Annotated in this window: 54 protein-coding genes and 4 pseudogenes; 18 read left to right on the top strand and 40 right to left on the bottom strand. The window is 39.4% G+C overall.

The window, feature by feature from the left end; genetic code table 11:
* Positions 1-212: 212 nt before the first annotated feature.
* The 4 genes from ACIFPW_RS20160 to ACIFPW_RS20175 form a co-directional block, all read right to left on the bottom strand.
* Positions 213-1,007, bottom strand: coding sequence for an ABC transporter ATP-binding protein (locus ACIFPW_RS20160; protein ID WP_430246853.1), 795 nt, complete (start codon positions 1,005-1,007; stop codon positions 213-215).
* The gene (locus tag ACIFPW_RS20165) at positions 973-2,007 is read right to left on the bottom strand and encodes an ABC transporter permease (protein WP_430246855.1); all 1,035 of its coding nucleotides are present in this window, start codon (positions 2,005-2,007) and stop codon (positions 973-975) included. The genes ACIFPW_RS20160 and ACIFPW_RS20165 overlap by 35 nt, the downstream gene beginning before the upstream one ends.
* A gap of 103 nt (positions 2,008-2,110) precedes the next feature.
* Positions 2,111-3,082, bottom strand: coding sequence for an ABC transporter substrate-binding protein (locus ACIFPW_RS20170; protein ID WP_430246923.1), 972 nt, complete (start codon positions 3,080-3,082; stop codon positions 2,111-2,113).
* A gap of 228 nt (positions 3,083-3,310) precedes the next feature.
* Positions 3,311-4,279: an NAD(P)H-dependent flavin oxidoreductase gene (locus ACIFPW_RS20175; protein WP_194220239.1), complete on the bottom strand. Its 969-nt coding sequence runs from the start codon at positions 4,277-4,279 to the stop codon at positions 3,311-3,313.
* A 170-nt stretch (positions 4,280-4,449) separates the two neighbouring features.
* On the opposite strand from ACIFPW_RS20175, the gene ACIFPW_RS20180 reads away from it, so the two are divergent.
* Complete coding sequence (locus ACIFPW_RS20180) at positions 4,450-4,974, top strand: gamma carbonic anhydrase family protein (protein ID WP_430246858.1); 525 nt, start codon at positions 4,450-4,452, stop codon at positions 4,972-4,974.
* Positions 4,975-5,016: 42 nt separating this feature from the next.
* On the opposite strand, the gene paaX is transcribed toward ACIFPW_RS20180, so the two are convergent.
* The 10 genes and pseudogenes from paaX to ACIFPW_RS20230 form a co-directional block, all read right to left on the bottom strand.
* A complete protein-coding gene (gene paaX, locus ACIFPW_RS20185) occupies positions 5,017-5,910 on the bottom strand; it encodes a phenylacetic acid degradation operon negative regulatory protein PaaX (RefSeq protein ID WP_430246860.1) in 894 nt (297 codons plus the stop codon).
* Between the two features lie 94 nt (positions 5,911-6,004).
* Entirely contained in the window at positions 6,005-6,781 is a 777-nt protein-coding gene (locus ACIFPW_RS20190; RefSeq protein ID WP_430246862.1) for an enoyl-CoA hydratase-related protein, read from the bottom strand.
* Positions 6,782-6,919: 138 nt separating this feature from the next.
* Complete coding sequence (locus tag ACIFPW_RS20195) at positions 6,920-7,693, bottom strand: enoyl-CoA hydratase/isomerase family protein (protein WP_430246864.1); 774 nt, start codon at positions 7,691-7,693, stop codon at positions 6,920-6,922.
* A 19-nt stretch (positions 7,694-7,712) separates the two neighbouring features.
* Positions 7,713-8,033 carry an EthD family reductase gene (locus tag ACIFPW_RS20200; RefSeq protein WP_194220243.1) on the bottom strand — a complete coding sequence of 107 codons (321 nt, stop codon included), beginning with the start codon at positions 8,031-8,033 and terminating at the stop codon, positions 7,713-7,715.
* Between the two features lie 25 nt (positions 8,034-8,058).
* A complete protein-coding gene (gene paaD, locus ACIFPW_RS20205; protein ID WP_194220244.1) occupies positions 8,059-8,532 on the bottom strand; it encodes a 1,2-phenylacetyl-CoA epoxidase subunit PaaD in 474 nt (157 codons plus the stop codon).
* 19 nt (positions 8,533-8,551) lie between these two features.
* Positions 8,552-9,328 carry a 1,2-phenylacetyl-CoA epoxidase subunit PaaC gene (paaC, locus tag ACIFPW_RS20210; protein ID WP_430246867.1) on the bottom strand — a complete coding sequence of 259 codons (777 nt, stop codon included), beginning with the start codon at positions 9,326-9,328 and terminating at the stop codon, positions 8,552-8,554.
* Positions 9,328-9,669, bottom strand: coding sequence for a 1,2-phenylacetyl-CoA epoxidase subunit PaaB (paaB, locus tag ACIFPW_RS20215; protein ID WP_430246869.1), 342 nt, complete (start codon positions 9,667-9,669; stop codon positions 9,328-9,330). Before paaB ends, paaC begins: the two co-directional genes overlap by 1 nt.
* Before the next feature lie 6 nt (positions 9,670-9,675).
* Positions 9,676-10,609: pseudogene (paaA, locus tag ACIFPW_RS20220) on the bottom strand (1,2-phenylacetyl-CoA epoxidase subunit PaaA).
* A 144-nt stretch (positions 10,610-10,753) separates the two neighbouring features.
* Positions 10,754-12,280, bottom strand: a complete 1,527-nt coding sequence (locus tag ACIFPW_RS20225; protein ID WP_430246871.1) for a fatty acid--CoA ligase family protein — start codon at positions 12,278-12,280, stop codon at positions 10,754-10,756.
* A 244-nt stretch (positions 12,281-12,524) separates the two neighbouring features.
* Positions 12,525-13,514 (bottom strand): lipoate--protein ligase, encoded by a 990-nt coding sequence (locus ACIFPW_RS20230; protein ID WP_430246873.1) that lies wholly within the window; start codon positions 13,512-13,514, stop codon positions 12,525-12,527.
* Positions 13,515-13,684: 170 nt separating this feature from the next.
* Between ACIFPW_RS20230 and ACIFPW_RS20235 the strand changes: the two genes are divergently transcribed.
* Positions 13,685-13,879, top strand: coding sequence for a hypothetical protein (locus ACIFPW_RS20235; RefSeq protein ID WP_048313175.1), 195 nt, complete (start codon positions 13,685-13,687; stop codon positions 13,877-13,879).
* A gap of 645 nt (positions 13,880-14,524) precedes the next feature.
* On the opposite strand, the gene ACIFPW_RS20240 is transcribed toward ACIFPW_RS20235, so the two are convergent.
* The 4 genes from ACIFPW_RS20240 to ACIFPW_RS20255 form a co-directional block, all read right to left on the bottom strand.
* The gene (locus tag ACIFPW_RS20240; RefSeq protein ID WP_430246874.1) at positions 14,525-15,265 is read right to left on the bottom strand and encodes an MBL fold metallo-hydrolase; all 741 of its coding nucleotides are present in this window, start codon (positions 15,263-15,265) and stop codon (positions 14,525-14,527) included.
* Positions 15,266-15,270: 5 nt separating this feature from the next.
* Positions 15,271-16,221, bottom strand: a complete 951-nt coding sequence (locus tag ACIFPW_RS20245) for a sugar-binding transcriptional regulator (protein ID WP_430246875.1) — start codon at positions 16,219-16,221, stop codon at positions 15,271-15,273.
* A 109-nt stretch (positions 16,222-16,330) separates the two neighbouring features.
* Positions 16,331-18,331 (bottom strand): transketolase, encoded by a 2,001-nt coding sequence (tkt, locus tag ACIFPW_RS20250; RefSeq protein ID WP_430246876.1) that lies wholly within the window; start codon positions 18,329-18,331, stop codon positions 16,331-16,333.
* A 249-nt stretch (positions 18,332-18,580) separates the two neighbouring features.
* Entirely contained in the window at positions 18,581-20,254 is a 1,674-nt protein-coding gene (locus ACIFPW_RS20255) for an alpha-glucosidase (RefSeq protein ID WP_430246877.1), read from the bottom strand.
* Positions 20,255-20,476: 222 nt separating this feature from the next.
* Between ACIFPW_RS20255 and ACIFPW_RS20260 the strand changes: the two are divergent.
* Positions 20,477-21,206, top strand: a pseudogene (locus ACIFPW_RS20260) (amino acid ABC transporter ATP-binding protein).
* Between the two features lie 87 nt (positions 21,207-21,293).
* Here the strand turns inward: ACIFPW_RS20260 and ACIFPW_RS20265 are convergent.
* Positions 21,294-21,824 carry a GbsR/MarR family transcriptional regulator gene (locus ACIFPW_RS20265; protein WP_430246878.1) on the bottom strand — a complete coding sequence of 177 codons (531 nt, stop codon included), beginning with the start codon at positions 21,822-21,824 and terminating at the stop codon, positions 21,294-21,296.
* A 334-nt stretch (positions 21,825-22,158) separates the two neighbouring features.
* Here ACIFPW_RS20265 and proV point away from each other — a divergent pair.
* The 3 genes and pseudogenes from proV (at position 22,159) to ACIFPW_RS20280 (ending at position 25,135) form a co-directional block, all read left to right on the top strand.
* Positions 22,159-23,366, top strand: a pseudogene (proV, locus tag ACIFPW_RS20270) (glycine betaine/L-proline ABC transporter ATP-binding protein ProV).
* The gene (choW, locus tag ACIFPW_RS20275; RefSeq protein ID WP_430246879.1) at positions 23,367-24,200 is read left to right on the top strand and encodes a choline ABC transporter permease subunit; all 834 of its coding nucleotides are present in this window, start codon (positions 23,367-23,369) and stop codon (positions 24,198-24,200) included. It abuts the pseudogene before it with no gap.
* 11 nt (positions 24,201-24,211) lie between these two features.
* On the top strand, positions 24,212-25,135 hold the full coding sequence (locus ACIFPW_RS20280) for a glycine betaine ABC transporter substrate-binding protein (RefSeq protein ID WP_430246881.1): 924 nt from the start codon (positions 24,212-24,214) through the stop codon (positions 25,133-25,135).
* Between the two features lie 47 nt (positions 25,136-25,182).
* On the opposite strand, the gene ACIFPW_RS20285 is transcribed toward ACIFPW_RS20280, so the two are convergent.
* The 9 genes and pseudogenes from ACIFPW_RS20285 to ACIFPW_RS20325 form a co-directional block, all read right to left on the bottom strand.
* Positions 25,183-26,760, bottom strand: coding sequence for a glycine betaine ABC transporter substrate-binding protein (locus ACIFPW_RS20285; RefSeq protein ID WP_430246882.1), 1,578 nt, complete (start codon positions 26,758-26,760; stop codon positions 25,183-25,185).
* The gene (locus tag ACIFPW_RS20290) at positions 26,753-27,892 is read right to left on the bottom strand and encodes an ABC transporter ATP-binding protein (RefSeq protein WP_430246883.1); all 1,140 of its coding nucleotides are present in this window, start codon (positions 27,890-27,892) and stop codon (positions 26,753-26,755) included. Before ACIFPW_RS20290 ends, ACIFPW_RS20285 begins: the two co-directional genes overlap by 8 nt.
* 186 nt (positions 27,893-28,078) lie before the next feature.
* Positions 28,079-30,406, bottom strand: coding sequence for a YhgE/Pip family protein (locus ACIFPW_RS20295; protein ID WP_430246884.1), 2,328 nt, complete (start codon positions 30,404-30,406; stop codon positions 28,079-28,081).
* A 188-nt stretch (positions 30,407-30,594) separates the two neighbouring features.
* Positions 30,595-31,170, bottom strand: a complete 576-nt coding sequence (locus ACIFPW_RS20300) for a TetR/AcrR family transcriptional regulator (protein ID WP_194219981.1) — start codon at positions 31,168-31,170, stop codon at positions 30,595-30,597.
* Between the two features lie 10 nt (positions 31,171-31,180).
* Positions 31,181-32,431, bottom strand: a complete 1,251-nt coding sequence (locus ACIFPW_RS20305) for an ATP-binding protein (RefSeq protein ID WP_430246885.1) — start codon at positions 32,429-32,431, stop codon at positions 31,181-31,183.
* A gap of 187 nt (positions 32,432-32,618) precedes the next feature.
* Positions 32,619-34,031 carry a protoporphyrinogen oxidase gene (gene hemY, locus ACIFPW_RS20310; protein WP_430246886.1) on the bottom strand — a complete coding sequence of 471 codons (1,413 nt, stop codon included), beginning with the start codon at positions 34,029-34,031 and terminating at the stop codon, positions 32,619-32,621.
* Entirely contained in the window at positions 34,024-34,977 is a 954-nt protein-coding gene (gene hemH, locus ACIFPW_RS20315; RefSeq protein ID WP_430246888.1) for a ferrochelatase, read from the bottom strand. The genes hemY and hemH overlap by 8 nt, the downstream gene beginning before the upstream one ends.
* Positions 34,978-34,998: 21 nt before the next feature.
* Positions 34,999-36,042: a uroporphyrinogen decarboxylase gene (gene hemE, locus ACIFPW_RS20320; protein WP_194219985.1), complete on the bottom strand. Its 1,044-nt coding sequence runs from the start codon at positions 36,040-36,042 to the stop codon at positions 34,999-35,001.
* Positions 36,043-36,222: 180 nt separating this feature from the next.
* A pseudogene (locus ACIFPW_RS20325) lies at positions 36,223-38,413 on the bottom strand (transglycosylase domain-containing protein).
* A gap of 159 nt (positions 38,414-38,572) precedes the next feature.
* On the opposite strand from ACIFPW_RS20325, the gene ACIFPW_RS20330 reads away from it, so the two are divergent.
* The 3 genes from ACIFPW_RS20330 to ACIFPW_RS20340 all read left to right on the top strand — a co-directional run bounded on the left by ACIFPW_RS20330 (position 38,573) and on the right by ACIFPW_RS20340 (position 40,954).
* The gene (locus ACIFPW_RS20330; RefSeq protein WP_430246889.1) at positions 38,573-39,082 is read left to right on the top strand and encodes an antibiotic biosynthesis monooxygenase family protein; all 510 of its coding nucleotides are present in this window, start codon (positions 38,573-38,575) and stop codon (positions 39,080-39,082) included.
* A 60-nt stretch (positions 39,083-39,142) separates the two neighbouring features.
* Complete coding sequence (locus ACIFPW_RS20335; protein WP_430246890.1) at positions 39,143-39,901, top strand: PRC-barrel domain-containing protein; 759 nt, start codon at positions 39,143-39,145, stop codon at positions 39,899-39,901.
* Positions 39,902-40,090: 189 nt separating this feature from the next.
* Complete coding sequence (locus ACIFPW_RS20340) at positions 40,091-40,954, top strand: formate/nitrite transporter family protein (protein ID WP_322098214.1); 864 nt, start codon at positions 40,091-40,093, stop codon at positions 40,952-40,954.
* Between the two features lie 49 nt (positions 40,955-41,003).
* On the opposite strand, the gene ACIFPW_RS20345 is transcribed toward ACIFPW_RS20340, so the two are convergent.
* Complete coding sequence (locus tag ACIFPW_RS20345) at positions 41,004-43,235, bottom strand: YhgE/Pip family protein (protein ID WP_430246891.1); 2,232 nt, start codon at positions 43,233-43,235, stop codon at positions 41,004-41,006.
* Between the two features lie 245 nt (positions 43,236-43,480).
* On the opposite strand from ACIFPW_RS20345, the gene ACIFPW_RS20350 reads away from it, so the two are divergent.
* Complete coding sequence (locus tag ACIFPW_RS20350; protein ID WP_430246892.1) at positions 43,481-44,374, top strand: diacylglycerol/lipid kinase family protein; 894 nt, start codon at positions 43,481-43,483, stop codon at positions 44,372-44,374.
* On the opposite strand, the gene ACIFPW_RS20355 is transcribed toward ACIFPW_RS20350, so the two are convergent.
* The 3 genes from ACIFPW_RS20355 to ACIFPW_RS20365 form a co-directional block, all read right to left on the bottom strand.
* Entirely contained in the window at positions 44,339-45,031 is a 693-nt protein-coding gene (locus ACIFPW_RS20355; protein ID WP_430246893.1) for a phosphatase PAP2 family protein, read from the bottom strand. The genes ACIFPW_RS20350 and ACIFPW_RS20355 overlap by 36 nt on opposite strands.
* Positions 45,032-45,189: 158 nt before the next feature.
* A complete protein-coding gene (locus ACIFPW_RS20360) occupies positions 45,190-45,537 on the bottom strand; it encodes a DUF3243 domain-containing protein (protein WP_194219992.1) in 348 nt (115 codons plus the stop codon).
* Between the two features lie 18 nt (positions 45,538-45,555).
* Positions 45,556-46,071: a type 1 glutamine amidotransferase domain-containing protein gene (locus ACIFPW_RS20365; protein WP_430246894.1), complete on the bottom strand. Its 516-nt coding sequence runs from the start codon at positions 46,069-46,071 to the stop codon at positions 45,556-45,558.
* A gap of 182 nt (positions 46,072-46,253) precedes the next feature.
* Between ACIFPW_RS20365 and ACIFPW_RS20370 the strand changes: the two genes are divergently transcribed.
* Positions 46,254-46,688, top strand: coding sequence for a ferritin-like domain-containing protein (locus ACIFPW_RS20370; RefSeq protein WP_098446445.1), 435 nt, complete (start codon positions 46,254-46,256; stop codon positions 46,686-46,688).
* 52 nt (positions 46,689-46,740) lie between these two features.
* Here ACIFPW_RS20370 and ACIFPW_RS20375 read toward each other — a convergent pair whose 3' ends face one another.
* Genes ACIFPW_RS20375 through ACIFPW_RS20385 form a run of 3 tightly spaced genes read right to left on the bottom strand, consistent with a single transcriptional unit; the run spans position 46,741 to position 49,480 of the window.
* Complete coding sequence (locus ACIFPW_RS20375; RefSeq protein ID WP_430246895.1) at positions 46,741-47,481, bottom strand: EcsC family protein; 741 nt, start codon at positions 47,479-47,481, stop codon at positions 46,741-46,743.
* A gap of 47 nt (positions 47,482-47,528) precedes the next feature.
* The gene (locus ACIFPW_RS20380; protein ID WP_430246896.1) at positions 47,529-48,740 is read right to left on the bottom strand and encodes an ABC transporter permease; all 1,212 of its coding nucleotides are present in this window, start codon (positions 48,738-48,740) and stop codon (positions 47,529-47,531) included.
* Complete coding sequence (locus tag ACIFPW_RS20385; protein WP_430246897.1) at positions 48,740-49,480, bottom strand: ABC transporter ATP-binding protein; 741 nt, start codon at positions 49,478-49,480, stop codon at positions 48,740-48,742. Before ACIFPW_RS20385 ends, ACIFPW_RS20380 begins: the two co-directional genes overlap by 1 nt.
* Before the next feature lie 537 nt (positions 49,481-50,017).
* Between ACIFPW_RS20385 and ACIFPW_RS20390 the strand changes: the two genes are divergently transcribed.
* On the top strand, positions 50,018-50,452 hold the full coding sequence (locus tag ACIFPW_RS20390; RefSeq protein WP_430246899.1) for an HIT family protein: 435 nt from the start codon (positions 50,018-50,020) through the stop codon (positions 50,450-50,452).
* A gap of 32 nt (positions 50,453-50,484) precedes the next feature.
* Here ACIFPW_RS20390 and ACIFPW_RS20395 read toward each other — a convergent pair whose 3' ends face one another.
* Positions 50,485-51,384: a hypothetical protein gene (locus ACIFPW_RS20395; RefSeq protein ID WP_430246900.1), complete on the bottom strand. Its 900-nt coding sequence runs from the start codon at positions 51,382-51,384 to the stop codon at positions 50,485-50,487.
* Positions 51,385-51,581: 197 nt separating this feature from the next.
* Between ACIFPW_RS20395 and serC the strand changes: the two genes are divergently transcribed.
* Together serC and ACIFPW_RS20405 are read left to right on the top strand one after the other, a co-directional pair.
* Positions 51,582-52,670, top strand: a complete 1,089-nt coding sequence (gene serC, locus ACIFPW_RS20400) for a 3-phosphoserine/phosphohydroxythreonine transaminase (protein WP_430246901.1) — start codon at positions 51,582-51,584, stop codon at positions 52,668-52,670.
* A 130-nt stretch (positions 52,671-52,800) separates the two neighbouring features.
* Complete coding sequence (locus ACIFPW_RS20405; RefSeq protein WP_430246902.1) at positions 52,801-53,319, top strand: tryptophan transporter; 519 nt, start codon at positions 52,801-52,803, stop codon at positions 53,317-53,319.
* A 36-nt stretch (positions 53,320-53,355) separates the two neighbouring features.
* Here ACIFPW_RS20405 and ACIFPW_RS20410 read toward each other — a convergent pair whose 3' ends face one another.
* Both ACIFPW_RS20410 and ACIFPW_RS20415 read right to left on the bottom strand, forming a co-directional pair.
* Entirely contained in the window at positions 53,356-53,754 is a 399-nt protein-coding gene (locus ACIFPW_RS20410; protein WP_430246903.1) for a YkvA family protein, read from the bottom strand.
* A 120-nt stretch (positions 53,755-53,874) separates the two neighbouring features.
* On the bottom strand, positions 53,875-54,072 hold the full coding sequence (locus ACIFPW_RS20415; protein ID WP_194220001.1) for a hypothetical protein: 198 nt from the start codon (positions 54,070-54,072) through the stop codon (positions 53,875-53,877).
* A gap of 169 nt (positions 54,073-54,241) precedes the next feature.
* Between ACIFPW_RS20415 and ACIFPW_RS20420 the strand changes: the two genes are divergently transcribed.
* Positions 54,242-54,610 carry a YtxH domain-containing protein gene (locus tag ACIFPW_RS20420; protein ID WP_430246905.1) on the top strand — a complete coding sequence of 123 codons (369 nt, stop codon included), beginning with the start codon at positions 54,242-54,244 and terminating at the stop codon, positions 54,608-54,610.
* 71 nt (positions 54,611-54,681) lie between these two features.
* Positions 54,682-55,254 (top strand): HTH-type transcriptional regulator Hpr, encoded by a 573-nt coding sequence (locus ACIFPW_RS20425; protein ID WP_430246907.1) that lies wholly within the window; start codon positions 54,682-54,684, stop codon positions 55,252-55,254.
* Here ACIFPW_RS20425 and ACIFPW_RS20430 read toward each other — a convergent pair.
* The gene (locus ACIFPW_RS20430; protein WP_430246908.1) at positions 55,251-55,592 is read right to left on the bottom strand and encodes a DUF1878 family protein; all 342 of its coding nucleotides are present in this window, start codon (positions 55,590-55,592) and stop codon (positions 55,251-55,253) included. The genes ACIFPW_RS20425 and ACIFPW_RS20430 overlap by 4 nt on opposite strands.
* Positions 55,593-55,827: 235 nt before the next feature.
* Here ACIFPW_RS20430 and ACIFPW_RS20435 point away from each other — a divergent pair, with 235 nt between their 5' ends.
* Complete coding sequence (locus ACIFPW_RS20435) at positions 55,828-56,373, top strand: DUF3267 domain-containing protein (RefSeq protein ID WP_430246910.1); 546 nt, start codon at positions 55,828-55,830, stop codon at positions 56,371-56,373.
* Positions 56,374-56,606: 233 nt separating this feature from the next.
* Here ACIFPW_RS20435 and ACIFPW_RS20440 read toward each other — a convergent pair whose 3' ends face one another.
* A complete protein-coding gene (locus ACIFPW_RS20440) occupies positions 56,607-57,203 on the bottom strand; it encodes a YpmS family protein (RefSeq protein ID WP_194220006.1) in 597 nt (198 codons plus the stop codon).
* A 123-nt stretch (positions 57,204-57,326) separates the two neighbouring features.
* On the opposite strand from ACIFPW_RS20440, the gene ACIFPW_RS20445 reads away from it, so the two are divergent.
* Entirely contained in the window at positions 57,327-57,509 is a 183-nt protein-coding gene (locus ACIFPW_RS20445; protein WP_194220063.1) for a hypothetical protein, read from the top strand.
* Positions 57,510-57,671: the final 162 nt, after the last annotated feature.

Below are 57,671 nucleotides of genomic sequence, written 5' to 3' on the forward strand. Positions count from 1 at the left end.
TGCTTCACCCCTTTAACATCACACTATAATATATGACGTTTATTTAACGATATAATAACATTGCGTATATTAACCGTCAATAAATTGTCAAAAAAATCAAAACAACTGAGTGAACTTCAAGATTATGAGTCAATTGACGAGCTATTATAGGAACAAATCCCCCACTTCATATTTCGCTAAGTGGGGGCTCTTACTCTTATTATCTAACTTCACTATCCTAACAAGGCGCGATCATTTGTCATTTTGGCCCCTTTTATTCGCTGGAATTCATGAAGTAACGCTTCAATCGTTAAGTTCTGTTTATCCTCTCCTTCTACTTCTAAGATAATTTTACCGCTATCCATCATAATTAAACGGTTCCCTAAATCTAAGGCTTGTTGCATATTATGAGTAACCATGAGTGTCGTTAAGTTCGTTCGCTCCACAATTTCTCCGGTTAGTTTTGTGATTAGGGCTGCTCTTGCTGGGTCAAGTGCTGCAGTATGTTCATCTAATAAAAGCATTTTTGGTTCTGTAAAGGTCGCCATTAATAAGGAGAGCGCTTGTCTTTCTCCTCCTGAAAGCAAACCAACTTTTGCGGATAAGCGATCTTCAAGGCCGAGGTGAAGTGTTTCGAGCGCTTCCTGAAAAGTTGTTTTCAGTTTCTTCGTCACGCCCTTCATTAACGTTCGTCTCCGATTTCGATTATAAGCTAATGCTAAATTTTCTTGTATCGTCATCGATGGCGCTGTTCCAGCCATCGGATCCTGAAAAACGCGCCCGATCAATTTTGACCGCTTATATTCTGGTAAACTTGTAATCTTTTTTTCATCAATGAATATGTCCCCAACGTCAGGTGTTAAGACACCAGATACCATATTCATTAAAGTCGATTTACCAGCCCCGTTACTTCCAATAACGGTTACAAAATCGCCGGTTTTAAGGGTTAGGTTAATGTCTTCTAACGCTATTTTTTCATCCAGAGTCCCTTCGTTAAATACTTTGTGAATTTGATTTAGTTGAAGCATACCCTTCGTCCCCCTCCTTCATTTCTTTCAATTTCACTTCTTGCTGGAGGCGTTTTCGCTTTTTACGGTTTCGCTCTTTCTGACCATCAATTAATTGTGGAAGAACAAGTGCAGCAATAACGATAATTGCCGTAATTAATTTCATGTCACCTGTTTCAAGAAAATCCACTCGGAGGGCAAGACTCACAACAATACGATAGACAATTGCGCCACCTATAACTGCGAATGTGGTCACAGCTATCGTCCTTGTTCCAAAGATAGCCTCCCCAATAATAACCGACGCAAGACCAATAATGATCATTCCGATTCCCATACCCACATCTGCAAATGAACTATACTGAGCAATTAACGCTCCTGCTAACGCAACAAGTGCATTTGAAAGTCCAAGTCCAATAATCGTTAGCCTATCCGTATTTTCTGAGAAACTCCGAATCATTCGTTTATTGTCACCTGTCGCTCTGAGGGCAAGACCAATTTGAGTACGTAAGAAAAGATCAGTCAAAATTTTAATCACTGTCGTAACAACAAGCATGCTTATTAATATAGCCCATGTTGAAGTGAGATTTCCTAAGCCAATACCTGATGCCATATTATTTAAAACCGAATTAAGTCCCGATGTCTCAAAAAAACTTTCTATCTTTGTGAAAATGGATCCTTCATTTAAGAGCGGAACGTTCGATCTCCCCATTATTCTTAAATTGATTGAGTAAAGAGCAATCATCATTAAGATTCCCGCAAGAAGAGGATTAATCTTCCCCTTAGTATGTAGAAGACCCGTCACACAACCCGCTAAGAAACCTGCTCCAATGGCTACAAGCGTAGCAAAAAAGGGATTAGTCCCGTTTACAATCAGAATAGCAGCAATGGCTGCCCCTGTTACGAAACTTCCATCAACAGTTAAGTCTGGAAAATCAAGAATTCGAAATGATAAATACACTCCAAGTGCCATAATGGCATATATAATGCCAGATTCTATTGCCCAAAACATTGCTGAGCCCATCTTAAGCGCCCTCCTCTTCCCTATCATTTGAAAGCACGTTCATAGTCCATCTGATAAAAATAGGTTCGAAAAAGAAAACTCTCTCTTTTTCGAACCTATTGATCTACTCGATATATTCCCCCATCTCTTCCCATTCTGTCTTCACTTCGATGCCCATTTCTTCTGCCGCTGTTTGATTCATTTTAAGTTTTAAATTCTGAGGGTATTGAACGGGGATATCTGCCGTCGTCTCTTCCCCCTTCAAAATTTTCGCAGCCATCAGTCCAGCTTCATATCCAATATCTTTATAATCAAAGCCATATGCTGCAAATGCTCCTCGGCTAACAGAATCGAATTCTCCTGCGAACATCGGAATATCTTTATCATTCGCTACGCTGATTACCGACTCAAGTGCTGATACGACAGTATTGTCAGTTACAATGTAGATCACGTCCACCTTACCAACAAGTGCTTCTGCAGCCTGTTTAACTTCAGCTGAAGTAGAGACACTTTTCTCAACAGCCTTCAGATCTGTACCTTCCATCGCTTCTTTTACAATGTCCACTTGCGCAACAGAATTTTGTTCACCAGCATTGTAGATGAGTCCTACATTTTTTGCGTCAAATTCACTTGCTATAAATTCAATTGTTTTCGGAATGGCTTCTGGATGTGTATCAGTCGTTCCCGTAATGTTCTCTCCTGGCTTATCAAAATCTTCAACAAGCTTTGCACCGACTGGATCAGTCACGGATGTGAAAAGAATTGGAATATCTGAGGTCGCATTTAATGCAGATTGTGCACTTGGTGTTGAATTAGCAAAGATTAGGTCGACTTCATCTCCAACTAGATTTTGTGCAATCGTATTGCTATTGTTCATATCGTTCTGCGCATTTTGAACATCGTAGGAAATGTTCTCGCCTTCTTTAAATCCATTCTCTTCAAGCGCCATTTTAAATCCTTCATAAGCAGCATCTAGAGAAGGATGTTCAACAATTTGAGTCACGCCAATTGTATAAGACTCCTTATCCTCTGCTTCGCCACTACTAGAATCCGTGTTTGATGAGGAATTGTTCGTTCCGCAACCCGTAAGAGCCATCACACTAACTAGAGAAATACCTAACCATTTTTTCCAGGATCTCAAACGCCTGTCCTCCCCCAAATAAGTTTTTTAAACTTATTGTTGTTATATTCTTTATCCACTGAAAATTCTTGACTAAGCCGGGATATCGTATCGTTATGGTACACTTGCTATTCTAGCTTGTCAACGAGTATTCAAACAATTGAAATTATTTAATATATTTTAAAAATAACACTTGATATATGACTACTTCTTCATAGATATTTTCTCAAACTCTTCCAGTTTATTTTTATAAATTAGTAATGCTCCTTCAACCATGTCTTCAAATAGTTTCTGGACAGAAGGAATAGATTTGACTATCCCACTTATTTGTCCTCCATTAATAAATCCATCTCCAAGTCGTCCTTCTACTGCTCCTATCCGATGTTTCTCTTCATCAGTCATCGCCGCAAAGTCTTCAGGCTTTACTCCACTTAATTCAGCTTTTAATAACTGATCTGCGTATTCAGTTCTCAAAACCCTTCTCACTTTTCCAACAGATCTCCCAACGATAACTGTTTCAGTATCGTTAGCTTCTAGAAGCTTTGTTAGATATCGCTCATGATATGGCGATTCTTCTGTCGCAATTAATCGTGTACCCATCTGTACTCCTTCTGCCCCAAGAGCTAAGGCAGCAGCAAACCCTCTAGCATCTCCAATCCCACCTGCTGCAATAACTGGTATTTGCACACTTGCGACGAGCTGAGGAATCAGGGTCATCGTAGTAATCTCTAGTGGAGAATTAATTCCAGCTGCTTCATACCCTTCTCCTACGATTAAATCTGCACCGGATTCTTCTGCTTTTTTCGCTTGTTTGACACTAGCTGTTACACAAATAACTTTTATACCGCACTCTTTAAGAAAGGGAACATAAGGTGCAGGATTTCCTGCGGAAAGAGAAACAATAGGAACAGCATGTTTTACTGCAAGTTCACACATCCCCTTTAAATCTGTTGTAACAGTAATTGGTATGTTGAGAGCAAATGGTTTAGCTGTTCGCTGTTTCATATCAAGAAGGAGGCTCTCCACTTCTTCAAGACTAAGCGTTCCAGTTCCAATCGTTCCTAGTCCTCCTGCTTCAGATACCGCCGATGCAAGAATCGGACTCGAAATATTTCCCATTCCCCCTTGTATAATTGGATATCGAATGGAAAATAGCTGACAGACTCGTTTCATTTATATCCCTCCTCCCATTCATATAACGATAATGATACGAAACAAAACATTCGTGTTATACTTATTAATAACATTCAAAGAAGATCAACATAATTCCTGCTTAATATGAAACTTCTATTTTGAAACAATGAAAAAATAGTTTGTAAGCTAAAAAAGAAGGGAGAGCAACTATGTTATTTTCGTATAATCGTATAGCACCTACTCTCGCTCCAAATGTTTTTGTCGCACCCGGCGCAAAAATCATCGGAGATGTCTCAATCGGAGAGGACTCTACAGTTTGGTTTAACGCTGTTTTAAGAGGTGATGAAGCACCGATTAGTATCGGGAAAGGATGCAACATTCAGGACAATTGCACCTGTCATCTATTTGAAGGGTATCCTCTCGTTCTTGAGGATGAGGTATCAGTTGGTCATAACGCCATTCTTCATGGTTGCACCATTCGAAAAGGTGCTCTAGTCGGGATGGGGGCGATCATTCTTGATGGAGCTGATATTGGAGAAGGTTCTTTAATTGGGGCACATACACTCATTCCATCAGGTAAAAAAATCCCGCCAAACAGCATGGTGCTTGGCTCACCAGGTAAAGTAATTCGTGAACTGACAGATAAAGATAGAGAACTGATTAAGCTAACCATTGAAACTTATAAAACAAAAGGGAAAGAATTTAAAGAAAGCTCGTGCGAAATAAAAGAATAGAAAAAAAGAAGGAACTGGAGGTTAATCCTCCGTTCCTTCTTTTTATAGTCGATCCGTTAAGAGAGGATGCTGTAAGGCATCATAACCGTTATCTTTGTTTGTTAACTCATTTCCTTCTTTAAAGATTTCTTCAAAGAAGCGAGAAGCCGGCTGGGCAAGTGTTCTGTAATAATCACTAAATAACGTAGCCGCATGCTCACCCGGCCACTCTTCAGGTAATAGTTCTGAGGGAAGTCCCGGATCAACGAAGAGAAATTTTCTATATTCATGAACCAGCTTTGCCCGTTCAACAAAGCACTCCCCATCACTCATCTTACCTTTTTCAATTTTACTTCGATCAATCACATAGCGCTCACTATACATTTGGATGAATTCACGATATTTCTTACTAATTTCATCCAAATCCCAGCATTCCTCTACAAGAGCCATGCTCTCGTGCGGTCCTTTGTAATCGGCTATGAAGAAATGGATATAATCACGAATATCATACTTCTCAATTAGCAAATTCACCTGTTCTTCAAGATGGTTGGGAGATAACCATAAACTAACAGAAGAACTTCCAAAGCCGCTCCACACTAACTCTTTACGCAGCTCATCGCGAATATGACGCTTCTCTTCAGGAATGTTATAAAGCAACATTCGCCATCTTCCGTCCCACTCTGAAGGTTGAAGCTTAAATATTCTTCGCGCAGCCTCATCCATCCTTCTAACACCGCGGTCTGTTAAGTAATAAAAACTTTTGTTACCTTCTTTCCTGGATTCCACCCAACCTTGTTTACTCATTCTTGAAATGGCCGCTCGAACAGATTGATCGTTATGACCAAACTCTTTCAAAAGACGAATCAGGCTTCCGATCCAAATTTCATTTCCATAATGTCTGATATATTCTCCATACAGTGTAAAAATCATTGATCTTGTATTTAAACCTTCACTCATCATCATACCCCCGCTCGTCATAACTTCATTCCGTTATGAATACGTCACTTAAATATGATGTTATACTACCAGAGCCATTGGTCCAAAGCAACTTTTACTTTCCTTTAAACACTGGTTTTCTTTTCTCTGCAAAAGCATCTAACGCTTCGAGACGATCCTCTGTTGGAATCGTTACTTCATATGCTTTAGATTCAATAGCCATACCAGTATGACGGTCTACATTCATACCTTCACGAACGGAAAATTTCGCCTGCTGTACCGCAATAGGAGCATTTTGACAGATCTCTCTCGCTAGCTCTTCACACGTACCTAGTAAATTCTCACGAGTCGTAACACCGTTTAAAATTCCGTAGTCGTAGGCTTCTACAGATGATAGTTTGCGAGCAGTTAAAACTAATTCCATTGCTTTCGCTGTTCCAATCAAACGAGGTAACCGTTGCGTTCCTCCCGCACCAGGTATGATGCCAAGACTCGTTTCAGTTAAGCCCATTTTTGTTCCTTCGACGGCAAATCGAAAATCACATGCAAGAGCGAGCTCAAACCCTCCCCCAAAAGCAAAACCATTCAGCGCAGCGATCGTTGGCTGGGGAAGCGATTCAACAGAGGAGAAAACCTCACGAATCTTCTTCACATTTCGCCGCACCTCACTCTCAGAAAGTGTTCGCCTTTCTTTTAAGTCCGCCCCTGCACTGAAAGCCCTTTCACCAGCTCCCATAAAAATAACGGCTCGCACCTCTCGATCCGAGTAAATATCATCAACAATGCCTTGAAGAACTGAGAGTGTTTCATAATTAAAGCAGTTTAATACATCTGGACGATTTAACATTACGTATGCCACATGGTTTTTCATTTCATATGTAACGACAGCCATTAAAAAAACCTCCTCTATGTTTGTAAGCATAGGAAAGAGCCGGGGGAGCTGATTGCGCAATCAACCACCACGGCTACTTTCACTCTATAGCATCTATTCTTGATTCACCCCCATTTTCCTGCTTTTTTCTCTCATAACTTAACTGCCGTGAAAAACTGGTTTACGTTTCTCGGTAAAAGCTTGAATGCCTTCAAGATGATCGTTCGTTTTTCCGGCTTCTCCTTGAGTCACAGCTTCCATCTCAAGTACTTCATCAAGATTACTTTCCCAACTTCTTTGAAAGTTTTGCTTAATGTGCTGCACCGCTTTAGGAGGAAGACTAGCTAAGCGATTGGCAAACTGATTCATTCCTTGCTCCCAATACTCATTTGAGAACATGTCTGTCACAAGACCAAGCTCTTTGGCATCTGCAGCACTTACTTTCTCTCCAAGCATAGCAAGCTCCAGTGCTTTCGCATGACCAAGTAATCGCGGTAGAAAGTAAGTGCTCCCAGAATCAGGAACAAGCCCAACATGAACAAAAGCCTCAATAAAGCTTGCACGCTCATGAGCTAACCGAAAATCACACGCTAGAGCAAGACTCATTCCAGCACCCGCCGCTACTCCATTCACAGCAGCGATCACCGGCTTACTTGATGACGTTATTTCTTTCACCATTGGGTTATAAGTAGATCTGAGCATTTCCGCGTGATCCACACCTTCTTCAACGCTACTTAAATCTTGACCAGAACAGAAAGCTCTTCCATTACCTGTAATAACAATGCAGCGAACCTCTTGATCGTTTGTTGCTTGATTGACCGCTTTCGCTACTTCTTTGTTCATCAAAGATGTAAACGCATTCAATTTATTCGGTCGATTTAGACGAATCCAACTTACACGATCTTTCACTTCATACTCAATCGTTTCGAACATCTTATTAACACCGCCTCTTCTACTTTGTATCTGCTGTCTCTCCAACTTCTTCGCCAACCATTAGTGTGACAAGATCTCCCGCAAACCCCATCAAATCTTTCCCTGAGGCTTTTCCTTCTTGCGACTTCATGCCAGCTTTCATCGCTTCGTGATCTTCATAATACATTTCACACATAAGATAGTAGTCACTTTTCCCCATTGGTGAACCAACTATTTTAGTTACTTCCATTTTTTTAAGACCGGGAATTTTTGATGTAATCGGAGCATGTGTATTAAAGTAGTGTTCATCGAACTTTTGAGCATTTTCCGGTTGTTTGTACAATGCGATTAATTTGACCATTCTTCATCAACCTCTCTCATTTTAATTAAATCGACACAGGCTTCATCGCTTCAAATGGATTCTTACACGACCTGCAATACAATATACTTCGACAAGCAGCTGGCCCAAAAATATTGTCCATCGTTGTATAAACTGATTCACAATAAGGACAGGGTACTCTCCATTCCTTCCCATCGTGTTCTTCTGGGGGAGCAATGCCAAACTTTTTCAACGCTTCTCTTCCTTTTGTAGAAACAAGGTCCGTTGTCCAGATCGGATACCGAATGAAAGTGACAGTTACAAAATCCACTTCAGGAATACTTTCTACAGCCAACTCAATATTCCTTTTGATCATATCTAGGGCAGGGCAGCCAGAGAATGTCGGCATAGCTTCAATTGTCACTCGGTGATTGGAGGTGTGAACTTCGTGTATTATCCCAAGATCAACAACGCTTACAACTGGAATTTCAGGATCCTTTACAGTTTCAAGAACCTCCATGACTCTTTCTTTAAGAAACATTCTATGTTGTCCCCCCTCCTTACCACTCAGCTGCAGGCACAGATTGATAGACTTCTGAAAGAGTAAGCAATGCTGTCATTAAATGCGTTGTATGAATCCCGTTTCGTCCATCTCCTTGCTTCATGCCCATTGTAAAAGTAGACTCTTTTTTATTTAAGTATTCGATAAAACGTTGCTTAAGAATTTCCTCGCCTTCAATAAGCGAGAGGCGCACCATTTGATCTCCTAAACGACCGTATGAAAAAACGCCACTTAGATCTTCAAGTACGATGCTGATCGCCTTCTCCATTCTGATTCTCGCTTCAGAAGTGCTATTCATTAGCTGTTCATACCACACTTCCCAGTGCATCATATGGTAGCTCATTTCAATAGAGATTTTTTGAACAATGTGTTGAAGAGGCTCATAGGATTCTTGTTTAATAGAATCAAGCCGGATTTTTTTTGCGAGAGTATAAAAGTAATTTCGGACAACAGTAAAAGCCCAATCATACGATGGATTTTCTAAATAGGTCCCCGTTCCATTCGGTAACTCCACAAGCACAGAATTACGAAAATGCTCATTTGATCGTTGATGTGTTAAAACATCAGTCTCGCCTTCACCAAGCTCTTCTAACAATGAATAATAAAGTGCTGCATGCCCCATTAAATCCTGGCTAATCGATGCAAACGCCACATCTTCTTCGATATGAGGAGCGAGGCCGAGCCATTCTGAACCTCGATAAGCTAGAATAAAGTCATCATCTGCTAATTGATAGATTAGTTCAATTAAGCATTGTTGATATTCCTCAGATTTCATTACCCCTCGCCTCCTCCCATAATGTCTTTTTCAGTGAGCTGTTCTTGCTCATACTGACGCCACTTTTTCCTTAAATATCCGTATCCCTTAGTCTCACGATAATTCTTCTCCAGATGCTTCATTGCCTCTCGTTCCTCTTGACTCATCCGTTTAATATGATCACGTTTCACTACCCAAATATCAGCTACCTGCTCTCTCCTAAAAAAATTTTCTTTCGCCATAATAAAAGCGAGCTCACGATTAGGTGCCAGAAGACTAAACTGATGCTGTAGTGATGCGGTATCCGACTTCTTACTAAAAACCTCATAAACTTCATAAAACTGATTATTTTCTTCACTCACACCCTATCACCTCACTAAATTCGTTTTTACGCTTGAACCGAGTGCATCTCTTACCCAGCTATTCATCTCATATGAACGAACGCGAAGTGCTAATCGCTCTTTCGATTTAGGTCCATTTCCACTAACAATTTGCTTGAATTCTTGCCAATCCGGCTGCTGATACGTCCATTCAGCAGTTGCTTCATCATACGTTAACGTCTCATCTGGTATGGTTAAGCCCAAGGCCCAAACTCTTGGAACATACTTCGTAAGAAATTCCTGTCTCAGCTGTTCATTTGTTTTCGTTCGGAGCTTATAGCACATATTCTTATCCTGATTCGTATGACCAGTATCCGCTTTTGATTTCGGTCCAAAAAACATGAGCAGAGATGGCCACCAATTATTAATAGAATCTTGTAATAAGGTACGCTGCTCCTTTGTTCCTTCCGCTAGAGCCATAATGATGCTTTCCCCATGCTGAGCATGAAACACCTCTTCCGCACAGATGCGTTTCAGAGCACGGCCATACGGTCCATAAGAAGTTCCTAACATCATCGTTTGCGAAATAATTGCCGCTCCATCTACTAACCAAGCAATCACTCCAGCATCTCCCCAAGTCGGTGCCTCCATATGAAAAACATTATGAAATTTCAACCTTCCAGAAAAAAGGTCCTGCATAATGTCATCGCGACCTTTTCCTAGTGGTTCCATTAAATCCTCAGCTACACGGAGCAGTAACTGTCCATGCCCCCATTTCATCCTGTACTTTAGCCATAATCGCAAGCTTTCTATAAAGGGTAGGGGCTTTAGGAACCCATTCTTTCTCTGGTAACGCCCCCATGATTTCACTAATTCCATGCATTGAAATTAACCTAATCAAGGCTTCTCGATAATCATCTGGCATCCAATCATCCGCTTCAATCTTTTCTCCATTATCAATACGATCCATAAACTGAGCCATTTGATGTTCTGAAGTTACCACTATTCCACACACCACCTATATAACGTTTATTTAACGTCATTATATTTTATTGTCATACAAATATCAATCGTTTTCTGATTATTCATAATAAAAAGCTGATCCCACTAGGATCAGCTTTTTGGTTTAGACGTTCATTTGTTTTCTAAGAGCTTTTCTCAGAATTTTCCCAGTCGTATTTTTCGGAAGTTCTTCAATGAATTCGATTGTCGTGGGACACTTATATTTCGCTAAATGTTCTTTGCAAAAGCTCATAACTTCTTCCTCTGAAATCTTTTGCTTCGTTACAACAAAAGCCTGCACTGCTTCCCCAAAATTCGGATCAGGTATCCCGACAACTGCAGCCTCTACAATTTCTGGGTGCTTGTAAAGAACCTCCTCTACTTCTCTTGGATAAACGTTATAACCTCCGACGATTACCATATCTTTTTTGCGATCCACTATATAGAAGTATCCCTCTTCATCCATTCTTGCTAAATCGCCTGTAAAGAGCCAACCTTCTTTAAGGGTAACGGCTGTATCCTCCGGCATTTTATAATACCCCTTCATCACATTAGGTCCCTTAACTGCTAGTTCACCAACCATCCCTACCGAAAGCTCTTGCCCAAGTTCATCAACTACTTTGTTTTCGACATTAGTAATGTTACGACCAATTGAACCAGCTTTCCTAGGTCGGTCTAATGGATTGAAGCACGTAACGGGAGCCGCTTCTGATAACCCATATCCCTCAGAAATGCGGACATTAAACTTTTCTTCAAAACGGTGAAGAAGGGCGACAGGCAAGGAAGACCCTCCAGAAATACAAATACGCATATGTTGAAAATATTCAGCACGGCCTTCAGGATATTGATAGAGGAAATTATACATTGTTGGTACACCTGCGAAAATTGTTGCTTTGTATTTCTCAGCAACACGAAAAACTTCTTGAGGACTGAACTTAGGAAGGATGACAATGGTTCCGCCTGATATAAGCGGTGCATTCATTGAAACAGTCATGCAGAATACATGAAACATCGGAAGGGCTGTAATCACCACATCCTGTGAGGAGATTTGGAGATATGATCCTGTATCTGATGCATTGCTAAATATATTCCTATGGGTAAGCATTGCACCTTTTGGTTTTCCGGTAGTACCGGATGTATAAAGAATAACAGCAAGATCATCTTCATTAATGGTTATTTCCGGTAGTGACCTACCTTGATCTTCAATCATATTTGTAAACGTTTTCAATTTGATGTTTGAAATCATTCTACTTTCTGTTCCCTCTCCTGTATAAACAACAAGACCTACACCATAAAGTTGGTCGGCCATTTTTTCAACGAGAGGTAGTGCCTGCTCTAACGTCACGATTGCTTTCACATCTCCATTATGAAGGAGATAGCCGATTTCATCAGGGGTATAGATAGGATTGATTGGAATGATGACTGCACCCGCTCTTAATGCACCGTAATAACTAATTAGAAATTCCGGCGAGTTTCCTAAAATAAGGGCTATATGATCGTCTTTCTTTACTCCTTCTGCCCATAAATTCGCAGCAAACATAGAAACCTTATGCTCAAACTCTTTGTAAGATACAGCATTATCTTGATAAATGTATGCCTGTTTCTCAGGATAAGTGGCAGCTGTCTCTGTTAATTGCTGAGATAAATTCATTCGCTCTCCTCCTATGTGAATGAGTAATCATTCATTTTTAATTTTCTAAATATATTATATTGGAAGAAAATTTCAGTAGCAAGGGGAACAGAGCAAAGTTCATAATTTAAATCAAAACAGCAAAAGTATTTTTTAGTGATAATCGTGTTAAAAAGCAATTCTCCCTCGTTTTAGTAAGCTAGTTAGAAAGCCAATCTCACATGAAATAAAAAAATTAAGAAGCTGGCCTCCCAGCTTCTTTCATTTAATAAAGAAGATCGATAAACTCTTCTTTTGTTATTTTCCCAAAATAATGAGAAACATCTAAATTTTGAAGTGCTTCTTCCAATGAACCAGGTTCATAACGAACACCAACTAATTTGTTTTCAAGTTCTTTTACATCACCAACACCAAAGAAATCTCCAAAAATGGTAGCCTGTTCGATGTATCCTTTTTTAACTTCAAGTCGAACATCAATCGAACCAATCGGAAAGCGTTTGGAATGCTGAACATTAAACTTCGGTGAACGACCATAATTCCAATCCCAGTTTTTATAGCGCTCTTCAGCAATTTTGTGAATCGCCTCCCAATCCTTTTCCTTCAGATTATAAGATGGGATCTCCTCTTTCTCTTCGAAAATATACTGAAGTAGCGTTTGTTTAAACTCTTCTCGCGTCATCTCCTGATCCATATGCTCACTAATATTCGTAACACGACTTCGAATTGATTTAATCCCTTTCGACTCGATTTTTTCTTTGTTTACTTTAAGTGCTTTTACGACATTCTCTAAGTTGACATTAAACATAAGCGTACCATGACTATACATTCTACCTTTTGTCGAAAACTGAGCATTGCCTGAAATTTTCTTGCCATTCACGAGCAAATCATTTCGTCCACTTAGCTCTGCGTCGACACCGAGCTTACCAAGAGCCCTCACAACCGGATCCGTAAATTTCTTATAGTTATGAAAGCTGTTTCCATCATCCTTTGTAATAATACTAAAGCTTAAATTACCTTGATCGTTATAGACGGCTCCACCACCAGAAAGACGACGGATCACATCCACGTTATTTTCGCGTATATAACTCGTATCAATCTGCTCAATCGTATTCTGGTTTTTTCCTACAATCACTGTCGGATTCATCGAGTAAAACAACAAGTACGTTTCCTCAGGATCAAGCTCCTTCAAAATGTATTCCTCTATTGCCAGATTAAGCCCCGCATCCATGATGTTTTCATTATCTATATAAAGCATAGCCTTACCTCCTGTTTATTCTTCTTCTATTCTAATGAAATATCAGTAAGGAATCAAAACCTGATACTTATGACCCCCTGACAAAAGAACGAAAAACCCCACCTACACTACCCTTTCCCCGCTCTCGCTCTACGAATATTGTAAACAAACGTACTATGAGGAGGAGCAATATGAAAATCGTTTATTACGAAAAAGGTGAAATCCCCGTCATCGTAGGGGCATCAAACCTAAACTCAAGCCTAACCATCGAACAAATCAAATCCGAAGGCGAAAAAAAATCCAAAGAACTAGCCAGACTACTTGGCCGAGAAATCGGCTTCCTAATGGACATGAACGGAAAACTAGACTCAACATTAGGGGAATAAAGAAAAGCGGAAGCCTCCGTTTAGACACGGCAGGCACTGGAGCCCTATAACTTGAACACGCTCTTTGTGTTCGAGTTATAGGGTGAAGTGACCAAGTGTCTGGAGGCTGCAGCTAGACATGAAAAGCGGAAGCGCCCGTTTAGCCTCGACAAGCGCTGGAGCCCTCTAAAAAGAACACGGTCTTTGTGTTCATTTTAGAGGGTGAAGCGATCGAGAGGCTGGGCGCTGCAGCTAGACACGAAAAGCGAAGACGAGCGTTTAGAAACGGAGATATTGGAGGTCTTGAACTAGAACACGCCCTTTGTGTTCTGGTGAAAGTGCGAAATATCGCAGTTTCTGCGAGTCGTAGCTAGACACGAAAAGCGGAAGTGGGCGTTAAGACACGGCAGGCACTGCAGCTAGATCATGAAAAGCGGAACGGGCCTGCTTAAATCCGCAGGATGTTGGAGCCCAATCGATTGAGACGCTTTTTGTCTCATTCGATTGGGCGAAACAGCCGGAGGATTTGGCCCGCGCAGCTAGATCACGAAAAGCGGAAGCGCCCGTTTAGACTCGACAAGCGCTGAAGCGATCGAGACCCTGCCCGCTGCATACCTCACATTAAAAAAACCAGAACGGTAACATCGTTCTGGTTTTTCATTATAACTATTTCTCGGAATTCCACACGAGCCCCGTAGATGCAAGCATCACTTCACCATCAAAATGTTGTTTAGCATCCATCTCAAGTTCTGATAAATCACCAAAGTGCGGAAGGTGTGTCAGCATCAGTGTAGATACATCCGCTTCTTTTGCAATTTTAGCAGCATCCGTACTATTCATGTGCCCCATCTGAGAGCCATCCATATCACTGTATAGATTACATTCTGAAATGAGTAAGTCAGCTCCAGCAGAGAACGTTTCAAATTCTTTCATATAGCTAGAATCTGCAGTAAACACCATGCTGTGCTCTCCATCTGTTATCCTTATTGCGTAACAAATAACCGGGTGCTTTGTTTTTTGAAAAGCAATAGAGAAAGGACCAAGTTCCAAAGTATCTTCTTCTCTATATTCCCTTGCTTCTGTATAAGGCTTATGATCCAAGCTATTAAATCCAGCCTCATCATATGGATGACCATAGATTGGCAACACAGGAAGCTCAGATTTGATTTTTGATTGAATTAAGCGACCGTGGTAAAGAACCCCTGTATCTGCAATGTGGTCCGGATGATAATGACTAATGATTACACTATCAAGCTCTTCTACAGATAGATGATGTTGGAGTTGAGATAGAACTCCGCTTCCACAGTCAATTAACAGGTTGTACCCTTCACTCTGAATGAGATATCCTGCACTCGCTTCTCCAGCCTTAGGGTATCCCCCCCATGGTCCTAAAACAGTGATTTTCATGCTTTTTACCTCCCCTGTTTTTTCTCTAATAAGGCACGAGCCGTATAATGATCCGTTACCAAAACATTTGCGTAGCCACCTTGCAACGCCCCGTAAATCGCTTCAACTTTCTTCGGACCGCCTGCAGCTAATATTGCTTTCTCTTTCCTTGAAAGATCTTCAAGATCAATTCCGATTGTTCGTTCATTTAACTCCTCATGAATAAGCATTCCCTTTTCATCAAAGAAGCGTGAACAAATTTCTCCTACAGATTTTGAATGAATCGCTTCAAGCTCTTGTTCTGACACATAATCAGCTTGAACAATAACAGAGTCATTTGTTGGAATTCCAACACTATAAAGAGCGATATTCGCATTTCGGCCCATATCAAGCACACGCCGAATGTGCCTATCCTCTTCCATTGTTTGCTTTACAAGAAGGTGATCTACAATAGCCGGAACAGGCAAGAAGTGACTTGTAGCATGAAAGGCACGACCAATCATTTGAATGACTTCGTAAGCGTATGTGTTAGTTTCGGAATAACTAATTCCTCCGTTTAATTGTACAACTGAAACGTTTTTAAGTAATTGATGACGAAGATTCTTACCGATTTCATTCAGAGTTGTTCCCCAGGAAACTCCTATTAAATCATTATCTTGAATAGTTGCATTTAAATAATCAGCTGCAATTTTACCGATATGTTTTTTTACAAGTTGATCTTCAAATTCTGGAACAATTGCGACTCTGGCATCTAAAAGTCCATAAGCTTCTGCAAGATCGGTAGCAAGCAAATGCACATCCTGTGAAGGATCATGAATCTTGATTTCAACAATTCCTTCTCTTTTCGCTTGCTTTAATAAACGGGAAACAGTTGGCCTTGAAACCTCAAGTCTCTTAGCGATTTCCTGTTGACTATAGTCTAATTGGTAGTATAAGCGTGCGGCCTCTACTACCTTTGTAAGTTTATCCTTTTCCATAGCAACACCTGTGTATTCAAAATTGGTTATCTTTTGGTAAGAAAAAGGCTTTCAGAAAGACCATTTTCGCCTTCTGAAAGCCTCTCACTCTCAACTAAAACCTATTGTATTATTTAGAGAGCATTGTCTTAACTTTAGTTACAACATTTTCAGGCGTGAACCCAAACTCTTTGATTACCGTATCGCCAGGTGCAGAAGCTCCAAAGCGATCAATTGCAAGGATATCACCTTTTTGGCCAACATACTTATCCCAGCCAAATGAAACGCCCATCTCGATACCAAGACGTGCTGTTACATTGTCAGGTAGTACACTTTGCTTATAATCAGCAGACTGCTTATCAAAGCGATCCCAGCTTGGCATGCTGACAACTGATGCAGAAATACCTTCTTTTGCTAATAGTTCTTGAGCTTCAACAGCTAGACCTACTTCAGAACCAGATGCAAGAAGAATCGCTTCAGCGTCTTCTCCACCAGCTACAACGTAAGCTCCACGCTTAACACCTTCGTATGCTTGATCATGTGAATCTGTCACAACTGGAAGATTCTGACGAGAAAGCACTAGAGCAGTTGGGTGATTTGTTTCTTCAACGGATAGCTTCCAAGCAGCAGCCGTTTCGTTACCGTCTGCAGGACGAATAACTGAAAGACCTGGCATTGCTCGAAGTGAAGCTAGTTGCTCAACAGGTTCGTGAGTTGGACCATCTTCTCCTACCGCTACGCTATCATGAGTGAATACGTATGTTACCGGTACTCCCATCAATGCAGATAGACGAAGTGCAGGGCGAAGATAGTCAGAGAATACGAAGAACGTTGCTCCAAAGATGCGAAGACCTTTATGAAGCGCGATTCCGTTCATCGCCGCAGCCATGCCGAATTCACGTACTCCGAACCAGATATTGCGTCCGCTATAATCCGCTGGTGAAAAGTCCTGCTCATCTTTTAACATTGTTTTGTTAGAAGATGCAAGGTCAGCTGATCCACCGAAGATTTGCGCATTGTTTTTAGCAAGTGCGTTTAGAACTTCACCAGATGCCGCACGAGATGCTGTACTTGTTCCTCTTTCATAAGTAGGAACTTCACTATCCCATCCTTCAGGAAGTTCATTATTTAGAGCAGCAGTTAATTGCTTCGCAAGCTCAGGATATTGTTCTTCATAGCGTGCAAACAATTCATTCCATTCCTGTTCTTTCTTACTGCCAGCTTCTTTAAGTTCAGCAAACTGACCTTTCACTTCTTCAGGAATAAAGAAGTCTTCGTCAAACGTCCACTTATAGTTCTCTTTTACAAGTGCAATTTCATCTTTACCAAGAGGAGCACCGTGAGAAGTATTTTTGCCGCCTTTGTTTGGTGAACCATAACCAATTGTAGTTTTCACTTCAATTAGTGTTGGTTGCTCAGTATTGCTTTTCGCTTGTTTAAGAGCGTCTGCAATTGTATCCATGTCATTACCATCTTCAACACGGATAACTTGCCAGCCATATGCTTCATAACGCTGTTGTACGTTCTCTGAGAAGGACTGATCAAGATCACCATCAAGAGAAATATCATTAGAATCATACATTACTATAAGACGACCTAATTTCAAGTGAGCAGCTAGAGAAGCTGATTCTGAAGATACACCTTCCATTAAGTCACCATCACCACAGATGCTATATGTGTAATGATCCACAACATTGAAGTCGTCACGGTTATATGTTGCTGCTAAGTGACGCTCAGCCATCGCCATACCAGTTGCCATAGCAAGTCCCTGTCCAAGTGGACCAGTCGTTGCGTCAACTCCAGGTGTCTCACCAAATTCCGGGTGTCCTGGTGTATTGCTTCCCCATTGACGGAATGATTTTAAGTCTTCCATTGAAACATCATAACCAAATAAATGTAGCATGCTGTATAGAAGAGCAGAACCATGTCCTGCAGATAGAACAAAGCGATCACGGTTAAACCATTCTGGATTAGAAGGATTGTGATTTAAAAATTGGCTCCATAGCGTATAAGCCATTGGTGCAGCACCCATCGGCATCCCAGGGTGTCCCGAGTTCGCTTTCTCAACCGCATCGATTGCAAGCGTACGAATCGTGTTAACAGCAAGTGAATCCATTTGAGTCGTTGTCATATGTATACACTCCTTTTTTTATATTGAAATTTAGTAAACACACTCATGAACAAATGTACATTTGTTATTATACATGACTTAATCAAAAAGAAAAAGGAAACCGATCACTTTTCATGTAAATTCTTTTTCCCAAAATTAGCTTCCCTCGAAACAGAGAATTCAATCCTTTTAAAACCAATAAAATGATAACTAAATAAGCCTATGATAGCTTGTACAAAAGAATACGTGAGCGAATGCCCACGTTTCTTCCTATAGTAAATATGCTTTCACTTCATACGGTCTCATAATCGATTCATTCTGCAAGAGATGACTTACTTCCTCGTAATTATGAACCAGTAACTCTCCACCACTTAGGGTGTGAGGCAGCTTCATCTCACATGTTTCTTTTGAGAAGTTTGCTGCAAGAAGTAAGCTTCTACCATTATAGCTTCTTGTATACACGTACAAATTCTCATCTTCTTCTAAATGCAGCTGATAATCACCATGGATCATGACTGGAAGTTCTTTTCGAAGTCGAATCAAATTCTTATAAAAGTAAAAAGTAGAATCTTCATTACTTAAAGCCTTTCTCGCATTAACCTCATGATAATTGTCGTTTACTTTTAGCCACGGATTACCCGTCGTAAATCCAGCGTTCTCCTCTTCAGTCCACTGCATAGGGGTTCGCGCATTATCACGACCTTTTTTATGGATCGCCTCTAAAACTTTCTCTGGTGTTTCTCCTTTTTCAATAACTTCTTCTGTATACATATTAAGCGTTTCTATATCTTCATATTCTTCAATTGAATCGAAGTAGACATTCGTCATACCAAGCTCCTGACCTTGATAAATATAAGGCGTACCTTGAAGAAAATGAAGCCAGGCTGCAAGCATTTTTGCTGATGTTACTCGATATTCCTGGTCATCACCGAATACGGAAACTGAGCGAGGTTGATCGTGATTCTCCATGTAAAGACTGTTCCACCCATTTCCGTGTAGCTCAGTTTGCCATTTTGAAATAATCCGCTTTAAATCAGTGAGTTTCCATGGCTGCTGATCCCACTTCCCACCAGGTCCACTCGTCACATCCATATGTTCGAATTGAAAGAGCATGTTTACAATACCGGTGTCTTCATTTGTGTACCTTTTTCCATCCTCAGGTGTCGCCATTGGCATTTCACCAACAGTCATAGCATTGAATTTCTTCAGAACCTTTTCATTCATTTCATTCATATAATCAATAAATTTAGGTCCATTTACAAAATGCTCTCCTCCCCATTGATAAGGAGAATCTGCTGTTACTTCGGCATCTGGTAAACCAGGGGTTTTGGAAATCAAATTAATGACATCCATTCTGAATCCATCCACCCCTTTATCTAGCCAGAATTTCATCAGATCATAGACTTCTTCTCTCAATTTTTCATTTTCCCAATTTAAATCAGGCTGCTTTTTTGAAAATAGATGAAGAAAATATTCCTGACTCTCCTCATCGTACTGCCATGCAGACCCACCGAAAAAGGAGCCCCAATTGTTAGGAGGCTGATCCCCTTTTCCTTCTCGCCATATATAGTAATCACGATATGGATTATCCTTCGATTTCCTCGCTTCAGAAAACCATTTGTGCTCATCAGAAGAATGATTAACAACGAGATCCATAACTAGACGAATCCCTCTATTGTGCATCTCTTCTAACATCTCATTCCAATCTTCTATCGTACCGAACTCATCCATAATGTTTCGATAATCACTTATATCATATCCATTATCATCATTCGGTGACTGATACACTGGTGAGAGCCAAACGACATCTATTCCTAACTCTTTTAAATAATCGAGCTTTTCCGTAATTCCCTTAATATCTCCAATGCCATCACCGTTGCTATCATTAAAACTTCGAGGATATATTTGATAAACGACGCTTTCCTTCCACCACTGCTGTGCCATGCTGCATCCTCCTAGAAAAAGATAATTTCTTAATTTGCGCAAACGTTTTCACTAACTATTATAAAAGAATGCTGGTTATAGTACAACAGCTAACAATCCCTAGTTTCCCCTCAATAAGGACAAGTTCTTTTATAAATGAATCAAGGATTGGTATAATAGAATTTATCGGCAAACCCTTCCAAACGAAGGAAGAATGTAGAACGAGAGGAGATAGGAGCAACAATGAGCATCATCCAAGTAAAAGATCTAAAGAAATCGTTCGGAGATTTAGAAGTACTTAAGAATATTAATACAGACGTAAAAGAAAAAGAGGTTGTATGCGTCGTTGGTCCTTCTGGCTCAGGTAAAAGTACCTTTCTTCGGTGTTTAAATAAATTAGAAGAAATAACTGGTGGTAGTGTGATCGTAAATGGCCACAACATAGCTGACCCTAAGACGAATATCAACAAAGTTCGACAGGACGTTGGAATGGTTTTTCAACATTTTAACCTTTTCCCTCATAAAACCGTGCTTGAAAATGTGACATTAGCCCCAATTAAAGTCAAAGGGGATAACAAACAAAACTCAGTCCAAAAGGCGAAGGAGCTTCTCGCAAAAAGTTGGCCTTGAAGATAAAGCCAATAATTATCCAGGGGAACTATCAGGGGGGCAAAAGCAGCGTGTCGCTATAGCAAGGGCTCTTGCTATGGAGCCAAAAGTTATGCTTTTCGATGAACCAACCTCTGCACTTGACCCTGAAATGATTGGTGAAGTTCTAGAAGTCATGAAAGACCTTGCCAAAGAAGGTATGACAATGGTTGTTGTCACACATGAAATGGGGTTTGCTCGTGAAGTAGGCGATCGTGTGATTTTCATGGACGGGGGATATATCGTTGAAGAAAATGTTCCAAATGAACTGTTCTCAAATCCTCAAAACGAACGGACGAAAGCTTTCTTAAGTAAAATCCTATAACAAAACGTGCAGGGAAAACCCTGCACGTTTTGTTATTATGTAGAACGTATTCAAAATTTTCATGAAGCAATATCTTGCTAATTCCCTCTACTCTTCTTCATTATCAATAACATCAAATATCTTTCTAGATTCGAATAAATCCACTACCTTATTCAACCACTCATAGTATCCCAACGCATAAGACATTTTATCTAAATCTGCTTCTGCCGTCATTTTTTCTTCGTTAGAAATATCATTCTCCAGTACGTCCATAAGTTCAGAAATGGATTCTCTACAAGCATCTCTATTCATTTCAATTCCTTTACGCCAGTGAATACAAAAGAAATCTGTAAAGGTTTGATACCAATCTGACTTCACCTCGTAAAGATCTTTACGCTCGCCCTTTCTCCATACCTTATCAACCATATTTAAGTCGATTAAAGTTCTTACTCCGGTAGACATACTTGTCTTACTCATTTGAAGTTTATCCTTCATTTCATCAAGAGTCATTGGCTCTTTCTCAAAGAACATCGCTCCGTATAGTCGCCCCACAGAAGGCGTGACGCTATATATATCCATATTTTTAGAGATGGATTCAATAACACGTTCTCTCGCATTCTCTACTCTATTATCTCGCAAACTATGCACCTACTTTTCCAATCGTTTGTCATTTCATAGTTTAGTGTTAACCTCGTTGATTGTAAAGTTTACATGTGAACCGTGTAGCATATACTAGCATCCTTGACGATACTTAAGCATTTACCTGTTTAGTTTGTACAGTTTTTTCTGTATGTACTGAATTAACTGATTTTGAGCTCTCACGACGTTTGTAGTATTAAGTACCTACGCTCTATACTTAATAGGTCGGTAAAAAAAGACTAGTAAATGACTGATTATCGTAAATTTCGACATATTTCAGTGATTTTTGTAACTTTAACCGTTGAAATTTATTAATAAAGGCAGAGGTGAAACTATGGAAAAAGCCAAAATTACTGTAAAAGACGTAACAAAAGTATTTGGCAAATCGCCCAAACAAGCTATAAAGCTATTAGATCAGGGCAAATCAAAAAGTGAAATACTTAAAGAAACTGGAAATACTGTGGGTGTAAATCGAGCAAGCTTCGATGTATATCCGGTGAAATCTTTGTCATCATGGGACTATCAGGTAGTGGTAAATCTACGCTTGTTCGTCTACTCAATCGATTAATTGAACCAACTTCAGGTCAGGTTCTCATTGATGATGAAGATATCGTCAGGATGAAACCTGAACAGCTTCGTGAAGTGAGAAGAAAGAAGCTTAGTATGGTATTCCAACGCTTTGCTCTTTTTCCACATCGTACTGTTCTTGAAAACACGGAATATGGACTAGAGGTACAAAGTATTGGCAAAGAAAACCGAGCAAAAAAAGCGCAAGAATCACTTGAACTTGTTGGTTTGAAAGGATATGAAAATAGTTTTCCTTCTGAATTAAGTGGTGGTATGCAGCAGCGTGTTGGTCTTGCTCGTGCTCTTGCGAACGATCCAGATGTACTATTAATGGATGAAGCATTTAGTGCACTAGATCCGCTTATTCGTAAAGACATGCAAGATGAGCTCCTTGAACTTCAAGAATCAATGGAAAAAACGATCGTCTTTATTACACATGACCTCGATGAAGCACTTCGCATTGGAGATCGCATTGCATTAATGAAAGATGGTTCTATCGTTCAAATTGGTTCTCCAGAAGAAATCATGACAAATCCTGCAAATGACTACGTTGAACGCTTCGTTGAAGATGTGGATCTTTCAAAAGTGTTAACAGCTTCCCACGTAATGAAACGTGCTGAAACGCTACGAGCTGATCGTGGGCCACGTGTTGCACTGGAGCTTATGAGAGAACAAAAATTATCCAGTATTTATATTGTTGATAAAAAGAAAAAGCTGTTAGGCGCTATTACAGCAGATGCTACGGCAAAAGCTATTGAGGAAAAGAAAGATATAAATGACATTTTGATCACAGACCTTCCTACTGTATCACCAGAGACTTTACTAACGGATATGTTTGTGAAAATGGCAGACTCATCCCTTCCTCTCCCCGTTGTCGATGAAGCCGATAAATTTCAAGGCATCATTGTAAGAGGAGCAGTTATCGGGGCACTCGCAGGCCACGAAACTGAATCCACGAAAGGCGAGGTGAACTAAATGCAACTTTTTCCTAAAATACCACTAGCTGACTGGGTTGATAGTATTGTTGATACGTTAACCGATAACCTTGAACCAGTTTTCGATAGTATTACATCTGGGATTGATTGGTTCGTAGAAGGGATCGTTTCCATACTAGGTTTCCCGCCAGCTCTTGTTCTCATTGCAATCTTTACGATTCTGGCATGGTGGTCTAGTCGCTGGCCAATAGCAGTATTCACGTTACTTGGACTTCTGTTAATCGATAATCTCGGTTATTGGGACCCAACTATTCAAACACTAGCACTTGTTTTAACTTCGGTCATTATATCGATTATTCTCGGTGTACCACTTGGAATCTGGGCATCACAAAGTGACCGTGTAAGAGGAATTATCACACCGATATTGGATTTCATGCAGACAATGCCTGCATTCGTATACCTCATCCCAGCTATTCTATTCTTTGGGATTGGTATGGTACCTGGAATCATAGCTTCTGTTATCTTTGCAATGCCTCCTACGATTCGTCTTACGAATCTCGGCATTCGTCAGGTGCCTGAAGATTTAATCGAAGCATCTAATGCATTTGGATCTACAACAAAACAAAAGTTGTTTAAAATACAACTCCCACTTGCTACTCCAACGATCATGGCAGGAATTAACCAAAGCATCATGCTTTCACTATCAATGGTCGTTATTGCATCTCTAGTAGGTGCACTAGGTCTCGGAGCAGACGTATATCGCGCTGTAACACAGATTAAAGTTGGTATTGGTTTTGAAGCTGGTCTTGCCATTGTTATTCTAGCGATTATGCTTGACCGGATTTCTCAAAATATAGGTAAAACAAAAAATTAAGGGGGAATTACATGTTTAACTTTAAAAAAGGGTTAACAGGACTTGCACTATTTTTGTCACTCACATTGATTCTTGCTGCTTGCGGCGGTAACAATGGCGGAGATAGCAGTGAAGGTTCCAGCGAAGGCGGTACTAACGTTGGAGAAGCAGTAGATTACGAAATCGTAGGAATTGAACCAGGCGCTGGTATTATGAAAGCTACGACATCTGCACTTGAAGAGTACGATAGCCTTAAGGGTTGGGAATTAATCGAGTCCTCTTCAGCTGCTATGGCTGCAGAACTTGGTAAAGCAATTGATGATGAAGAACCGATTATCGTTACTGGTTGGACACCACATTGGATGTTCGCCAAATACGACCTTAAATACCTTGAAGATCCACAAGGTCTTTATGGAGATGAAGAAAACATCGAAACTTTTGCACGTATGGGGTTAAAAGAAGATCAGCCTTCTGCTCATACAATTCTTGATCAGTTCAACTGGACTCCAGAAGATATGGGCGATGTTATGGTCGAAGTACAGGAAGGTGCTAAGCCTGAAGAAGCAGCACAAAACTGGGTAGACGAACATTCCGACATGGTAGAAGAATGGACTAAAGGTGCTGATGAAGTAGACGGTGAAGAAATCTCACTTGCATATGTAGCATGGGATTCTGAAATCGCAAGTACGAACGTAGTAGCTAAAGTTCTTGAGAGCGTAGGCTATGAGGTTAAATTAACTCAACTTGATGCAGCTTCTATGTTCATCGCTGTTTCTGAAGGTGATGCTGACGCAATGGTAGCTGGATGGCTTCCAATTACACACGCTGACCTTCTAGATGAATATGGTGACAACATGGACCGTCTTGGAGTAAACCTTGAAGGTGCGAAAACAGGACTTGTTGTTCCATCATACGTTGAAGCTGAATCGATTGAAGATTTAAAACCAGCTGAATAACATAAATGAAAAAGCGAGATGAGGAATTCCTCATCTCGCTTTTTTTATTAATCAATCAACACTTTTTCTTTCAAGAATTCCATTGCAACATCCTCAGGCTCTTCTCCATCCATATCCACTTTTGCATTCATTTCAGACATTTCTTCTTCTGAAATACTTCCAGCAAATTCGTTCACAACCTTCTCAAGATCAGGATGTGAATCTAGAACTTCCTGGCGAACAATTGGTGCAGCATAATATGGTGGGAAAAATTGCTTATCGTCTTCGGTTGTCGCAAGATCAAAACGAGCAATTCGACCATCAGTGGTAAAAGCTGGGATGACGTCAACTTCTCCTTCATTTAAAGCATCGTACATGATATTCGGATCTAGACTCACTTCATCCTTGTAAGTAAACCCATAAGCTTCTACGAGTGCATCGTAACCATCTTCTCTTTCATAGAACGTGTGTGGTCCACCAAATACCAAATCATCTGAAGCTGGGATAATGTCCGAGAACGTTTTTGCATTTACCTCTTTTTTTGTGTCTTGAGTCATTGCAAGCGTGTAGCCATTCTCAAATCCAAGTGGTTCAAGCCAAACAAGATTATATTCATCTTTGTATCCTTTTTTCACACGTTTAAAAATCTCATCAGCTGACTCATCTGATTCAGCACTTTCTTTAAGTACCGCTTCAAGACCTGTACCTGTATATTCCACGTACATATCAATATCACCATCGATAAGCGCCTGTTGTAGAATATTTACTTCACCAACACCTGCATCAACCTCTACTTCATAATCACTGTTAGCCTTTATGTACTCCGCAAGAAGGTGTGGTAAGATATATTGCTCAGTCCAGGGCTTACCGGAAATAACGATCGGATCACTTTCTTCACTTCCGCTATCTCCTCCACATGCAGCAAGAACCATGACAACTCCTAGTAAAAGTAAGGTAATTCTCTTCAAACGAATCTCTCCCTTTATTTTTTTTGCTTTAACTCCTTTAGGAGTTGCCGCATTTTCTAATAATTTTAGAATTAAATCAAATCCAAGAGCCAGAATAGTTGCAGGAAGTGCACCAGCTAATACGAGCTCATCTTTATTCGAGGTAAGACCACGATATATAATATCGCCAAGTCCTCCTGCACCTACAAAAGTAGCGAGAGTTGCAACTCCGATTGTTAGGACAGTAGCTGTTCTGACACCAGCCATAATAACCGGTAGAGAAAGAGGCACTTCAATCTTCATCAAAATTTGCATATTCGTCATACCCATCCCTCTTCCAGCTTCAATAGAAGATTGATCTACGGAAGTGATGCCAGTGTACGTATTTCTGAGGATTGGAAGAAGCGCGTAAACCGTTAAAGCAATAATAGCAGTTATGTTTCCAATCCCTAGAAATGGAATAAGAAACCCGAACAGGGCTAAACTTGGTACTGTTTGAAAGATAGCTGCAACCGCAATGAATGGCTCCGCTAGCTTCTTTCTCCGTGAAATAAAAATACCAAGTGGAACAGATATTAATATCGCAATCACAATAGAGATGAACGAAAGGAAAAGGTGCTCCTGAAGTGCTACTAGTATATCATCCCAACGATTCTGCATCGTCTCAATAAATAGAATGAAAAAATTCTCGTCATTCATTCAGGCTTCCCTCCTCTCTTTGATCATATTGTTCAAGTCCTGCTAACCCTCGCATCATACTACTTCTTGTAACTAATCCTGTAAGCTTATTATCTTCAACTACAGGGATACTGATCGGCTGATTTTCAGCAAATCGTTTCGCTATTTCAGGGTAGAGCGTGCTCTCATTAATGGACTCGATCACTTCAATCACATCCACAATTCGTTTCCCATCATCACCATAATGGTTTTGGACCTGTTCTAGCGTAACGACACCGATATATTCCTGCTCTGGCCCTGTTACAACCAGGCTATCGACTCGCTCTGATTTCATTAGACGGAACGCTTCTGCAAGACCTCTACTTTCTTTCACAGTTGCTACTTTTCTAATCATTAAATCGACAGCTGTTGGAGCTTGCCCTTTAGCCATTCGTTCATCACCTATGAAATTGCGGACAAATTCATTCTTAGGGTGGCGTAGCAAGCGATCCGGCGTATCTAGCTGAAGAATTTCGCCATCTTTCATAATGGCAATACGATCGGCGATTTTCATAGCTTCATCCATGTCGTGCGTAACGAAAACAATTGTTTTCTGAATTTCTTTCTGTAGCTTTACAAGCTCGTCCTGAAGCTGTTCTCGACTAATAGGATCTAATGCGCTAAATGGCTCGTCCATCAAAATAATTGGTGGTTCTGCTGCAAGTGCACGAATGACACCAACTCTTTGCTGTTGACCGCCACTCAATTCTAGTGGATAGCGAGACCGAAAAATAGAAGGTTCTAACCCTACAAGATTAAGCATTTCATCGACGCGCTTATCTATTTTATCTTTGTCCCATTTTTTCAGTTTGGGAATTAAGGCAATATTTTCAGCAATTGTCATATGTGGCAAAAGTCCAATTTGTTGAATGACATATCCAATGCTTCTTCTTAGTTCAACCGGGTCCTGATCCGATATTGGTTTTCCATCAATATAAATTTGTCCACCACTTGGCTCTATTAATCGATTAATCATCTTCATAGTAGTCGTTTTTCCACAGCCGCTTGGCCCAATGAGCGTTAATAACTCGCCCTTTTCAATATGTAAATTAATATCCTTGAGTGCTTCAGTACCATCAGCAAATTTCTTACTAATATGCTCGAAAGTAATCATTCTATCGCCTCTCCTGCCTCCCGAAAAATCCATAACTTCATAATACTTACCCTTCCATAACCTAATATGAAACCCTCAATGGCGCTTCATCACAACTTTCTTACTATTACTGTATCGTTTTTCCATTCATTTATCAAAAGAAAAGAGGCCGTCTCTATCAAATGATAGAGACGGCCTCTTGTTTCATTATTCATTCATAGCTGGTTCCAAGCCATGCTTTTTACGCTTTTTCAATTCTACAAAGAAGAAGGTAATGGTTCCAATAGCAAAGATCGCAATAAATCCTAAGAGAACATATACATTTTGCCACATGAAGTCAAAATCACCACTTGAAATGACGGCTTTCAAACCAGAAACTGTATACGTCATTGGCAACCATGTGTTAAAGATTTGTAGTCCTTCTGGAATTAACTCAAGCGGGAATGTTCCTGCACTTGTTGTTAATTGTAAAATCAAAACAATGATCGCTACAAATCGCCCTGGATCTCCTAACGTTGTTACAAAGAACTGAATCAACGCCATATAAGCGAGACTGGATACAATAGAGAAGAGTAGGAATAATGGAATACTCTGTACTTCTATTTGCAATCCGTATAATAGAAGCGCATCCGACACAAGCGCCTGAATCACTCCAACAGATAGTAGAATGCCATATTTGCTCATAAACCATCCAATTGCTGTACGTGGGCTTCCAGCCGGATCACGAAGTGGGAACACAATGGACATAAGTAGCGCTCCTACAAATAGACCAAGTGAAAGGAAGTATGGCGCAAAACCTGTTCCATAGTTTGGTACAGATGAGACGGCTTCTGTATCTACATTTACTGGATCAGCAAACATATTGTACGTTTCATCATCAGCATTTGTATTAGAAGTTTCCTCAGCCGCTTCGCCAAGTTTATCACGAAGCTCTGTTGTACCATCTGTGAGTTTCTGTGCCCCGCTGTCAAGATCTTTAGATCCATCCGCTAATTGACCTGCACCGGATGATAAATCAGACGAACCACCTTCTAGTTCTGATAGCCCACTCACAAGCTCTTGTGAACCACTTGATAGTCCATTCATTCCTGAGTTAATTGTGCCAACATTATCAATCATGCTGTTCCAACCAGTCGCTACAGTATCGTTACCATCTGCAACCCGCATTGCTCCTTCTTGAAGCTGAGCAATTCCAGACTCTGCTTGATTAATGCCATCACCAAGATCACTGAGTCCATCTTCTAGTTTTCCTTGTCCTTCATAAAGACCACTAGCACCTTGAGCAAGTTTCCTTTGTCCTTCTAATAGAGCATTCATCTTAGAAGATACACCTGAAAGTTTATCTGAAGCGTTAGCAAATGTCGTTGCTACTTCTCCAACTGACTTCGCCGCTGAACCAGATTTCTCAGCAATCGGTTGAAGCTGGCTAATTAGCGCCTGCTTCTGCTCATCCGTATATTGATCACTTGCTTGAATTGATTCAATTACGCCTTGCAGTTCTTTAGGTACCGCAGTTGCATTCGTTACTCCACTCGTTAGTGACTGTTTTAATCCTTCTGTATCAACTTCTGGTAATGAACTATTTTCTAATTCTGCAACAGATTGATCTAATCCAGCCATTAACTGCTTCGTTCCAGCGCGGCTTTCTTTAACACCAGATAGAAGTTCTTCTTGGCCAACTTTAAATTCACCCATTTTAGTACTAAGTTCTCCAAGCCCATTACTTACTCTTGAAGCTCCATCAGCTAGCTCACTAACTTCTGGTTGTTTTTCTTTTAAACCGTTTAATAAATCGGTTGTACCTTTATTTACCTTACTAATGCCATTTGCAAGATCAATGGACCCGTTTTCTGCACTACTAATGCCGTTGGTTAACTCAATTGACCCTTCATTGAGAGAGGCTAAGTTGTCTTTCAACTGCTGCGTACCGTCTTTCAATTCGGAAGAGCCATCAGCAAGCTCACCTGCACCATCTGTTGCTTCCGATAAACCATCAGCTATTTCACTGAACTTATCAAAGACAAGCTCACTGTAATTTTCAGTGATGTTCTCAGCAATTTGAGATTTAATTTCACTAACAGCCGTTCCACCGATTTGTCCAGCTAGAAAGTTAAAGCTTTCATTGGGAACATATTCAAGGTTTAGTTTATCCGGGTGTTCATCAAGAACAGTTGTCGATTTCTGAGAGAAGTTCTCAGGAATTTGAATTTTCATATAATAAGTTTGATCTTCAAGCCCTTTGTTCGCTTCTTCTTCATCTACAAAATCCCACTTGAATTCCGGTTCATCTTTCAGTTTATCTACTAATTCATTACCGATTTCAAGATGTTCCCCTTCGAAATCTGCCCCACTGTCACTATTTACAACAGCTACGGGAATTTGATCTAGATTTTCATAAGGATCCCAGAATGCCCACAAAAACATTCCACTATACATTACTGGAATAAACAACACCGCAATAACGGGAATTAAGATTTTTTTATTTTTTAACAATGACGACCATTCTGACCGAAATAGCCGAGATGATTTTTTCATTTTTGTCCTCCTGTCTATTTGACCAAATTTCTCAATTGGTCATTTTAAGCCAAAAAAAAGCAATGTTCTTTTTATATAAACGCCTCGATTGACCAATTTTTAATAATGGTCATTTTTTGCTACAAAAAGTAATATAACACCGTTTCATTAGAATAGCAATAGCAGTAGTCCACTTTCTTTGGATACTGCTACTTCAATTTAATCCCACTCATCATATAAAATTCCAGGTGATTTGCAATTTCTTCTTTCGTAAATGAAGAATGAGTTTTTTCCCAGTCAAAAATGAGTGCAATATACATTTTAAACATAAGAAATGCTGTAAGAGAAGGATCACACTTCTTCACTTCACCATCAGAAATACCTCTCTCGATTTCTTGTTCTAGAAAAGAAAGAATGGCTTTCTCAACAAGATCAAGGGCGTCCATTGCTGCAGGCGTTCCAATTTCACGCACTTCTTGAGATAGCTTTATAGCTAATTTGTGCTCCTTCCGATGTTCCAGCACACTATAAAGAGCACGATGGAGATTGACAAAAAAGGACTCCTCTCTATGAATGGAATCTTGAGCAAGCCCCTTCAACTCCAACACCATACCTCTTACAATTTCATTGAATAGCTCTTCTTTATTTTTGAAAAAGGTATATATGGTTCCTTTTCCTACATTCGCAATTTTAGCGACTTGGTCCATTGTCGTTGCTTTATAACCAAACATGGAAAAAGATTTTTCTGCTGCTTCTAGAATGCTTTTTCTTCGATCGAACGTCATCATTATCCCCCTATTGCTTTGTGATTGGTAGTGTTATTGTAACCGTCGTTCCTTCGCCTAGTATACTTGTGTAATTCACTCTTCCACCAATATTTCGAATTAGCCGGTTCGTGATCATTGTACCTAAGCCAGTTCCTTTCGATTTTGTTGTATAAAATGGTAGACCGATCTTTTCAAGCTCTTCCTTGCTCATCCCGGCTCCATTATCACGAATAACGATATCTACCGTACCTCTTTTTGTTCCGTATTGCAAAGCAACATGAATCAATCCTTCTCCTTCAATTGATTCAATTGCATTTTTTATAACGTTTATTAAACATTGTTTTAATTCTTGGGGATTACCCCATATATGAAATTCGCCCTTTTCATCATATTGAATCTTAACCGCGTAATACGAGGCTAATACTTCCGTTAATGCAACTGTATCTCTGACAATTTTATTCAAATCTACTTTTTCACAGTCACTTTTTGAAGGTTTGATAAGCATCAAATAATCTGTAATGATTTTATTCGTCCGCTCGATTTCTTCAAGCATCAATGGGGCATAATTTTGAACTTTAGTGTCCGCTGTATCAGCCGAAATAAACTGCAGAAGACCTTTAACAGTCGTAAGCGGATTCCGTATTTCATGAGCGATAGCAGCAGCCATTTTTCCCGCAACTGATAGTTTCTCAAGATAAACCGTTTCTTGAAGTTGAATATTTATTAATACAAGTCGTTCAGTTAAATAGAAAATAATGAAATAGGCGATTGCAAATGACGTGAAATAGATCGGATAAAAATAGGCTTTTAACGGTTCTAAGAAAATAAGAATGATGGCAATATACGAAATGATAAATAGAATTCCTGTGAAAATAATCCCTTTCCACTTTCGGATTGATCTTTGAAAGTAGTTCATAAATCCAATTGCAATGAGAAAACCAACAATCGCAATAAGAACTCCAACCCAAGCATTTTCTCCACCCATCCAAGTTCGTGTTACAGAAATCGTGATCATGCAAATGAGACCAGGCAGTTTGCCACCGTATAATGTTACAAGAATAAGAGGAACAACTCTTAAATCAAAAACTGTATCTCCGAATTTTTCTAACGGAAAGAGCATACAAAGCAGAGCCATCAAGGAACTGATCACTCCATAAATTATTTTCTCTCTCAGGTTTATCGAGCTTGCTCTTGTAAATGGCATGACCATATTCCGGAGAAATAAGACTGAAAAGAGCATTGAAATATTAATAAGTAAGGGCCTTGCCATTTCCGACATGATTCGTACTCCTTTATTACTAATTGTTGCCATATACATTCTACCATTAGAATTTCTTCTGCACTAACAAAAATAGATAATAGTTCCAGTATAACATTTGTTAATTTATACAAAATACACTTCATTAAGTATTCTATAGAGAAGAGAAATATAAAAAAGGTTCACCGCATTCGGTGAACCTTTCTTTTTATTTGAAGAAATTTTGAACTGAGGCTACAGCTGCCTCACCCTGATCAATACAGTCAGGGAGACCTACTCCATTGTATGAAGCTCCAGCTAGAAAAACGCCCGGCATTTTCTTTTCAATTCCTGAAATGACGGTCTGAATTCTATTACGGTGGCCAACCTCATATTGCGGCATAGATTGTCTCCATCTCGTGATTCGATAAAACTCAGGGTGTCCTTCAATTTCCATAATTTGATTCAGATCGTTTAATACTGTCTGAACGATTTCTTCATCACTTTTCTCAACAATACCATCATTACCTGCTCGACCTACATAACAACGAAGAAGTACTTTTCCTTTTGGTGCAGAATGTTGCCACTTACGATGTGTCCAGGTACAAGCGGTAATCGTATAATCAGCGTTTCTAGATACAACAAATCCTGTTCCGTCCATTGCCTTTTTTATGGCTTCTTCAGGGAAAGCCATTGCAACTGTTGCAACCGTTGTGGAAGGCATTTCCTTTAACGGAGCTACTTCCTGATGGTCTCGTAACATATGATATACCTGCTGATGCGGGGTCGTGATGATAACAGAATCAGCTGATAACTCCTCGCCGTTTGTTGTCTTAAGCGTGTAAGATCCATCGGCCTCATTTTGCTTTAATTGATCCACCTTAACATTTTTTCTAATGTTAACGTCTGTTAAACATCTTTCAATCCCCATAACAAATGACTGTAAACCTGATTTGACCGTAAGAAAAGCCGGCTTTTTCTTACCAGTGCTTCGGCGAGAAGGTGGTGTCGTCTTCTTCATCCCTAGAATTAAACTACGGTACTTTCTTTCCACTTCTGAGAATTGAGGGAAAGTTGACATAAGGCTGAGTTTATCGATATCTCCTGCATAAATACCTGACAGTAAAGGTTCGATTAAATTCTCAACAACCTCATTCCCAAGTCTTCTTCGAAAGAATAGTCCAAGTGACTGATCTCCCTCTCCCTGTTCTCTCCTCGGAAGAACTAAATCTCCTGCTGCTCTAGCTTTCCCTTTTAAGCTAAATAGCTTTGTCGAGATAAATGGAGAAAGCTCCGTTGGGATTCCCATTACTGCTCCACCTGGAATCGGATAGAGCTGGTCATTATTTAATACGAAGGCTTGTCCAGCGGAATTCGGAACAAGTTGATCTCCCATTCCCACTTCATTCACAAGACGTGCTGCGCTTTCCTTTCTAGCAAGAAAGGAGTCAGGACCACGTTCAATCACAAAGCCATTTGTCGTATCCGTTTGAATCTTTCCACCTAAACGATCTTTGCCTTCAAGTAACGTGATTTCATAGGATTGATTTTCGTTCCTCATCTCTTTTTGAAGGTAATAGGCGGCGGTTAAACCAGTAATCCCGCCTCCGATAATCACGATTTTTTTTGTTTGTTTAATCATACTGTATCATCTTCTTTTTTATTAGTTCATGCTTCACAACTGTGGCTAATATCTCTATAAATTCATCCGTTGCATTGGGCATTTCCGGACGATGATAGGCTGCACCAAGCTCATTGGTCATCTGTTGACATTCGTAATCATTGTCATATAGCACCTCGAGATGATCAGCGACAAATCCTACAGGACAGTAAATAAATCCTGTGTAACCTTCTTGCTCAAATAAGTCTCGAGTTAAATCTTGAATATCTGGCCCAATCCACGGATCTGGCGTATTGCCCTCGCTCTGCCAGCCAATAGCATAATGTTCGATCCCAGCTCGTTCAGCAATATGCTTTGCCGTTTCTTCTAGCTGGCCAGGATAAGGATCCCCGTTCTGCAAGATTCTCTCAGGTAAACTGTGCGCTGAGAATATAACAATGGTTTTCTTTTTTTCCTTAGCATCAATCTGACTTAAACACGATTGTAATTGATTCACCCAATATTGGATGAACTTAGGCTCGTTGTACCACTGGTCAATCGCATAGATATTGGGGAAGCCCCGTTTATCTGCTTCAGCTCTCGCTCGTTCATTATAGGTTTTCACACTTAATGTAGAGTAATGCGGAGCAAGAACAAGACTAACGGCTTCCTCAATCCCATCTTTCTGCATATTCCGAACGGCATCTTCTACAAAAGGTTCAATATGCTTCAAGCCAAGATAGCTCTTAAACTCTACCTCTTCGCCAAATTCTTCATTCATACGATCCTCTAGCTTCTGAGCCTGTTTTGTTGTTATATCCGATAAGGGAGATATACCACCAATCGCTTCATACCGTTCAATCAAATCCTCCAACATTTCTTCTGTAGGTCGCTTCCCCCGACGTATATGTGTGTAGTATGGTTCAATTTCTGCTTCACTTCGCGGTGTACCGTAAGCCATAACTAATAGGCCAATGGTTCGCTTCATGCCATACCTCCCCCATTTCCATTAACTGTTCTTACGCGTATATTCGTGTACAAAATTTGTTAAACGCTGCAATGTCTCAACTTGAACTTGTGGGAACACCCCATGACCTAGATTAAAGATAAATCCTGGCGTCTCCATCCCCTGATCAAGAATTTCTTTTGTTCTTTGTTCAATAACTTCCCACGGTGCAAGTAGAAGTGCAGGCTCGAGATTCCCCATGAGCGGCTTTTTAATCCCCTCAACTTCTCTCGCTTTCTTAATCGAAATTCTCCAGTCTATTCCAATTACATCAACAGGCAGCTTGTTCCATTCCTGAATAAGATGACTCGCTCCAACGCCAAACATTAAGAGTGGAACATTCAGTTCTTTTAAAGCAGAGAAAATGCGATTCATAACAGGAGCAATATACGTCCGATAATCCATATCATTTAACGCACCAACCCATGAATCAAATAACTGGATAGCTTGAGCACCCGCTTTTACTTGAGCTGTAAGATAAGCAATTGTCATATCCCCAAGCTTATTCATTAGCTGAAACCATCCTTCTGGATCAGAATACATGAATGCTTTCGTTTTATGATAATTCTTAGAGGGTCCACCTTCAATCATATAGCTTGCAACAGTAAACGGCGCTCCGCTAAATCCAATTAAAGGAACAGACAATTGCTCCCGTAGCATCTTAATAGTTTCCATTACATAAGGAATATCTTTCAGAGGATCAAGTTCACCTAGTCGATCAATATCAGATCTACTCTTAATGGGATTATCGATTACAGGACCTACACCTGATTTAATTTCTACATCCACCCCGATAGATGGAAGTGGCGTCATAATATCTGCAAATAGTATCGCTGAATCAACACCAAGCTGTTCAACGGCAAATCGCGTCACTTCAGCCGCTACTTCTGGGTTTAGGTTCATTTCATGAAATGAATATTTTTCTCTGATTTTTCTATATTCAGCCTGGTATCGACCTGCTTGTCTCATATACCAGACAGGTGTATGATCTGTCGCTTCTCCTCGGCATGCCCGAAGAAATTGATCATTAAATGATGCTTTATTCATGCTTGTCCACCTTTCTAATTGCAAAACGTACTTTTTTACATCCTTACATACTATAGCGATCGTAAGCTTCAGTGTACAGATATTGAAGAAAAAAGTCATAAAATCGTCCAACTTTGAAGCCGTTTACATCGTCTACTTTACCATAAGTAACCGAGCGTTTAAGTGAAAATCCTCACTCACTTACCTGTTTTCCTCTATCTTTTTATTTTCTTTCTCTTCTTCATTACCTTTAAACCTATCGAACAAACTGACGGAAGCTTCATTAGATGCCTCTCCTTCTTGCTCTGTTAACGGATTATAAGGAACTACTTGATAAGATACAGATCCAAAGAATGAGATCGAGTTTCTTGTATATTCCCCTTTTCCTTCAACTTCAGCTATCTTTTTTCTCTCCCCATCTTTCATTTCATAGATATGATAAACAATACGATCATCAGAGGATGCTGTCCAATTCAATTTGACGGCGGGAAGACCATAAAGGAAATCAAAATCTGCCTTCAAATCATTCACTTTTGGAAGGGTAATAGGTTTTTCCATATCTTTCAATCCTGAAGGCTTACTAAATTCCTTAGTACTATTCTCATCGATTGAAGTATTTACCACCTTTTTAAAAAGTTGAACCGGATATTCACTTCCACCCGTCAGATACTGTGAATCCGTTGTCCGGTCATACCCCATCCATACTGCACCCACCAAATCTGGTGTAAAACCGACAAACCAGGCATCACGCGAACCACCCGATACTCCCTCATACGAAGTTGTTCCAGTCTTACCAGCGATAGCAACATCTGCATCTCCACTTGTGGCGGTACCATTCTTAACGACACCTTCGAGTATTCTTGTCATATACCATGCCGTTTGTTTGGAGTACACTTTCTCTTCCTCTTGTTTTGCTTCACCTACTACCTTGCCGTCATTATTGTATAACTTACTAATAAAATAGGGATCGACACGCTTTCCTTCTTGAGCAAACGGACGATAGGCTTCCATCATCTCATAGGGAGAAACGCCTTTATCAATCCCTCCAAGAGCGATTTTTAAATCATTATCTTCAATTGTAAGGCCACTTTTTTTCAAGAAAAGATTTTGAATATGAAATTCCAATCTCATTTAATAACCAAACTGCAGGTGCGTTAGCAGATACTCTGACAGCATCATAAAGAGAGAGCTGACCAGCGTATTGGTTATTATAGTTAGATGGAGAATACCCATCGTAGTCAGTCTTTTCGTCCTTTAATAATGTGTAAGGACTGTATTCCTTTTTCTCAATTGCTGGCCCATATACGGCTATAGGCTTGAATGCAGATCCAGGCTGCCTCTTTGAGGTCACGTGATTAAGACCCTTCTGAACATAATCACGACCTCCCTGAACCGCTACTACTCCACCACTCTTTGCATCCATCATTGTCAAAGCCCCTTGAGGCGGATTGTTAGGATCACTTCCTGGGAAAAGCTTTCCGTTTTGAAATTGTTCATAAGCTGCTTTCTGCAAATCTTTATCCATCGGAACTACGATCTTATAACCACCACGTAATACTTCTTCATTCGAAAGATTAAATCGAGTCTTCGCTTCTTGAAGCGTCATATCAATGTACGTAAGAAAAGCTGCCTCCTTTGTTACTTCTGCCACATCAAGAGATAGCGTCTTTCCTTGAAGTCGAACCGCTTCTTTTGGTGTTAAATAATCCTGTTTCTCCATTAAAGATAGCACTAAATCTCTACGCTCTTTACTCTCTTCAGGATGATTAATTGGTGAATAATTTGAAGGTGCTTTTGGAAGCCCAGCTAACATGGCACCTTCTTCAACACTTAACTCTGAGACTGGTTTATTAAAAAACAACATGGAAGCTGACTGTATGCCATAAGCACCATGTCCAAAATAAATCTGGTTTAAATACATTTCTAATATCTTCTTTTTACTGTAATTACGTTCTAAATTAATTGCGATAACAGCTTCTTTCGTTTTCCTCAACCAAGATTTGTCATTAGTTAGAAAAACATTCTTAGCTAATTGCTGTGTAATCGTACTTCCGCCTTCTACTTTTTTTCCAGCAAGAATATCACGATAAAGCGCTCGGCCAATTGCTTTTACATCAAGTCCATGATGATCGTAGAATCGGCTATCTTCTGTTGCAACGAAAGCTTCCTGAACATGGTCTGGAATATCATCTATTGAGACCGGCTCACGGTTTTCAAAATAAAGTTTAGTTATAATTTCTCCATCTTCATCAACAAGTTGGGTAGCTGAATTCATCACAAGCTTTTTTTCGTCGATGACATAGTTTCCAGCCAGTAATATCCCCAAATACCCTAATAATCCAATGAGGAATACAGCTAATGTTGCGATTAAGCCTATGCCGAGTTTTTTCATTCTATGAGGCACTCCCTTATTAACTTAATTACAGCTAAGCTTACATGAAATAATGTTATATTTGTACTATATACAATGACGATTCTGTTTAGTTTTTGCCAAATAAGGGTAAAGTATCAGGCAATTCTCCCTGATCACTTCATTGAAAGGATGAATAAGATGAACGTTTACGTTACATATGGAACTTACGACTATTTATCAAAGGTAAAAGAAGATCATGATGGAGAAAATGTAAAGCTTTTTTCTAATTCTGATGGTGCTGCACTTTATCACGAAACGTCTTCCGAAACTTTTTTCAAAAACGCTAAGAAGTACGAATTAATGGACGAAAAAGGCGAGGTAACTGATCCTGGTTTTGTTGTTTTAAACCATATACCTGTTGAGGAGAGTGAACGGGCGATATTTGAAGATAGGTTTAAAAACCGCGCTGGGAAAGTGGAAAATGAACCCGGGTGTCAAGGAATTCGAATTTTACGTCCAGTTCATAACGATCCATATATCGTCGCCACATTCTGGAATACTGAGAAGGACTTCAAGAATTGGCAAACTTCTGAAGCTTATCAAACAGCGCACAAAAATCGTAACACAAGTAAAGGACTTCCAAAAACGATCTTTTCAGGAAAGCCATATCTTAAAACTTATCAAATCGAAAAAACAGATTCGGTTTAATTCTTAACGTGGTCGGGTAGTTTTTAGCTTAAGTGAATTATTCATATAGGAGTGAGCCTCATGTTAGTAAGCGAGAGTGAAGTGAATAAATACACGATCGATACAAAAGATGGCCAAAAAGGCGTCTTAAAAGAGCTCTATTTCGACGATGAACATTGGACTATACGGTATCTTGTTGTTGATACACACAAATGGTTACCTGGTCGAAAGGTATTGATTTCTCCGATTTCAATCGAGCAATTGAATCATGAGAATGAAGCTATTTCAGTTTCGCTTACATCTGAAGAAGTAAGTGAAAGCCCTGATATTGATACCGATCAACCTATTTCTAGAAAACACGAAATGGAACTGAATCGCCATTTTAGCTGGCCTTATTATTGGGTAGGAACTAATGCTTGGGGAAACGGGATGTATCCAAGACCGTTTATGGCTGATGATTTACCTGATGTTGATTCAACTTTGCATCATTCTAACCAAGACGAAGAAAATCACTTGCGAAGTACTAATGAAGTAGCTGGATACCACATTCAGGCGACTGACGGTGAAATTGGTCATGTTAAAGATTTCATTTTTGATGAAGAATCATGGCAGCTTCGATATATCATTGTTGATACTAAAAACTGGTTTTCTGGAAAAGAAGTACTGCTTTCTACAAAATGGATTCATGACATTCACTGGCAGGATCGATCGGTAGTTGTCAATATAAAAAAAGAAGAAGTTCGTCAATCACCAGAATTTCGTCTAAACGAACCCATTACTCGCCGTTTCGAAGAAGACCTTCATACGCACTATGGTAAAACGGGATACTGGAAATTTTAATGAAAGCGAGGTGGCCTTCCACCTCGCTTATTTCAGACAAACTTTGAGTTGATTTCCCAGGAAATCTAACTTGTTGACAGCAAATTAGCTTTCTTTCCTATATTCACACCATAGTAGAGGCACATTCGTCAGTTTATTCCAAAAGACAAAAAAGGGAAATCATAGAAAAAGAGAGATAGGAGATTTATTGTGGCGAATTCTAATAAAAAAGACAAACAAGTAAAATATCCCGAAAGACAATTTTATTTTCCAGCGCAAATTGTTGAAACATTTATCGCAAAAGGGGAGTCTCATAGCGCCAGGCCACTGAATCGGCAGTTTATTTTATCGATCCTAGCTGGGGCATTTGTTACGTTCGGAGCTATTTTCTCTGTTCTAATTGCTATGGGAGTTGAAACGGAAGGTGTTAGTAATCTTCTTTCAGGAATAGGATTTGTAACAGGATACGCGATTGTTTTTATTTCAGGAGCCATTCTCTTTACTGAAGTTAACGTACTCCTTCCTACGTACATTCTCCAAAGGAGATTTTGGGTTCCTAAGAATATAATGAAGTTTTGGATAGTTTGTTATTTTGGTAACTTACTAGGTGCCCTGCTGGTAGGTGCTCTTGTCGTTGCATCAGGATCATTATCCCCTGAATTCTATAGCGAATTAGCTACATATACAGAGCACAAAATGAAATTTCTATCTCATGGAACGGTAGGGTGGTTTCAAATTCTTCTTTCAGGTATTATTGCAAACTGGCTTATTGGAATGGCTGCGTTTCTTGCTACTGCAGCTCGTGATTTAACAGGTAAAGTTCTTGCTACTACACTTCCTGTTATTATATTCGTAGCCGGAAACTTCCAGCATAGTGTAGCCAACATGGGGTATTTCAGCACATCCTTTATTCATGGCTCTGAATACTCTTGGATGGAATTCCTGTTCTTTAATCTAGTTCCAGCAAGTATCGGTAACCTGATTGGCGGTGGGGTACTCGTTGCTCTAACATTTACGTATGCGTTTAAAGAAGAAATTAACGAAGAAAGCCTTCCAAAAGAAGAAGCAGAGTGAGAAAAAGCAGCCTGTCAGTTGACAGGCTGCTTTTTCTTCAAAGAGGATATTAATGAAATAACCCTGATTCTCTGGACTTTTTCATTAAATACTTCGTCTTTTTAATGATAACTTCCTTAAGTACCGCTCCTATGAGAAGGAACACAACAGAAAAAATTCCCAAAAAGAATAAATCTTCTTTTGCTCGTGCCCATACAATTCCTCCTACTGCTTCTCTCATTAAATCTACTGCGTACGAAAATGGTAAATAAGGATGGATTGCTTGAAAGAACTCTGGTAGCAAAGCAACTGGATACGTTCCACCTGACCCAGCAATTTGAAGAACAAGAAAGACAATAGCCATCGCTTTACCCACATCCCCAAACACAGCAACTAGAGTATAAACCATTAACATGAACACAAAGCTAATCACGATGCCAAATAGTACAAAAAGAACAGGATTTACGATATCTACATTTAAAATAAAGAGATCTCCTGATGTAACAACAAGCGTCTGAAGGAAACCAATGCTAATAAACGTCAATAATTTTCCGAAATACACCTGGCGATTCGACGCTTCTTCAAAACCAGTGGCTTCAGTGGTAAGTAATGAAACAAGAAGAAGTGCCCCTACCCATAACGATAGAACAGTATAGAACGGTGTCATACCTGTACCGTAATTTTGAATCGGGAAGAGTGAATTTTTACTTAACACTATAGGTTCTGCGAAAAAGCTTTGCTCTGCCATAGGATCATTCTTCAGTAAATCAATGATCTCGTTAATATCTGTTTCTCCTTGAATCTCTCTGATTCGATCCGCTAGCTGGTTCACTTTATCATTTACGTAAGGATATTCATTTAACATGTATGCTAAAATATCCTGACCTTCGCCGATATTCTTTTCAGTACTTGAAAGAATTCGTTCCACTTCAGGGATGGTGGTTTGCGCCTCTTTTAATGTCGATCGAGCATTCGATAACGTCTTTTTCGCACTTGCCACTTCAGCAAGAACACGAGGCTCAATGTTTTCCTTGTACTCTTTTAAGAATGAATCGATTCGATCAGCTGTTTCTCCGGATTTTTCCTGAAGAGTTGTTAAAATATCATCTATTTCTTCTTGCTTATCAGCTAAGGTAGATCCAATTTCATCACTATCTGCTTTAATGGTCTGTAACTGTTCTTTAACTTGATCAAGATCAGCGATTGCCTCATCGATAACCTCTTGCTGCTGCGAGTTAGCGGCAGGCTCCTGCACCGGCTCTTGAGGAGATTCTTCTCCTTCTTCCTGCGACTCCTCATTCTCGTTATTATCGCTAGCTTCCTGTACTTGCTTCAATACGACTTCAACATCATCAATACGCTGAACAGATTCATCTACTTGTTGATTTATCTGATTTCTTATTTCTTCTACTGAGGATAAATCAATATCTGGCGATTTTAAATCCGATAAGAACTTATTTACATCCTCAGCTGTTTGTTGAGCTTTAGTTAAATCTTCCTCTACTTGCGGTGCAAGCTTATTCAAGCGATCTTCTGACTCGTTTAAAAATTGTGTTGTTTCATCAATCGTACTAATGCCTTCACTCGTAATTTGCTGAGCTTCCGGAAGAAGTCCTTGAACTTTATTTATCACATCTTCAGCATCTCTCGAGTCAGATAGGGCATCGGAAATCAAACGATTGATCTCTGGAAGGTTCTCTTCTAGTTTGAAGACATATTCCTCGAATTGTTTTATGTCAGATAAATCCTTTTCAAATTCTACTCCTAAATCATTAAATACCTCAAAGATCGTCCCATTCACAACCGATACAAAGTTACTTGTAATTTGATCAACAATGACACTCGCGCCTTTTTCAGTGATCTTTGGTGCGATCGCATTTACTTTTTCGTTTACATAGTACTCTACCTCTGCTTTCTCGGGTTCATCATTAATAACTGTCCCAAGTTTCTCTGAAAAGTCTTCTGGAATGACGATCACTGCAAAATAGTCCCCATACTCAAGCTTATCCATCGCAGCTTCTCGATTTGAGAAATGCCACTCAAGACTGTCATTATCTTTCAATTCCTTCGTTAACTCTCCACCTGCATCAATTTCCTTATCCCGAATGGTTGCCCCCTTGTCTTCATTGACAATGCCAACAGGAAGCTGATCCGTTTGACTATATGGATCCCAAGATGCTCCAATATTAAACCAAGCATAAAGAGAAGGAAGAATAATGAGACCACCTAATAGAATCGCTGCTACCCAATTCGTTCCAATTCCCTTCCAATCTTTCTTGAAAATTCTTAAAATATTCTTCATTTACAAGCTCCTACTCGTCAAAATATGTATTCTCCAACTAGTATAATTCCCTAAGAAGTGAATTGTCATGAGAAATGGGTCCAATGTCAATCAGTCCAATCTCACAATTAATTGCGATAGCTACTATGTGGAGGTGTTCAGCTAATTGAATTCGAAATCAACTTTTTTCGAATTCTACTATCCGTGTGTACTTCACCGAATATAAGGGAATAAGAAAGGAAGATTATACGAAAGGAGTCATTAACTTGACACGTGTAGCCATTATCTTAAATCCCAAAGCTGGAAATGTTAAAATGGTCAATCAAATTGATACGATCCAAGAAAGACTACGAGAAAACTATGATCAGGTTTCACTTTATAAAACAGAATATAAAGGACACGGTGCTGAATTAGTCGCAGAACTAGGCGACGAAGTAGACATTCTCATTGGGGCTGGTGGGGATGGAACCATAAATGAATTAGCAAATGCAATTTGCCAAAGAGAGAAGCGTCCTGTTTTCGGTATTATTCCTGGAGGAACTTGCAATGACTTCTCTAGAGCAATCGGCATCAACCAGAATCCACTCCTTGCTGTTGAACAGCTATTAGAAAATAACCGTTCCCATATTGACGTAGGTCGCTCAAATGATGAGTATTTCTTGAATTTCTGGGGAATCGGCTTAATCACTCAGGCTTCTGAGAACATTAACCCTGATACAAAAGAAGTTTTCGGAAGGCTTTCTTACTACATTAGTACTGCACAAACGATCAACAATCCACAGCCTTTTCATCTTAAAGTAGATGCCGATGGGCAGAATTTTGAAGGGGAAGCTGTCATGATGATCGTAGGGAATGGTCCATTTACTGGCGGGATCCAAGCTTTCTTCCCTGAAAATAACCTGCAAGATGGTGAATTTGATGTCTTAATCATTAAAGAAACGTCTCTTCCAACTTTTTGGTCCATTTTTCAATCAAAGGTTTTCAAGCAGTCGCGATTTAACGAAGATATCATTCATTTCCAAACAAAACGTTTAAAAATAGAAGCTGATCCAGAGCAAAATATCGACTGTGACGGAGAACGTCATCATACGACTCCGTCAACGCTCGAAGTATTGCCTGCATACTTAACTGTTCTTACTGGAGAAGATTTTTCTGAATGAACCTAATGTTAACGAGGATCTCTTAATCCAAAGAACCCATTCAAGAGAGAAAATGCAAACAAATAGCCAGAGTGTACCAGCTGCATAACCTGCTAGAACGTCACTTGGATAATGAACACCTAAATAGATTCGACTAAATCCGATCAGTACGATGAAGAAGAATACTAGTGTTCCACTTAACCACTTTGTCGTTCTACTCCTCTGGCTTCTTACAATAAGGTAACCAATAAATCCATATAGTAGAAAAGATCCCATCGCATGTCCACTAGGGAAACTATACCCCACTGCATCATAAGCAGCATCGATGGAAGGTCTTGACCTAGCAAAAAAATGTTTTAGTTCTGTCGTTAAAAGTCCGCCTGCAGCCTGTGCTATAACGAAGAAGAGAATGCTCCAACCATCACGTAGTTTAAACCATAGAAAAGCTACAGTCGCAACAGAAACCACTGAAATCCACCAAACAGAGCCAAGTTCTGTTATAAATTCCATCACATTTAATAATCCATCGGAACGAATGCCGTCTACGCCAGAAATAATCGCTTGATCAAATTGTAGCGTTTCTTTTTCTAATATTTCTTCTGCTAACTCTGAAAACAACATGATTGCCAAAACAGCGATGAATAGTCCAAATGCATTTAGTACAAGTGGAAACCACACTTTTTTTTTGCTTTAACGCTCCTGGCAAGGAGCTAAAAAAATTATTTTTATTCATAATATCGCGCCTTTCACCGTTTTCAATTCTCCAAACTCCGTGAAGTTCTTCACCTCATAAAATTCTTTTTAAAAAAGCCGCTGTATCAGCAGCGGCTTTGCCTTTACTTATCTTTAGTTAGAACCATACGTACAAGAAGATGGGCCAATTCATGACGTTGCTCTTTACTTCCCACAAGCCATAACTCTTGTAATAGCTTTTCTTCTCTATTCTTAGGCTCCTCCTTCTTCGCTAGATAACCCGCTACTTTTTCTGCAGCTTGAGCTAGCGCTTCTTCACTAAGTCCTAATTTTTCTCCGATTTCGACTCTAGTGGCAAGGTATTTTTTAAAGTCCTCAAAATTAGAGAGAATATCATCCATTTTGTCATCGCTCATACGATCTAGTGTATCATCAACTTTATTTACATCGAGCTGACTATCTTTATCAACTAAATGATTTTTTTCACTCATTACTTCCACTCCTTTTTATCAGTTGTCCATAACAGACAGAGATTTTTCAATGAATGCCGGAATATCGTCTGGATTTCTACTACTAACTAAATTTCCACCACAAACTACCACTTCTTCATCAAACACATTGGCACCCGCATATTTTAGATCTGTTTGAATGGATTTAAATCCTGTAATGTTTCTTCCATTTAATACTTCAGCAGATATGAGCAGCTGTGGACCATGACAGATCACAAGCGTTTTCTTATTTAGAAACATCATTTTTTTCGTAAATGCCACAAATCGATCATCTGCGCGCAGTTCATCAGGTGAAACGCCACCCGGAATGAAAAGAACGTCAAAATCTTCCGCATTTACCTCATCAATTCCTTTGTCGGATATTACTTTAGCCTCGCCTTGTTTTCCTGTTAATTCTTGACCTGCTTCTGTACTAATTACTGTCAGAGAATGGTTTGCATTCTTAAACTGCTCAGCAGGTTTTGTATATTCTACATCTTCAAACATGCTTGTCATAAGTACTGCAATTTTACTCACTTTAGGCCCTCCTATAGATTAACTAATTGTGATTTACATAGTTGAATATTACCCCTCCTACTATCAGTCAAACATCCATCCTATTGTTCCTATCTTTTTCAATGTTTATGTTTTATTAACGGAGTGGAAGGGTAAAATTAATATGGAACCAAAACAGAACAGATTTAGAAAGGATGTTTAGAATGGCCGACAAAAAACAAGAACTAATTGATGGACTTAATGTGGATCTAGCAAATGAATACGCTGCTAGCATTATGTACACTTACAATGCAGCTGTTGTATCTGGTTTATATCGTCAAACACTAAAACCATTCTTTGAAAGTGAAATTGCAGATGAACAGGGACACGCTCTTTATCTTGCAGAGAAAATTAAAGTGCTTGGTGGTACACCAACAACCGCTCCTGCTGAAGTAAAACAGCTTACTGATGTGAAAGAAATGCTTATTGAAGCTAGAACGGCTGAAAAAGATACCATCGATCGTTATGAAAAACGTAAAAAGCAAGCAGAGGAACTAGGATTTACTGAACTAGTTGTGAAGCTTGATGATATGATCGCTGATGAAACACACCATATGGAAGAAATGGATCGCATTCTTAGCGATGCACGCTTCGAATAAGATAATTGATACAAAAAGGCCAGCCGGAACATTCGGCTGGCCTTTTCTTTGTCTATTCTTCTTCATCCTTTACGTCAATGATGCGCTTCCTGTAAGCATTCATGGCATTTTCCCCTAGCCAGTCAAGAAAGTGATAATTCACATACGCCCCGACTATTGCACCAAAACCAGGAATCATCTGAAGTAATTTAGGAAGGTCAATATAATCTCTATACTCGAGTTGAAACGACTTCCAATCATGTTCATCATTGAATTTATTTCTTATTTCCATCTGGTTAAGGTTATCATCCCAGTTAGCGATGCGCTCGTAACTGCTCCTCCTCGCCTCATCTGCTGAAAAAGCGAGTTGAAAAATCGTAAGAATAAACACTCTTTCTTCGAATTTCTTAGCATCATATCCATAAACACTGGCAAGATCAAAAAGGAATTTCATCTTAATGGATAAAAGCAAAGGAAAATCAGCTAAACCAAGAAGGATCCCACCTGCGCCTGTACCTGCTCCTTCTGTAGCAGCAATACGTTTATACTTAAGTATTAATCGTCTTGCTTTTTCATCTCTCACTTGAAGAGATTGATTGATATCTGGGTCTTTAACAGTATACGTATTTCCAGCCAGAACACCTTGGACCATTGTTTTAATACCATTTGTGACGATCGAATGGATACGTTCAGGTATTTTATCGTTAATCCGACTTTGTATTTTTTTTGCTGAACGGGAAACCATAGAAGATTTTTTCTTTATTTTTCGTTCCCAAGATTCAAGCTCTTCTTCTACCTCACTTAAATAACTCATGCTGCAAAACATCCTTTGGCTCTGACTTTTAACACCAAACCAGTCAACTAAATCTTCTGTTTCAGAGTACTGTTTCGAGATGTGGCTACGGCAACTGCCGCTGACCCAACAATAAGAATCAATCCAGCCGACACAATGTCAAAAGAAAGAACAAAAGAAATAACAGCAAAAGTAACTGCTTGTGCACCTAGTAAACGAATTAGCAGGGCGCGAAACGCCAATATTTGTTCTTTATCTGACAGTGGATAAAGTTTTACCATCACATGTGCCTCGTAGTGAGGGAACAATGTTCGAAGTTGAACAGCTGTTAAATAAATAATGAGCGCAGTCCCAATCACTTTACCTGTAACTCCAGGAACAAAAGCGATCACTACGAGTCCTAAAAGCCATAACCTAAAATAGATACCTAAATATTCATTACTTCTAATAAATGCTTTTTGATAGAGCGTCTCATAAACATTATTTGTTGGGAGAAGTTTCTCCGCAATTGAGCTTAATGTACGCCTTTGTTTCACAGACTGTTTTAATTTAGGGACATCCGTAAATAAATTAGCTGTTCGATAGAACTTCATACTTTGTTGTTCATCTAGCACAAGTAGCTTCTCCCATTTGATTGCATATTTACGTTGTAACGGAAGAAAGAATAGAAAAAGAATCGCTACAAGTATGAGACATGAGAGCGTTACGAAAATCCATGATGCCTGCGCCAGTAATAAATATGTTAATAGCATTGTAGTAAAAAGACGCACCATCGTATAAAGCCAGGAAGTTTGGTGAGCTGGTAAGTGGAGTTCCATCCACTTCATGATGACGTTAACTCCCTTTAATGCAATCAGCACAATAATTACAAACACGTAGTAAGGCGTTCCAGCAGACATCTCGTGCTGATAGAGAGGTGCAAGAATCGTCATAACGACAACGGTTATAAATACTTGAAGTCCGAAACTATACAATAGAGATTTACGAAAGTAGCCGTGTAAACGGTTTTCCGCTGGTAGCATAAATACTAGATCGGCTTCTGACAAAAAGAACCTTAATGGCGTTCGAACCACAGTCACTGCAGCAATGACTGTGATGACCGCTAATCCAGGAAATGTTTCAGGAAGTACTTTCAATAATTCACTGTAATAATACGCCCCGAATATGAGGGTAAGAACAAGCGTGAACAAAAAGCTGCTATTACCAATTAGTCTGAAGTAACGCAGGGCAATTTTCCAAAAGGCCCCTGCCCTTTCTTTCCATAACGTCTCAAGCTGCATCATTTGCCACTCCTGGTCGCTTCAATATAGACATCATCGAGCGTAGCAGCTTTATTACCGATTTGATGCCGTAATTCTGCCATAGTACCTGACATTACAATTCTGCCATCGTGCAGAATAATAAATCGATCGCAATACCTTTCAGCTGTTGAAAGAATATGTGTCGACATTAATACCCCTGCCCCTTCCTCTTTCATCTCCAGCATCATATCAAGGAAGGACTGAATCCCAATAGGATCTAAACCAACAAAGGGCTCATCTACGATATAAAGAGATGGTTTCACGAGAAAGGCACACATGATCATAACCTTCTGTCTCATCCCTTTAGAAAAATGACCCGGAAACCACTTCTTCATATTAGTCATCCGAAACTCTTTAAGAAGTGCTTCAGCTCTTTCTTTCCATTCTTCACTTAATTCATAAGCTAGAGCTGTCAGCTGTAAGTGCTCCCAAAGCGTTAACTCATCATACAACAAAGGTGTTTCAGGTATATATGAAAACTGTTTACGGTAACCATCTTTATTTTCAGAGAAGCTCGTACCACCCACGTGGATACGACCATTCATTGGGTCAAGTAAGCCAAGAATATGTTTGATTGTTGTACTTTTGCCAGCCCCATTAAGGCCAATGAGACCAACAATTTCATTTGAATTTACATTAAGAGAAAGATCATGGAGTACAGGCTTATTCGCCTGGTATCCACCAGTAAGATTGCTAACTTCCAGAATTGAATTCGTCATAGCGTTCCTCTCATTTCGCGTCATTTGTTTACATTTTAACAAACTTTCAATTGGAGCGTGAAACAATGAGTTGATTGATTCGTACAGCACCCTTCTCACTTACCCCTATCCACATCTTACCTTTTTCACAGAAGACTTTCCATAAAGGACATTTTTCATTTTATAGTCTCGTTGATATTATTTAACTTTTGTTATTGACTCAGTTAAGTATAGATTTAGTTTCCAGCCTAAGTAGTCAATCATCGAGATAATAAAACTCACAATACATGAATAGATCGTTGATATTAAGAACATCCTTATAGAGAGTGTGGCGTCTTCCCTTAAAACAAGTTGCACTCAGGGCTCTGCACCCCCGGCAGAGCCTTTTCTTGTTCCAATCCAATTATTCTTAAAAATAAATATTTCTTAGATCATATAGAAGTTTCGTTTAATCATTGGATTTTGTTTGCAAGATATGTAAGTACAGTAGAAAGAAGCGGTCTTAACGAAAATGAAAATTATGGTACGATATATAAAAAGATTGAAAGGATGATGAACATGAGCCATTCACCCGATTGCATATTCTGTAAGATTATTAACGGAGATATTCCATCTGCGAAAGTTTACGAAAATGAAGACGTTCTAGCCTTTCTAGACCTTACACAAGTAACAGAAGGACATACCCTCGTCATTCCAAAAAAACATCAGCAAAACATCTACGAGCTTGATCCCGAGACAGCTTCAAAGCTCTTTGCTGCAGTTCCTGAAATAGCAAATGCTTTAAAAGCGAACTTTTCTCCTGAAGGCATGAATCTTCTAAACAATAATGAAGCGATTGCTGGACAATCTGTTTTTCATTATCATCTACACCTTATTCCACGCTACGGTAAAGGGGACGGATTCGGAGCGGTATGGAAAACACACGAAAATGACTATGATGCTGACAAGTTACAGCGTCTTGCTGAAGGGATTCGTTCGCACATTAATTCTTAATGAAACTGTCTTGATACATAAAAGGAGACCATTTATGGTCTCCTTTTCATTTGGGTTCGTTTCATTTCTTTTAATGTATAAAAGCCATTCGGAACAACCCAATCTGGATGATCAAACGTTTGATCTAATCCATTTAACATCGTTGATATCTTTGTTCGTAAGTTTGGATTCCACCTTAATTCATGAATAAACTCTTCTCTATGACCTCCATACCCGACCATAGCCTTCAGCTCATTTAATAAATCTGCTTGCCACATAGAGGGGAGATTTGATTCCCCCGGTATATCTTTAAATCGTACATAAGAACCTTCTCTTATGTAACCGTGTGGGTAATAGTATGCGTAAACTCGTTCGAAATTCTCCCCTATTTTAAGGGTAAGCTTGCCATGAAGGTGCTCTCTTAGTACATAACCGCCTTCCGTACGATTTAACAGTTCTAGCTGTTCACGATCAACAAATGTAACCCACACTTCTGTCTTCGCTCCCTGAACTGGAGCAATGACAGCAGGAAGTGCTCCATATGGTGCTAGAAAGGAACCTGCTATGACGTCTGTATCCTTTATTTCTGCACGATAATAGAGAATGAAATCACTAACATCAGGATTGAGACTAAACTTATATTTGAGCTGTGCTAGACAGACATTCGATCCATATGCGAGAAGCGGGATTCGCTCTTCAATAGGAGATAAACCTTCTGATAACAGCAATTCTTCCACTGTAAACTGTTCTGTCGTTGCAAATGCAAGAGAACCCGACACGTCTTCCCCTCTTGCATAATGAACAATTTGCTTCTCTACTGGAGTATTTTGAACTTCATCAATTCGATGTGCTTTCCCGTTATGGTATAGGAAAGATGAAGCTGGTCGTGGACCAGGATAAATATCTGGATGATCGTATGGTCCGATATGAGTTGGTTTGTTTTCTCGATACATTAGTTCACACCACTTTCTTATCATTCACTTCTATATAGAATAGCAAAATGATGAAGCAGAACAAATGCTTCTGCTTCAATAGAACGAAATATTCGAAAAGATTAGAAAAAAATATAGCACCGCCGAATCCTTTAATGATAGGATGAGTACAAGTTAAATCGAGGCATCGCATTACATTACTAAAGGAGTGTCTATTAGTGGAACGTCGTTATAATTTTAATGCTGGCCCGTCCGCCTTACCTCAAGATGTACTTAATCATGCTCAAGCAGAACTTCTCAATTATCAACAGCAAGGTATGTCCATTATGGAATTTAGTCATCGTAGCAAAGAATATCAGAAAATCCATGATGGAGCCAATGAGCTTTTAAGAGAACTGCTTCACATCCCTGATGACTATGAAGTTCTTTTTCTTCAAGGCGGAGCAAGTTTACAATTCTCAATGATCCCAATGAATTTTCTTCAAACTGGTCAGCAAGGTAATTATTTCCTTACAGGAAGCTGGTCCCAAAAAGCATTAAAGGAAGCTCAGAAATTAGGAGACACGTATGTTGGTGGAAGTAGTGAACAAGATGATTTCAAACGTATACCAGAGATCGACACGCTACAATACAGTAACAAAGATGCATACGTTCACTTGACTTCAAACAACACAATACATGGCACCCAGTGGAAGGAATTCCCCAAGCATACCCATTCTCCTATCGTTGCCGATATGTCGAGCGATATATTAAGTCGATCCCTTCCAATTGACCAATTTGGTCTTATTTATGCAGGTGCTCAGAAAAACCTTGGTCCAGCAGGAGTAACTGTAGTCATCTTAAGGAAAGATATGCTCAAAAACATCCCAGATCAACTTCCAACAATGTTAGACTATCGTACTCACGTTGATAAGAAGTCGCTCTATAATACCCCTCCTTCGTTTGCGATCTATATGCTATCCCTTGTTCTTGAATGGACAAAGACTAAGGGAGGTATTAAGGAAATCGAAAAGATGAATGCTGAGAAAACAAATCTACTCTATGACACGATTGATAGTAGTAAAGGTTTTTATAGTGGAACAGCTGAAACAGCAAGTCGCTCATCAATGAATGTAACTTTCAATTTACCAGGAAAAGAGCTTGAAGAACTGTTCCTACATGAGGCGGCAGAAGAAGGTTTTGTTGGGTTAAAGGGCCATCGCTCTGTTGGAGGATGTCGTGCTTCCATCTATAACGCTGTTCCCCTTGAATCAGTTCGTGCATTAAGTGACTTTATGCAGACATTCCATCACAAACACAATATTTAACACTTTTCAATAGGACATTCGTTTGTTATGATATAAAAAATTAGTTCTTTCGCAGCAGGCACATAGCGCACTGATGGAGAGAACACCGTCTTTTGACGGAGAATGAGATGAGAAGAGGAGAGATTTCTTTATGAAAACAAAAAATTTAGTACTCATGGCTTTACTACTTGGTATTGGAACGATTCTACACGCAATTATACCTGGCTTAATTTCTGGCATGAAGAACGATATGCTTCTTACAATGATGTTTCTAGGAATATTACTATTTCCTGAGCGCAAAAGCGTTCTTGTACTCGGACTTGCGACAGGAGTTATCTCTGCTGCAACGACAACATTCCCTGGTGGACAACTTGCTAACATGATTGATAAACCTGTGACAGCTTTTGCTTTCTTTGGTCTTTATTTACTCGTTCAGCGGTTTGGCCAATCATTAGTAACAGTTGGAATTTTAACAGCAATCGGCACGATGATTAGTGGGGCTATATTCCTTGGAGCTGCTCTTGTCTTTGCAGGACTTCCTGGTGGCGCCGCATTCACTGGACTGTTTGTTACCGTTGTTCTTCCAACAGCCGTAGTAAATACCATTGCAATGGTACTAATCTTTCCAGTTGTACAATCAATCCTTAAACGTACTAGCTTCGCTTTCTAAATAAACACAAAAAAAACGGCCAAATTGGCCGTTTTTTTATATTTTCACTCCTGTTTCCCACTCTCGGAACTTTTCTAACTCATGCTTTAATTGACTTGCAACAAATCCTATTACTGCTACATCATCAAGAAGCCCGACTCCCGCTAATAAATCAGGAACCGCATCAATAGGACTAATAAAATAAAGTAATGCTCCTACAATCATAACGACTGATTTTTTTGAAATGTCGCGATAACTTCCTTTACGAAATTCCTGGACAAGTCTCGAGAACGTCTTCACATCCACCCACATCTCATCCATGCCCTTACGCCCATTGTATAGGGCTCCTTTTTTCAAGGATTCGATTGAAACATCCTTCATTTTGTCTTTATCCTTCATAACCGTTACTGCCTTCTTTGTCATTCTCTTAAAAACACTTTTAATCATACGATTCATTATTTCACGCTCCTTAAATACCCTTCTCTCTATAAGATACCTCAAATGAGCGTGATTCTAACCTTTTGTATCGTTTTTATGTTTGCAAGTTGAAAGCCGTGGGGAAAATAAAGGACATCATTAGAAAATAAGCATGGCCATCGATACCCCAAGCACAAGGAAAACAATCGCAAACGTACCAAATAAGTAGGCGCTTTTTTGCTTTCGGATCATTCGTTCATTGTGAAATGAATATTTTCTAATTAATAACAGCCTGCTTACTGTTGCGGTTAATAGTAGACTGCCAGCTGCAATAAGGAAAAAGATAAATCCAGCCATACCCGTCCCCTCCATTTACCTTAGCGTATACTAAAAGGTATATGTGATGCCCACTGCTTTCATAACCACAACGAATTAATGAAAGGAGAAAGCAGGATTCTTGACTGGGATGGCGAACTAATGTCTTTAAGTAGAAGTATAAGGATTTGGATAGGAAAGGATGAACATCATGGGAAAAGCAAAAACATTATTAACAGGGTTTGTAGTAGGCGGGGTAGTTTCCGCTGCTTCTGTACTTTTAACCACTCCGAAATCCGGAAAAGAATTAATGACTGACGCTAAAGAGAAGAGTGATGATATAAAGGAAGGGTTTACTAAGCTTAAAAGTGATCTTAACGAACTGACCGCTCAAGTAAAACAGCTTTCTTCAGAAGGCAAAGAAATTATTCAGGAAGTAGCCGCTGACCTTAAACGATCCATCTCTTCATTTCAACAGGATATTGAACCGAATTTAACTAGGCTAAAGGCAGATGTCGAGGAAATGCAGAAGACTATTGAAACAGTCAAAGAAGAAGTAAACAGTCCGGCTTCAAAATAGCCGGTTTTTTTACCGAAGATCAACAATATTCTAATATAGCTTGAATCATCTAGTTGTAAAGGAGGGCATTTATGAAAGAAGAACAGGAAATTTCTATTCAAGAAGCAATGATTTTTAGCCATCGAATTGGCCAATTAAGCAAAGCACTTTGGAAATCTGTTGAGCGAGATTGGCAAGATTGGCTCAAGCCATTCGATCTCAATATTAATGAGCACCATATTCTTTCAATTGCTTATCATCTTGACGGCTCTTCAATATCAGATATTGCGAAGTTTGGCGTTATGCACGTCTCAACAGCGTTTAACTTTTCAAAAAAACTTGAATCTAGGTCTCTCCTCACATTCTCAAAAAAAGAGAATGATAAGCGAAATACATATGTACAGCTTACCGAAAAGGGAGAGAAGCTGCTTCAGGAAACATGGAAACATTATTCACCAAGTCGAGATAGTGTTTTGAAAGCTTCCATGCCGATTAGAGAACTATACGGTAAATTCCCTGAATTTACTGAGATGATGTGTGTCATTAAAGGCCTATATGGTGAAGACTTCATGGAAATCTTCCAAAAATCTTTCACCAAGCTTGAAAGTGAATTCTCTAGAGAACTCACTGAACAAGATGATAAAGAGCGCTCCAATCTTTTCTAACGATAAGGCGACACTTTTAATAGCGTCTCCATAAGTTCTCTATAAACCTCTTCTTGAGATTGCAGTGCTTTAATGGTTGAGAGGGGCTCCAATTTAATATTTAACATCCCTACGAAATGCGTGAGCAACGTGGAACGGTTCAAGAGACCCTCCTCGATCTGCTCATGCATTTTTTGGTTCACCTCTACGCATAATTGATATACTTCTGACACTTCTGACTCTGTCAGCCCTCTGTCAATCACAAGGCGGTAAAAGGGATAGTCTCCTTCCTCTTCCATCTTTGCAAGTAGGCGCATATGAAATTCAATTTTATCTAATCTTTTGTGGATAGCTTCCATCTGACTTAACTCCTTACTGTGCAATTAATAGTACTTATAGTTTAACGGAACGGGTTTTAAATTGAAATGTATTTTCCAGACTAATCCAGCGCGAAAAACCGCTGATTTTGTCAAAATAATTTTGACTAATTTCTTTCTAAAAAAACGTGTTGATTTCTTCCGAGAATCGCTGTACAGTATACGAGTATTCAATAAACATCAACTAAATTGAAAGCTACGGAAGCAGGTGATTCTTATGAATTGTTGGAAATCGATTTATCTACATCGCGAATTCGGTACACATCGATTAACGATTTTCTCGATGCCGTTAACCTTATTATACTTTATTGCGTTTTATCTTGTGTTCAGTATGTTATACCCGACAACAAAACATGCGATCGTACCAATTTTACCGTTTCTCGGTTCCTTAGCTGTCCTTTTCCCTATTCATAAGCTAATACACTGGCTTCCTTTAACAATAGCCGGATTAAAAGCAACAATGAAATTAGAAAAAGGATTTGTGATCGTACCGATGATGCGCTGTGAAACGTGCAGCCCAATTTCACGTAACCTCTTTTTAATTGCGGCACTTGCACCTGCGGTTTCGATTACGACCGCAGCTATAATTGCGTCAGTTTATATGCCAGCTTATGTATCGTTCTTCTCGATCCTAGCAGCTATAAATCTTGGGTTTAGCTTTAGTGACTTCCTTTACGCTTCTCAGGTGCTCCGTGCACCGAAGAATGCTTATGTTGAGGATCGAAGTGAAGGTTTCCATATTCTTATTAAACGGGCTTCTTAATAACTAATCTGACACTCTATTAAACAATAGACTTCAGAGAGAAAGAATAAAATATGATGCCCCTAATAGATTAGCTATACAACAGTAATTGCTCGATTTTGAGCTCATTAACATAGCTAATAGAATAAAAACAGAGCGCTGAAATTCAGCGCTCTGTTCTTTTGGATTGGCCACTAGGTCAGCAGTATTGAATTCTTATGAGACTTCCTTCATAATAATATTAGGACAAGGAACTAATTAATAGGATAGTAAGCATCGAAAACAATTTCATCATTAGGAAGATCGAATGATTTAGCCCTTAGTTTCATATCATTCTTCAATTCTAATTCGCTTACAGCCATGTAGATTGTCCCTTCATCAGAATCAATTGTTATTTCAGGCGGCAATGATGCCTGCTTTTTTATAAAAGAAAGAACTTTATCACTTGGGAGTTCAAGCAAACCAATTTGAAAAGATTTTTCTTTTAATAAAAGGTCACCATTTGGCTGTACCTGTGGCTCGAACTTAAGAAAAAAATCAACTTTACGATCAAAAATCGTCACATACCCCTGAAAAGTTGCAAGTTCATCAAGGTTTACATTATAACCGATGTTCTTCTGTTTCTCGCTATACTTTTCAAGTTCTCGATTGATGATCTCGTTCAATTCATCTTTTTTCATCTGGATGGAAAAGGTTGTTTCAAAAGGTTCTTCTGTGTTTTTCTCATTTGAGAGTTTGGCAATTTCACTTTCAGGAAAATAGTATTGATAGAATCCTACTATTCCTGCGAAGATGAGAATGACGGCAGCGAAGAGAATGATAAAGGCCGCCTTCCATCGGTTTTTAAACATTTGAACAGCTCCTTATGGGACGAATATTTTCCATGATACTACGGATCGAAAGATAAGTTAAAGTAAACCGTTATATATTTCTTCGAATTATCGAATTGGACTCTGGGAGGTACTGAAATGACCATGATTGGAATATTCTTCATCCTATTTGCGACTTTCATTCTAGTCACATTTAATTCAATGACAAATGCACTATGCTTGAAGAAAAACATTCCTGAAGAAAAACAGCCTAATGTATTTAGAACCATTAACGTTCTTATTACTATTTTGCTCATTTCTTCATATGTAGAAGTTTTATTCACTTAGAATCTTAGGTAGCCTATTACCTAACGAACGATTGAAAAAGATGAGGCCAAATGCCTCATCTTTTTTAGTGGTTTTAACCCGGTTAGGGAATCACACTGTATTCTCGCTTTTATTATATCAATTTCCCATAAAATTCGCCTGTTTTGTGTAATTTTTCTCATA

Source organism: Pseudalkalibacillus sp. NRS-1564 (assembly GCF_050467905.1).
GTDB classification, from domain to species: domain Bacteria; phylum Bacillota; class Bacilli; order Bacillales; family Guptibacillaceae; genus Guptibacillus; species Guptibacillus hwajinpoensis_B.

Bases quoted from the DNA above. Each gene is read 5' to 3' on its own strand.
- ACIFPW_RS20160 (WP_430246853.1), bottom strand. From the start codon at position 1,007: ATGCTTCAACTAAATCAAATTCACAAAGTATTTAACGAAGGGACTCTG.
- ACIFPW_RS20165 (WP_430246855.1), bottom strand. From the start codon at position 2,007: ATGGGCTCAGCAATGTTTTGGGCAATAGAATCTGGCATTATATATGCC.
- ACIFPW_RS20170 (WP_430246923.1), bottom strand. From the start codon at position 3,082: ATGGCTCTTACGGGTTGCGGAACGAACAATTCCTCATCAAACACGGAT.
- ACIFPW_RS20175 (WP_194220239.1), bottom strand. From the start codon at position 4,279: ATGAAACGAGTCTGTCAGCTATTTTCCATTCGATATCCAATTATACAA.
- ACIFPW_RS20180 (WP_430246858.1), top strand. From the start codon at position 4,450: ATGTTATTTTCGTATAATCGTATAGCACCTACTCTCGCTCCAAATGTT.
- paaX (WP_430246860.1), bottom strand. From the start codon at position 5,910: ATGAGTGAAGGTTTAAATACAAGATCAATGATTTTTACACTGTATGGA.
- ACIFPW_RS20190 (WP_430246862.1), bottom strand. From the start codon at position 6,781: ATGGCTGTCGTTACATATGAAATGAAAAACCATGTGGCATACGTAATG.
- ACIFPW_RS20195 (WP_430246864.1), bottom strand. From the start codon at position 7,693: ATGTTCGAAACGATTGAGTATGAAGTGAAAGATCGTGTAAGTTGGATT.
- ACIFPW_RS20200 (WP_194220243.1), bottom strand. From the start codon at position 8,033: ATGGTCAAATTAATCGCATTGTACAAACAACCGGAAAATGCTCAAAAG.
- paaD (WP_194220244.1), bottom strand. From the start codon at position 8,532: ATGTTTCTTAAAGAAAGAGTCATGGAGGTTCTTGAAACTGTAAAGGAT.
- paaC (WP_430246867.1), bottom strand. From the start codon at position 9,328: ATGAAATCTGAGGAATATCAACAATGCTTAATTGAACTAATCTATCAA.
- ACIFPW_RS20225 (WP_430246871.1), bottom strand. From the start codon at position 12,280: ATGAATTTATCTCAGCAATTAACAGAGACAGCTGCCACTTATCCTGAG.
- ACIFPW_RS20230 (WP_430246873.1), bottom strand. From the start codon at position 13,514: ATGCTTTATATAGATAATGAAAACATCATGGATGCGGGGCTTAATCTG.
- ACIFPW_RS20235 (WP_048313175.1), top strand. From the start codon at position 13,685: ATGAAAATCGTTTATTACGAAAAAGGTGAAATCCCCGTCATCGTAGGG.
- ACIFPW_RS20240 (WP_430246874.1), bottom strand. From the start codon at position 15,265: ATGAAAATCACTGTTTTAGGACCATGGGGGGGATACCCTAAGGCTGGA.
- ACIFPW_RS20245 (WP_430246875.1), bottom strand. From the start codon at position 16,221: ATGGAAAAGGATAAACTTACAAAGGTAGTAGAGGCCGCACGCTTATAC.
- tkt (WP_430246876.1), bottom strand. From the start codon at position 18,331: ATGACAACGACTCAAATGGATTCACTTGCTGTTAACACGATTCGTACG.
- ACIFPW_RS20255 (WP_430246877.1), bottom strand. From the start codon at position 20,254: ATGGCACAGCAGTGGTGGAAGGAAAGCGTCGTTTATCAAATATATCCT.
- choW (WP_430246879.1), top strand. From the start codon at position 23,367: ATGCAACTTTTTCCTAAAATACCACTAGCTGACTGGGTTGATAGTATT.
- ACIFPW_RS20280 (WP_430246881.1), top strand. From the start codon at position 24,212: ATGTTTAACTTTAAAAAAGGGTTAACAGGACTTGCACTATTTTTGTCA.
- ACIFPW_RS20285 (WP_430246882.1), bottom strand. From the start codon at position 26,760: ATGAATGACGAGAATTTTTTCATTCTATTTATTGAGACGATGCAGAAT.
- ACIFPW_RS20290 (WP_430246883.1), bottom strand. From the start codon at position 27,892: ATGATTACTTTCGAGCATATTAGTAAGAAATTTGCTGATGGTACTGAA.
- ACIFPW_RS20295 (WP_430246884.1), bottom strand. From the start codon at position 30,406: ATGAAAAAATCATCTCGGCTATTTCGGTCAGAATGGTCGTCATTGTTA.
- ACIFPW_RS20300 (WP_194219981.1), bottom strand. From the start codon at position 31,170: ATGACGTTCGATCGAAGAAAAAGCATTCTAGAAGCAGCAGAAAAATCT.
- ACIFPW_RS20305 (WP_430246885.1), bottom strand. From the start codon at position 32,431: ATGTCGGAAATGGCAAGGCCCTTACTTATTAATATTTCAATGCTCTTT.
- hemY (WP_430246886.1), bottom strand. From the start codon at position 34,031: ATGATTAAACAAACAAAAAAAATCGTGATTATCGGAGGCGGGATTACT.
- hemH (WP_430246888.1), bottom strand. From the start codon at position 34,977: ATGAAGCGAACCATTGGCCTATTAGTTATGGCTTACGGTACACCGCGA.
- hemE (WP_194219985.1), bottom strand. From the start codon at position 36,042: ATGAATAAAGCATCATTTAATGATCAATTTCTTCGGGCATGCCGAGGA.
- ACIFPW_RS20330 (WP_430246889.1), top strand. From the start codon at position 38,573: ATGAACGTTTACGTTACATATGGAACTTACGACTATTTATCAAAGGTA.
- ACIFPW_RS20335 (WP_430246890.1), top strand. From the start codon at position 39,143: ATGTTAGTAAGCGAGAGTGAAGTGAATAAATACACGATCGATACAAAA.
- ACIFPW_RS20345 (WP_430246891.1), bottom strand. From the start codon at position 43,235: ATGAAGAATATTTTAAGAATTTTCAAGAAAGATTGGAAGGGAATTGGA.
- ACIFPW_RS20360 (WP_194219992.1), bottom strand. From the start codon at position 45,537: ATGAGTGAAAAAAATCATTTAGTTGATAAAGATAGTCAGCTCGATGTA.
- ACIFPW_RS20370 (WP_098446445.1), top strand. From the start codon at position 46,254: ATGGCCGACAAAAAACAAGAACTAATTGATGGACTTAATGTGGATCTA.
- ACIFPW_RS20375 (WP_430246895.1), bottom strand. From the start codon at position 47,481: ATGAGTTATTTAAGTGAGGTAGAAGAAGAGCTTGAATCTTGGGAACGA.
- ACIFPW_RS20380 (WP_430246896.1), bottom strand. From the start codon at position 48,740: ATGCAGCTTGAGACGTTATGGAAAGAAAGGGCAGGGGCCTTTTGGAAA.
- ACIFPW_RS20385 (WP_430246897.1), bottom strand. From the start codon at position 49,480: ATGACGAATTCAATTCTGGAAGTTAGCAATCTTACTGGTGGATACCAG.
- ACIFPW_RS20390 (WP_430246899.1), top strand. From the start codon at position 50,018: ATGAGCCATTCACCCGATTGCATATTCTGTAAGATTATTAACGGAGAT.
- ACIFPW_RS20395 (WP_430246900.1), bottom strand. From the start codon at position 51,384: ATGTATCGAGAAAACAAACCAACTCATATCGGACCATACGATCATCCA.
- ACIFPW_RS20405 (WP_430246902.1), top strand. From the start codon at position 52,801: ATGAAAACAAAAAATTTAGTACTCATGGCTTTACTACTTGGTATTGGA.
- ACIFPW_RS20410 (WP_430246903.1), bottom strand. From the start codon at position 53,754: ATGAATCGTATGATTAAAAGTGTTTTTAAGAGAATGACAAAGAAGGCA.
- ACIFPW_RS20415 (WP_194220001.1), bottom strand. From the start codon at position 54,072: ATGGCTGGATTTATCTTTTTCCTTATTGCAGCTGGCAGTCTACTATTA.
- ACIFPW_RS20420 (WP_430246905.1), top strand. From the start codon at position 54,242: ATGGGAAAAGCAAAAACATTATTAACAGGGTTTGTAGTAGGCGGGGTA.
- ACIFPW_RS20425 (WP_430246907.1), top strand. From the start codon at position 54,682: ATGAAAGAAGAACAGGAAATTTCTATTCAAGAAGCAATGATTTTTAGC.
- ACIFPW_RS20430 (WP_430246908.1), bottom strand. From the start codon at position 55,592: ATGGAAGCTATCCACAAAAGATTAGATAAAATTGAATTTCATATGCGC.
- ACIFPW_RS20435 (WP_430246910.1), top strand. From the start codon at position 55,828: ATGAATTGTTGGAAATCGATTTATCTACATCGCGAATTCGGTACACAT.
- ACIFPW_RS20440 (WP_194220006.1), bottom strand. From the start codon at position 57,203: ATGTTTAAAAACCGATGGAAGGCGGCCTTTATCATTCTCTTCGCTGCC.
- ACIFPW_RS20445 (WP_194220063.1), top strand. From the start codon at position 57,327: ATGATTGGAATATTCTTCATCCTATTTGCGACTTTCATTCTAGTCACA.